This is a genomic window from Paenibacillus oryzisoli, assembly GCF_050467285.1.
In the GTDB taxonomy this organism is placed as follows: domain Bacteria; phylum Bacillota; class Bacilli; order Paenibacillales; family NBRC-103111; genus Paenibacillus_E; species Paenibacillus_E oryzisoli_A.
Genome location: NZ_JBCMUN010000018.1, coordinates 1 through 57,671, shown reverse-complemented (window position 1 = coordinate 57,671; position 57,671 = coordinate 1). Strand labels below are relative to the sequence as shown.

The 57,671-nt window shown below is 52.5% G+C and carries 47 protein-coding genes (1 of these 47 running past the window's edge); 36 read left to right on the top strand and 11 right to left on the bottom strand.

The genetic code is table 11. The features are described from left to right. The 26 genes from ABE504_RS26150 to argH form a co-directional block, all read left to right on the top strand. On the top strand, positions 1-15 hold the 3' portion of the coding sequence (locus tag ABE504_RS26150) for an acyl-protein synthetase (protein WP_430094575.1). The gene continues 1,074 nt to the left of window position 1, outside the view; 15 of the gene's 1,089 nt are visible here — the last part of the coding sequence; its start codon lies off the left edge, out of view; it ends in the stop codon at positions 13-15. Then, positions 16-1,242 carry an acyl-CoA reductase gene (locus ABE504_RS26145; RefSeq protein WP_430094573.1) on the top strand — a complete coding sequence of 409 codons (1,227 nt, stop codon included), beginning with the start codon at positions 16-18 and terminating at the stop codon, positions 1,240-1,242. A 13-nt stretch (positions 1,243-1,255) separates the two neighbouring features. Beyond that, positions 1,256-1,792: a UDP-4-amino-4,6-dideoxy-N-acetyl-beta-L-altrosamine N-acetyltransferase gene (pseH, locus tag ABE504_RS26140; RefSeq protein ID WP_430094572.1), complete on the top strand. Its 537-nt coding sequence runs from the start codon at positions 1,256-1,258 to the stop codon at positions 1,790-1,792. A 14-nt stretch (positions 1,793-1,806) separates the two neighbouring features. Beyond that, the gene (locus tag ABE504_RS26135; protein WP_430094570.1) at positions 1,807-2,532 is read left to right on the top strand and encodes a cytidylyltransferase domain-containing protein; all 726 of its coding nucleotides are present in this window, start codon (positions 1,807-1,809) and stop codon (positions 2,530-2,532) included. A 24-nt stretch (positions 2,533-2,556) separates the two neighbouring features. Next, entirely contained in the window at positions 2,557-3,600 is a 1,044-nt protein-coding gene (gene pseG / locus ABE504_RS26130; protein WP_430094568.1) for a UDP-2,4-diacetamido-2,4,6-trideoxy-beta-L-altropyranose hydrolase, read from the top strand. 3 nt (positions 3,601-3,603) lie between these two features. Further along, complete coding sequence (pseI, locus tag ABE504_RS26125) at positions 3,604-4,656, top strand: pseudaminic acid synthase (RefSeq protein ID WP_430094566.1); 1,053 nt, start codon at positions 3,604-3,606, stop codon at positions 4,654-4,656. A 26-nt stretch (positions 4,657-4,682) separates the two neighbouring features. Next, positions 4,683-6,056 (top strand): DUF4910 domain-containing protein, encoded by a 1,374-nt coding sequence (locus ABE504_RS26120; protein WP_430094564.1) that lies wholly within the window; start codon positions 4,683-4,685, stop codon positions 6,054-6,056. Positions 6,057-6,059: 3 nt separating this feature from the next. Next, positions 6,060-6,860, top strand: coding sequence for a formyltransferase family protein (locus tag ABE504_RS26115; protein ID WP_430094563.1), 801 nt, complete (start codon positions 6,060-6,062; stop codon positions 6,858-6,860). A 17-nt stretch (positions 6,861-6,877) separates the two neighbouring features. Then, positions 6,878-7,825: a dTDP-glucose 4,6-dehydratase gene (locus ABE504_RS26110; RefSeq protein ID WP_430094561.1), complete on the top strand. Its 948-nt coding sequence runs from the start codon at positions 6,878-6,880 to the stop codon at positions 7,823-7,825. 35 nt (positions 7,826-7,860) lie between these two features. Beyond that, on the top strand, positions 7,861-9,051 hold the full coding sequence (gene pseC, locus ABE504_RS26105) for a UDP-4-amino-4,6-dideoxy-N-acetyl-beta-L-altrosamine transaminase (RefSeq protein ID WP_430094559.1): 1,191 nt from the start codon (positions 7,861-7,863) through the stop codon (positions 9,049-9,051). Positions 9,052-9,141: 90 nt separating this feature from the next. Continuing rightward, positions 9,142-9,555: a flagellar protein FlaG gene (locus tag ABE504_RS26100; RefSeq protein WP_430094558.1), complete on the top strand. Its 414-nt coding sequence runs from the start codon at positions 9,142-9,144 to the stop codon at positions 9,553-9,555. A gap of 29 nt (positions 9,556-9,584) precedes the next feature. Beyond that, a complete protein-coding gene (gene fliD, locus ABE504_RS26095; protein ID WP_430094556.1) occupies positions 9,585-11,819 on the top strand; it encodes a flagellar filament capping protein FliD in 2,235 nt (744 codons plus the stop codon). 28 nt (positions 11,820-11,847) lie between these two features. Continuing rightward, positions 11,848-12,246, top strand: coding sequence for a flagellar export chaperone FliS (gene fliS / locus ABE504_RS26090; RefSeq protein ID WP_430094554.1), 399 nt, complete (start codon positions 11,848-11,850; stop codon positions 12,244-12,246). Next, the gene (locus ABE504_RS26085) at positions 12,246-12,587 is read left to right on the top strand and encodes a hypothetical protein (protein ID WP_430094553.1); all 342 of its coding nucleotides are present in this window, start codon (positions 12,246-12,248) and stop codon (positions 12,585-12,587) included. Before fliS ends, ABE504_RS26085 begins: the two co-directional genes overlap by 1 nt. 389 nt (positions 12,588-12,976) lie before the next feature. Further along, the gene (locus tag ABE504_RS26080; RefSeq protein ID WP_430094551.1) at positions 12,977-13,174 is read left to right on the top strand and encodes a cold shock domain-containing protein; all 198 of its coding nucleotides are present in this window, start codon (positions 12,977-12,979) and stop codon (positions 13,172-13,174) included. 168 nt (positions 13,175-13,342) lie between these two features. Continuing rightward, positions 13,343-13,891, top strand: coding sequence for a ribosome hibernation-promoting factor, HPF/YfiA family (gene hpf, locus ABE504_RS26075; protein ID WP_430094549.1), 549 nt, complete (start codon positions 13,343-13,345; stop codon positions 13,889-13,891). A gap of 278 nt (positions 13,892-14,169) precedes the next feature. After that, positions 14,170-16,689, top strand: a complete 2,520-nt coding sequence (secA, locus tag ABE504_RS26070; RefSeq protein ID WP_430094547.1) for a preprotein translocase subunit SecA — start codon at positions 14,170-14,172, stop codon at positions 16,687-16,689. Positions 16,690-16,746: 57 nt separating this feature from the next. Then, a protein-coding gene (gene prfB, locus ABE504_RS26065) for a peptide chain release factor 2 (protein ID WP_430094545.1) occupies positions 16,747-17,863 on the top strand; the annotation gives its coding sequence in 2 pieces (ribosomal slippage) (positions 16,747-16,818 and positions 16,820-17,863; 1,116 coding nt in all). Between the two features lie 155 nt (positions 17,864-18,018). Then, the gene (locus ABE504_RS26060) at positions 18,019-18,900 is read left to right on the top strand and encodes a YitT family protein (protein ID WP_430094543.1); all 882 of its coding nucleotides are present in this window, start codon (positions 18,019-18,021) and stop codon (positions 18,898-18,900) included. Between the two features lie 523 nt (positions 18,901-19,423). Continuing rightward, positions 19,424-20,473, top strand: coding sequence for an N-acetyl-gamma-glutamyl-phosphate reductase (argC, locus tag ABE504_RS26055; RefSeq protein ID WP_430094541.1), 1,050 nt, complete (start codon positions 19,424-19,426; stop codon positions 20,471-20,473). 28 nt (positions 20,474-20,501) lie between these two features. Continuing rightward, the gene (argJ, locus tag ABE504_RS26050) at positions 20,502-21,725 is read left to right on the top strand and encodes a bifunctional glutamate N-acetyltransferase/amino-acid acetyltransferase ArgJ (RefSeq protein WP_430094539.1); all 1,224 of its coding nucleotides are present in this window, start codon (positions 20,502-20,504) and stop codon (positions 21,723-21,725) included. Between the two features lie 46 nt (positions 21,726-21,771). Further along, the gene (argB, locus tag ABE504_RS26045) at positions 21,772-22,542 is read left to right on the top strand and encodes an acetylglutamate kinase (protein ID WP_430094656.1); all 771 of its coding nucleotides are present in this window, start codon (positions 21,772-21,774) and stop codon (positions 22,540-22,542) included. A gap of 136 nt (positions 22,543-22,678) precedes the next feature. Then, positions 22,679-23,875: an acetylornithine transaminase gene (locus ABE504_RS26040; protein WP_430094537.1), complete on the top strand. Its 1,197-nt coding sequence runs from the start codon at positions 22,679-22,681 to the stop codon at positions 23,873-23,875. A 118-nt stretch (positions 23,876-23,993) separates the two neighbouring features. After that, complete coding sequence (gene argF / locus ABE504_RS26035; RefSeq protein ID WP_430094535.1) at positions 23,994-24,953, top strand: ornithine carbamoyltransferase; 960 nt, start codon at positions 23,994-23,996, stop codon at positions 24,951-24,953. Between the two features lie 45 nt (positions 24,954-24,998). Beyond that, positions 24,999-26,237: an argininosuccinate synthase gene (locus tag ABE504_RS26030; RefSeq protein WP_430094533.1), complete on the top strand. Its 1,239-nt coding sequence runs from the start codon at positions 24,999-25,001 to the stop codon at positions 26,235-26,237. A gap of 107 nt (positions 26,238-26,344) precedes the next feature. Next, complete coding sequence (gene argH / locus ABE504_RS26025) at positions 26,345-27,757, top strand: argininosuccinate lyase (protein ID WP_430094531.1); 1,413 nt, start codon at positions 26,345-26,347, stop codon at positions 27,755-27,757. Positions 27,758-28,128: 371 nt separating this feature from the next. Here argH and ABE504_RS26020 read toward each other — a convergent pair whose 3' ends face one another. The 3 genes from ABE504_RS26020 to ABE504_RS26010 all read right to left on the bottom strand — a co-directional run bounded on the left by ABE504_RS26020 (position 28,129) and on the right by ABE504_RS26010 (position 31,432). Then, positions 28,129-29,016: a DUF4097 family beta strand repeat-containing protein gene (locus tag ABE504_RS26020; RefSeq protein ID WP_430094529.1), complete on the bottom strand. Its 888-nt coding sequence runs from the start codon at positions 29,014-29,016 to the stop codon at positions 28,129-28,131. Positions 29,017-29,019: 3 nt separating this feature from the next. Then, positions 29,020-29,853 carry a DUF1700 domain-containing protein gene (locus ABE504_RS26015; RefSeq protein WP_430094527.1) on the bottom strand — a complete coding sequence of 278 codons (834 nt, stop codon included), beginning with the start codon at positions 29,851-29,853 and terminating at the stop codon, positions 29,020-29,022. Positions 29,854-29,974: 121 nt separating this feature from the next. Next, complete coding sequence (locus ABE504_RS26010; RefSeq protein ID WP_430094525.1) at positions 29,975-31,432, bottom strand: VanW family protein; 1,458 nt, start codon at positions 31,430-31,432, stop codon at positions 29,975-29,977. Positions 31,433-31,727: 295 nt separating this feature from the next. Here ABE504_RS26010 and ftsE point away from each other — a divergent pair, with 295 nt between their 5' ends. From ftsE to ABE504_RS25985, 5 genes are all read left to right on the top strand, one after another. After that, on the top strand, positions 31,728-32,414 hold the full coding sequence (gene ftsE / locus ABE504_RS26005; RefSeq protein WP_430078446.1) for a cell division ATP-binding protein FtsE: 687 nt from the start codon (positions 31,728-31,730) through the stop codon (positions 32,412-32,414). Beyond that, positions 32,404-33,321 (top strand): permease-like cell division protein FtsX, encoded by a 918-nt coding sequence (gene ftsX / locus ABE504_RS26000; RefSeq protein WP_430094523.1) that lies wholly within the window; start codon positions 32,404-32,406, stop codon positions 33,319-33,321. Before ftsE ends, ftsX begins: the two co-directional genes overlap by 11 nt. 102 nt (positions 33,322-33,423) lie before the next feature. Continuing rightward, entirely contained in the window at positions 33,424-34,617 is a 1,194-nt protein-coding gene (locus ABE504_RS25995) for a murein hydrolase activator EnvC family protein (RefSeq protein WP_430094522.1), read from the top strand. A 91-nt stretch (positions 34,618-34,708) separates the two neighbouring features. Further along, positions 34,709-36,172, top strand: a complete 1,464-nt coding sequence (locus ABE504_RS25990) for a S41 family peptidase (RefSeq protein WP_430094520.1) — start codon at positions 34,709-34,711, stop codon at positions 36,170-36,172. 120 nt (positions 36,173-36,292) lie between these two features. Continuing rightward, a complete protein-coding gene (locus ABE504_RS25985; RefSeq protein WP_430094518.1) occupies positions 36,293-37,576 on the top strand; it encodes a PDZ domain-containing protein in 1,284 nt (427 codons plus the stop codon). A 62-nt stretch (positions 37,577-37,638) separates the two neighbouring features. On the opposite strand, the gene ABE504_RS25980 is transcribed toward ABE504_RS25985, so the two are convergent. Together ABE504_RS25980 and ABE504_RS25975 are read right to left on the bottom strand one after the other, a co-directional pair. Continuing rightward, positions 37,639-38,460, bottom strand: a complete 822-nt coding sequence (locus ABE504_RS25980) for a flagellar motor protein MotB (protein ID WP_430094516.1) — start codon at positions 38,458-38,460, stop codon at positions 37,639-37,641. Continuing rightward, complete coding sequence (locus ABE504_RS25975; protein WP_430094514.1) at positions 38,444-39,238, bottom strand: flagellar motor protein; 795 nt, start codon at positions 39,236-39,238, stop codon at positions 38,444-38,446. The genes ABE504_RS25980 and ABE504_RS25975 overlap by 17 nt, the downstream gene beginning before the upstream one ends. 271 nt (positions 39,239-39,509) lie before the next feature. Here ABE504_RS25975 and uvrB point away from each other — a divergent pair, with 271 nt between their 5' ends. The 4 genes from uvrB to ABE504_RS25955 all read left to right on the top strand — a co-directional run bounded on the left by uvrB (position 39,510) and on the right by ABE504_RS25955 (position 45,910). After that, the gene (gene uvrB / locus ABE504_RS25970; RefSeq protein WP_430094512.1) at positions 39,510-41,507 is read left to right on the top strand and encodes an excinuclease ABC subunit UvrB; all 1,998 of its coding nucleotides are present in this window, start codon (positions 39,510-39,512) and stop codon (positions 41,505-41,507) included. Positions 41,508-41,545: 38 nt separating this feature from the next. Then, complete coding sequence (gene uvrA / locus ABE504_RS25965; protein ID WP_430094511.1) at positions 41,546-44,437, top strand: excinuclease ABC subunit UvrA; 2,892 nt, start codon at positions 41,546-41,548, stop codon at positions 44,435-44,437. A gap of 743 nt (positions 44,438-45,180) precedes the next feature. Further along, positions 45,181-45,330, top strand: a complete 150-nt coding sequence (locus ABE504_RS25960; protein WP_430094509.1) for a hypothetical protein — start codon at positions 45,181-45,183, stop codon at positions 45,328-45,330. Between the two features lie 376 nt (positions 45,331-45,706). Then, a complete protein-coding gene (locus ABE504_RS25955; RefSeq protein WP_430094507.1) occupies positions 45,707-45,910 on the top strand; it encodes a hypothetical protein in 204 nt (67 codons plus the stop codon). Positions 45,911-46,027: 117 nt separating this feature from the next. Here the strand turns inward: ABE504_RS25955 and ABE504_RS25950 are convergent, their stop codons facing one another. The 6 genes from ABE504_RS25950 to ABE504_RS25925 form a co-directional block, all read right to left on the bottom strand. Continuing rightward, entirely contained in the window at positions 46,028-46,996 is a 969-nt protein-coding gene (locus tag ABE504_RS25950; protein ID WP_430094505.1) for a sugar phosphate isomerase/epimerase family protein, read from the bottom strand. Positions 46,997-47,048: 52 nt separating this feature from the next. Next, positions 47,049-48,203, bottom strand: coding sequence for an MBOAT family O-acyltransferase (locus ABE504_RS25945; RefSeq protein WP_430094503.1), 1,155 nt, complete (start codon positions 48,201-48,203; stop codon positions 47,049-47,051). Positions 48,204-48,304: 101 nt separating this feature from the next. Further along, positions 48,305-49,207 carry a hypothetical protein gene (locus tag ABE504_RS25940; protein WP_430094500.1) on the bottom strand — a complete coding sequence of 301 codons (903 nt, stop codon included), beginning with the start codon at positions 49,205-49,207 and terminating at the stop codon, positions 48,305-48,307. Positions 49,208-49,329: 122 nt separating this feature from the next. Further along, positions 49,330-50,529, bottom strand: a complete 1,200-nt coding sequence (locus ABE504_RS25935; protein ID WP_430094498.1) for a hypothetical protein — start codon at positions 50,527-50,529, stop codon at positions 49,330-49,332. 7 nt (positions 50,530-50,536) lie between these two features. Further along, positions 50,537-50,794, bottom strand: coding sequence for an acyl carrier protein (locus ABE504_RS25930; RefSeq protein ID WP_430094495.1), 258 nt, complete (start codon positions 50,792-50,794; stop codon positions 50,537-50,539). Positions 50,795-51,267: 473 nt separating this feature from the next. Continuing rightward, positions 51,268-54,504, bottom strand: a complete 3,237-nt coding sequence (locus ABE504_RS25925; RefSeq protein WP_430094492.1) for an FG-GAP repeat domain-containing protein — start codon at positions 54,502-54,504, stop codon at positions 51,268-51,270. 428 nt (positions 54,505-54,932) lie between these two features. Here ABE504_RS25925 and ABE504_RS25920 point away from each other — a divergent pair, with 428 nt between their 5' ends. Then, positions 54,933-57,476 carry a DUF3656 domain-containing U32 family peptidase gene (locus ABE504_RS25920; protein WP_430094489.1) on the top strand — a complete coding sequence of 848 codons (2,544 nt, stop codon included), beginning with the start codon at positions 54,933-54,935 and terminating at the stop codon, positions 57,474-57,476. Positions 57,477-57,671: the final 195 nt, after the last annotated feature.

Here is a 57,671-nt window from a genome sequence, read left to right as displayed (position 1 = left end):
GGAGTGAATGTGTAAATGGAAGCTCTTATGCCGATGGGGCTATCTACGGAGGACTGGCAAGCACATGCAGCCGACATGGCGAAGCTGAAGCCGTTGCACCCGTTCTCCCCCGTTGTCGTGCATTTTTTGCAGGAAGTGTCTGCGGTCATTCTAAAAAACAAACAAATGCGAGCTTATCCGGAATTAATGGCTACAGGGTATTGGCTCCGGAAAGCAAATATTGTACAAATTCAGCGGGATTTCGAGAAGCGCAGTGAGAGTCGTATTTTACTGGCAAGAGGCGTAGTGCTTCACTTCGCTCCATCGAATGTCGATACGATTTTCTTGTATTCTTGGGTCCTGTCCATGCTGGCGGGGAATATCAATATTGTTCGCTTATCGCAAAATAGGAATGAGCAGCTTACCGTGCTGCTAGGCATTATCGATAAGGTGATGGATCAAGCCGCCTATGAGGAGATCAAGCAGCGGACGCTGTTTGTGACATATGCGCACGATCGACAGATCTCGCATTTTTTGTCGAGTCTTTGTCATGTGCGAGTCATCTGGGGAGGCGATCAGACGATCCGAACGATTCGCGACATTCCTTTACCGCCGTTAGCCACGGAGCTGGTCTTCGCGGACCGTTTCTCAACGGTCGTGATCTCGGCAGATCAGCTTATTTCTATAACGGACGAAAATTTGGCGAGGCTCGCACATGATTTTTATAATGATGCGTTCTGGTTTCAACAAATGGCTTGCTCTTCACCAAGGCTTGTCTGCTGGGTAGGGAATGATCAGCATATTGAGGAAGCGAAAATGAGGTTTTGGAACGCGCTGACAGCCAAGCTGCAGGCCGTACAATATGAATTGCCAACGGCTCTGCAAGTAACGCGATTGACGACAGCCTTTTTCTATGGCGCACATTCGTACACGGAGGCTGTATCCTCGGCAGCCTTGCATACGCCGACACGCGTTGCGGTGACCGAAATGAATGAGCAGATTAGGGAGATGCATTGTGGTGGAGGGTTGTTTTTAGAATTATCCTGCGCGTCGTTGCTAGAGCTCTCAACATTTGTAACAGACAAAGATCAAACCTTGTCCTACTTCGGATTTACCAAAGAAGAGCTAACGGCGTTCATCTATGCTTTAAATGGAAGAGGACTCGACCGGATTATCCCCGTGGGGAAAGCACTGGATTTTGCAGAGGTCTGGGACGGGTATTATTTGCTAAGCTATTTGACAAGAGAAGTGGATTTGCGTTAAGGGGGAGCTGTTCGTGGAGTTTGTTAAGCTGAGGGAGGAGCACTTAGAGCAGATTCTGAATTGGCGTACAAGCGAGCACGTCACGAAATATATGTTTACAGATGTTGAATACAACTTAGATCATCAGAAAAGATGGTTTGAGCGCATTTCCAGTGATCCAACCAGCGCGCATTGGTTAATTACTTCGAAGGAAAAGCAAATCGGGCTTGTCTCGTTAACGAATATAGACCGGCATCATTTACGTGCCTACTGGGCATATTATATCGGTGATACGCAGTACAATATGGTCGGTGCCATGATTGGACCCTACATCTATAACTATGTCTTTCAGAAACTGGGCTTTAACAAGCTGCTTGGCGAGGTTATGGCTCACAATGACAATGTGAGGAAGATTCACTTGAAGCATGGTTGTACGGAAGTGGGGCACTATCGGCAGCATATCTTGAAAAATGGTGTATTTCATGATGTCTATATCTATGAAATGCTCGCGAACGAATGGAACAAGAGAAGCGCTTCGTATGGTAGATTTATTGGCAGCTTTGAAGAATAGGCGGTAAATTGAAAATGAAAACAGTGATCATTGTTCAGGCGAGAATGGGTTCTTCACGGCTGCCAGGGAAGGTGCTGCTTCCTCTCGGCAAGACCGTTGTATTAGATTATGTGGTGAAACGTTGTCGCCATGTAAAAGGGGTGGACGAGGTTGTTGTCGCAACCTCCGTTCTAGCTCAAGATGATGCCATCGCAGCATGGTGTGAGCAAAACGAAGTGATCTGCTTCAGAGGCTCTGAGGATGATGTGTTGTCACGGTACTATAGATGTGCAGCGGCTTATAACCCTGACTACGCGATTCGCGTAACATCGGATTGCCCGTTCGTTGATTACGAAATGGCAAGCGAGCTAGTCAAACAAATGGAGCAAGAGCGGGTAGATATTATTGATGTTGTAGGAGATGTTCCGCGGGGCCTGACGGTTGAAATCGTGTCATTTTCTGCGCTCGAGACCATGTATAACGTAGGCATGGAGCCTCGTCACCGCGAGCATGTCACGTACTATGCTTATGAACACCGGGGACAGTTTACCCGAAAATCCTATCCTGTTCCGACTCCACTTCTTCACCCAGAGCTGAGAATTACACTCGATACGGAAGAGGACTATGCACTGTGCAAAAGAATCGGAGACCATTTCCTGGACAACATGTTTGTTTCCTCTGAGGATGTGGTGAAGTTCCTGCTGCAAAACCCTGACGTAGCGGCATTAAATGCACATATTGAACAGAAACCGGTCGTGTAAACGGTTAGAAAGTGAGGTATCACCGTGCATGTACATGTACGCGTGGATAGTTCGACAGCCATAGGAACGGGCCATGTCATGAGATGCGTGCTTTTGGCGGAGATGTTGGTTCAAGCGGGAGCGTCTGTGTCTTTCATCATGAGAATGGGGGAAGGTCATCTAGGTGACTGGGTCGCACAAAAAGGATTTCAAGTTTTTCTGCTAGATGAGGGAGTCTTTACGCAAAGTGAGGATGCTGATAAAGTTATAGATATGATTAGCGAGATGAGCTCGGACGGGTGGATGATTGTTGACCATTATGGTCTAGATGAGCAGTGGGAACAGCGGATTCGGCCATACGTCAAACACATCGCAGTCATTGATGATCTTGCAGACCGCAGGCATCAGTGTGAGCTACTGCTCGATCAAAATTATACGACGAATCTTGAGCAACGGTATCATTCGATAGTTCCTGCTGACTGCCGGTTGCTTCTAGGGCCTTCTTACTTATTATTGCGCCCCGAATTCTTATCTATGCGGAAGCAAATTCGAAAGCGCACGGGTGCAATTGAGCGAATTCTTGTTTTTTTTGGCGGAAGTGATCCAACAAATGAAACGATGAAAGTGCTTAAGGCGTTAGAAGCTAGTCATACTAGCGAGGTTTATGTAGATGTAGTTGTCGGTGCGGCGAATCCTGTCCGAGTTGAAATAGAGCAACAATGTGCGCGGTCTAATTACCATTATCATTGTCAGATTGATTACTTGAGTTCGCTAATGAATGAGGCGGATTTGTCATTCGGAGCAGGCGGTGTGACGATGTGGGAACGTTGCTATCTGGGTCTCCCTTCTGTCGTCACCGTTGTGGCGGATAATCAGAGGGAATCAACGGAGGCAGCGGCACGGTTTGGGGCGATTTGGAATATGGGATTTTATGATGATGTGCACGTGCAAAATTACATAGAGATGTTCGATAGAGCGTTACTACATCCACAAGATATGGTGAAAATGAGCGAGCGCGCTATTCAGCTGCTGGGGAATTCAACAGAAGCTGGCGTACATCCGGTCGTGAAGACGATCATGGAGGGATAACAGTTGATTAAGGATATTCAAATTGGTCATCGCTTGATCGGACCAACACATAAACCATTCATTATTGCCGAGATGTCGGGGAATCACAATCAATCTTTGGATACAGCGCTTGCCATCGTGGAAGCTGCCGCTCAAGCTGGCGTTGATGCCTTGAAATTGCAAACTTATACAGCAGATACTATGACGATTGATATCGACAGCGGCGATTTCTGGATTGATGACCCGAACAGCTTGTGGAAGGGAACTTCTCTCTATAAGCTTTATCAAGAGGCTTACACACCGTGGGAATGGCATGAGCCTATTTTTAAAAAATGTAGAGAATTGGGCATCATTCCTTTCAGTACACCTTTCGACGAGACGGCTGTCGATTTCCTGGAACAATTAAATGTCGATTGCTACAAAATAGCTTCGTTCGAAAATACAGATATTGCGCTCATACGTTATGTGGCTAGCAAGGGCAAGCCGATGATTATATCGACGGGAATGGCCTCGATCGCAGAGTTGGACGAAACGGTTCGCGCCGCAAGGGAAGCGGGCTGCAAGGATCTTGTGTTATTGAAATGCACCAGCACGTATCCTGCATCTCCTGAAAACACCAACCTATCGACCCTGCCTCACATGCGGGACTTATTCCGATGCCACGTCGGCGTCTCCGACCATACCATGGGGATTGGTGTTAGTGTAGGTAGTGTGGCACTTGGTGCTTCTGTGATCGAAAAGCATTTTACGTTATCGCGTGCAGCTGGCGGGGTGGATGCAGCCTTTTCCATGGAACCAACCGAAATGAGTGCGTTGGTTATCGAGACGGATCGCGTTTCGAAGAGCCTCGGACAAATCCACTATGGGCCGACAGAAGCCGAGAAGGTTTCTTTAAAACATAGAAGATCCTTGTATGTGATTAAGGATTTGAAGCAGGGAGATATATTGACCAAGGACAATATCAAATCCATTCGTCCTGGGGCAGGGCTGCCAACTAAAAATTTGGAGCTTGTGCTTGGGAGGAAGGTCACAAAGGATGTTACAAGGGGAACTCCGGTGACGTGGGATATACTGTAACTTGAATGTAGAGGGATGAATAAATCATGGACCGGGTAGACAGCTTGGAAAAAAAATCGGAAAAAATGTTGGAATTTGAGGAAATGGACAAGCTATTCGACCGTCTTTTCCCGATTTGCAGGAGCATTACAGGGCCTGGTGTCAGGGAGACGATTGCGATTTTCCAACAATATATACCATTGGAGCAGTTCGCCGTACCGACGGGGGCCCAGGTGTTTGATTGGGAGATTCCCCGTGAATGGAGAATTCGCGAAGCTTGGTTAAAAGGGCCGAACGGAGAAACAATCGTCGATTTTAAACATCATAATTTGCATGTGCTCAACTACAGTGTTCCAGTAAATCGAACGCTATCTCTTGATGAGGTCAAAGAGCATCTGTACAGTGTTCCTAACCTGCCGGATGCCATTCCGTATGTGACCTCCTACTATAAGGAGAGATGGGGATTTTGTCTCCCGCATCGCGAATTGGAGAAGCTGGAGCCAGGTCAGTATCATGCTTATATTGATAGCGAACTCGTCCAAGGCGAGCTCAATTATGCGCATATTGTTTTGCCGGGTGAGTCCGATCAGGAAGTGCTGTTCAGCTCCTACATCTGCCATCCTTCTATGGCGAATAACGAGCTTAGCGGGCCGATTGTAACGGCCTTCATATACCTTCGCTTGGCTAATTGGCAGCGTCGCCGATTCACGTACCGATTTGTATTAGCGCCTGAGACGATTGGGGCGATTGCCTACTTGCAGCGATTTGGGGAAGAGATGAGAGAGAGAATCGTTGCTGGGATGGTGTTAACTTGTATCGGCGGCAATGATCCGTTGAGCTTTAAGAAAACGAGACGCGATAACTCACAGCTGGACATGATCATTACTCATTTAATTCATCATAAAAAGCTGGACGCAAGATTGAGAGGGTTTACACCAACTTACGGCTCTGATGAACGGCAATTCTGCTCTCCCGGTTTTAATTTCCCTGTAGGCCAGATGTCAAGAGGGCTCCATTCTGGCTTTCCTGGCTATCACAATTCGTTAGATACGAAGGAAGCCATGACGATTGAAGCTCTTCAGCAAAGTTTGGATGAATTAGAACTCGTATGCAAAGCTCTGGAATTGGACGGCTATTATATCAACCAGTCTCCTTATGGTGAAGTCAAATTGGACAAGCACGGTCTTTATCCAGATATGAATGCCCCGACGATGAGAGGGCACTCCAACAATGAGGTAGTGGACCACCGAACACAGCTTAACCGCATCCTTATTGTTTTGAATTATTGCGATGGGCAGCATGCGATGCAGCAGATCGCAGATCGCTGTGGATGCTCAATTCTAGATCTAGAGCCCGTTATTGAGATTTTAAAAGAAAAGCAACTGATCATCGGTCCATTTTCCGAAAAAAGGGGGTTATAACGAATGAAAGTTATGTTATTCATTGGCTCCCATCCCAGACACTTATATGTGGCTGAAACCTTACAGAAACACGGATTTTTAAATGCCGTCGTCATGGAGAAAAGAGAGGAATTTCTACCTGCACCGCCTCCCGGATTGCAGGAGCTGGATCGTGTGAACTTCATTCGCCATTTTGCAGACAGGGATGCAGCGGAAACCAAACATTTTGGGCATTCCCGTCAATTGGAAATGGACCCGGACGCCATTCTGCAAGTGGATTACCACAGTCTTAACAGCAAACAGGTTAAGGACTGGGTCGATGCCATACAGCCGGATATCGTGCTGACTTATGGCGTTCATAAAATCTCAGCTGAGCTTCTAGAGTCGTTCCCGGCTTACGCCTGGAATGTTCATGGGGGATTATCTCCATGGTACCGCGGTAACACGACGTTGTTCTGGCCGTTTTATTTTATGAAGCCGAATTGGGCGGGGATGACCATCCACCAATTAACCTCAAAGTTAGACGCAGGGGCCATCATTCATCATGCAGTTCCGGAACTAGTGCGGGGGGATGGTTTACACGACGTTGCTTGCCGTGCGGTTAAGCAAGCGGCAGAAGATATCGTGATGATTCTGCGCAAGTTAGACCGAGGCGAGTCTGTTCAGCCCGTACCTCAAAAATCGTCCGGCAAATTATTTATGACAGAGGACTGGGGCCCGCAGCACCTGCGAGTGGTTTACAATCTGTTCGACAATGACATTGTCGATCGCTATCTGGATGGTGAATTTGGACATCACGAGCCTCCACTTATTAAGGCTTTTTAACAAAGGAGCGGAACGTAGTGAACGTTTTATTAACAGGCGGCGCGGGGTTTATTGGCCGATGGGTGGCGAAGCGTCTGCTGGAAGACGGCCATCAGGTTTGGATTGTGGATGACTTCTCTAACGGCCGTCGGGAGAATGTACAGGAGTTTGAGCAACATCCTGGCTTCCAAGAATTAATCGCCGGAGATATCAAGGATGAGGGGCTATTGATGCAGTTATTTGATACGCACCGCTTCGATATTTGCTATCATCTTGGCGCTTCGATCAACGTGCAGGATTCCATTGATGACCCTCGAACGACGTTTAATAACGACACGATAGGAACATTTTATATTATGGAGCAATGCCGGAAGCACCATGTTAAGGTGGTGTTTATGAGCACTTGCATGGTCTATGATCGTTGTACGGACGATACCGGCATTACGGAATTGCATCCGACCAAACCGGCCTCTCCATATGCAGGCGCCAAAATCGCAGCAGAAAATATGGTGCTCTCCTATTACTATGCGTACAATTTGCCGGTTGTCGTTATTCGTCCATTCAATACGTACGGTCCTTTCCAAAAAACAGGCGGTGAAGGCGGCGTTGTCGCGATTTTCGTGAGAAATAAGCTGGCCGGCAAAGATCTGCAAATTTATGGCGAGGGAACTCAAACGCGAGACCTGTTATATGTAGAGGATTGCGCACGTTTCGTAGTAGAAGCCGGGTATTCAGTCCGCGTTAATGGGCAAATTGTGAATGCAGGGCTGGGTCGTGATATTTCGGTTAATGAGCTCGCGAAGCTAGTAGTAGGTGATGAGGCGCGAATTAAGCATGTTGCGCATATTCACCCGCAAAGCGAAATCCAAAAATTATTGTGCAACTATTCAAAGGCCAAAGAGCTGCTGGGCTGGGAGCCTTCAGTGTCTCTTGAAGAGGGAATTAAGTTAACTGAAGAATGGATTCGTACAAGCTACCTTATGTAAATAAGGTGGCTATTTCGCATAAAGGTGGACGCTAGATGGACAAGTTAGCAATTAATGGAGGCCAGCCAGTTAGAAATACGATGCTGCCTTATGGCCAGCAGTGGATTGATGGTGACGATATTAGTGCAGTTATAGCTACACTGGAAAGCAGTTTTATAACTCAAGGGCCAGCCATCCAAAAGTTTGAGCAAGCCATTGCGGATTATGTTGGAGCCCAATATGCAGTGGCTTTTTGTAACGGAACGGCTGCTTTACATGGCGCTTGTTTTGCTGCAGGAATTACAACGGGTGACGAAGTGATTACGACGCCGCTTACCTTTTTGGCAAGCAGCAACGCTGTGCTTTATCAGGGCGGGGTTCCTGTCTTTGCAGATATAGATGAGAACACCTATAACATCTCTCCAAATGAAATTGAGAAGAAGATAACAAACAAAACGAAGGCCATCATTGCTGTTGATTTCACAGGCCAGCCCGTTGAAATTGATCGAATCGCGAGCCTAGCGCGGAAGCATAATCTCGTTGTGATCCAAGATGCTGCTCATTCCTTAGGCGCTGAATATAAAGGTGTGCGAGTGGGATCGACTGCAGATATGACGATGTTCAGCTTTCATCCCGTTAAGCATATAACGACGGGTGAAGGCGGCATTATCACAACAAATTCTAAGGCGTACTATGACAAATTAGTTTTATTCAGAAGCCATGGGATGACCAAAGATGATGGCATCATGACAAAAAATGAGGGTCCGTGGTACTACGAAATGCACGAGCTCGGCTACAACTATCGAATGACAGATCTTCAAGCCTCGCTAGGTGTATCTCAAATGTCTAGGCTGCAAGAATTCGTAGAAAAGCGCCGGACAATTGCTATGCAGTATAACGAGGCCTTTAGCGGCATGGAGGGGATCATTTCTCCTTTTCAACAGGTCGACACGAATTCGAGCTGGCATTTATACGTCGTAAGATTTAAATTAGATCGCTGTTCTGTAGGGCGAAGAGAACTTTTTGATGCTTTACGCACCGAGAATATTGGTGTTCATGTCCATTATATTCCCGTGTACCTTCAACCTTATTATCAAAATCTTGGTTATCCAAGCGGGCTGTGCCCTCACGCAGAGAATTACTACGAGAATGCCATGACATTACCGTTATTCCCTAAAATGACGGAGCAAGACGTCCAGGATGTGATTCATGCTGTGAAAAAGGTATATGCGGCCTATTATTTTTAGGTTAAATGATGCTAAGAAACCCTAACAACTTCACAACCTCTATCCGATATATAAGGTATATGTATATCTCGGATGGAGGTTGTTTATTCGATGAGCATCAATAACCCGATTGGCGGAATTGGCAGTGCGGTTGGCGATAATAGGCCTGCGCCTGAACCTGTGAAAGTGACCAAAATAGATGATGTCACAGCGAGCAATGCAGCCGAACTAATTGCATCGACGTTTACCAATACGTCGGAACTTAAGAAAGCCGAGCTGCAAGGTGAGAATGTCACGATCAGCGATACGCAGGTTGTAAAAGCGATTGAGCATGCGATCAAGGCGATGCAGGGCAGATCGACATCGCTGGAGTTTTCGGTCCATCAGAAAACAAAGCTTATTTCCGTGAAGGTCATGGACAAAGATACAGGCGAAGTGATTCGTGAAATTCCACCTGAGAAGAGCCTGGATTTCGTAGCAAAACTTTGGCAAATGGCCGGCATTTTAGTTGACGAGAAGAGATAAATTGAAGAAGCAGTGAGGTGACTTTTACAATGGTAATGCGTTTGAGTGGCTTTTCCAACTCGGGTATTGATATTGACGAAACGGTCAAGAAGCTGGTAGCAGCTGCGCGTATTCCGCAGGACAAGCTGAAACAGCAAAAGCAATGGTTAGAATGGCAGCGTGACGACTATCGTACGATTAATACGAAAATCCTGGCTTTTAGAAGCGCAGCATCGGATATGACGCGTCAGGCGGCATTTTTGACTAAGAAATCCACTTCGGCGGACGATAGTGTGGTTTCGGTTACTTCATCCGCTACTGCACCTGATGGGATTTTTTCGATCAAAGTTAATAAGCTAGCGACATCAGCGTCTGTTACATCTGAAAAAGTAGGGGCTTCGTCGGATACAGCAACGCTGAGCACTTTGGATGCTGCGTTTACTCAGGCCACTACACTAACGATTGGCGGAGAGAAGGGCACGGCGACCATTAACGTTAAGCCAACCGACACCATTGCGTCATTGGTCGCTAACGTGAACGGCAAATCCTCCACAACTGGTGTCACGATGAGTTATGACGCGAATCTTGATCGCTTTTTCTTTACCTCCTCTTCTACCGGTAGTAAGGCAGCGATTGATTTGAAGATGGACAGTGAAGCGAATGGTCATAATTTACTCACATCCGTGCTTAAACTGACTTCAGGCCAAGAGAGCAAAATTACTGGAAACCAAAGCTTTGCAACGGGCCTAACAACCGTAATCGACAGTAGTATAGACCCGTTGTCACCGCAAAAGTTTCATATTGCGGCTGGTGGAGAATCTTTTGATTATGATGTGACGGATACGACGACGATCGGCGATTTGATTGATCAAATTAATAACTCTGATGTGGGGAAAAAAGCCGGTGTAACAGCGTATTTGGATGAGAATAACAAGCTGGCTTTTCATAATCCGGATAAAAGTAAACCTATTACGATAACCGATGCTACAGTCGGTGGTTCTACTTTGCTAACTACACTCGGCGTAGACTCGACTACTGAGACAGCTTGGCCACTTTCGACGGGCAGTGTAAATAAAGGCGGCAAGGTAACAGGGACTCAAGCCTTTGCTTCTGGTTCCACAACATTAATTGACGGATCTCTTGCCTCGACGCAAAAGTTTCATATTGAGGCAAACGGCAAAACATTCGATTATGACGTCACCAAAACAACAACGATCGGTCAGCTCATTGATCAAATTAATAGCTCGGACATTGGTAAATCTGGCGTTTCGGCTTACTTAGACAAAGACAATAAGTTGGCTTTCTATAACCCTGACCAAACGAAGCCGATAACTGTAACGGATGGAACGAGTGATTCCTACAATTTAGTTGATAAATTAGGAATGACCTCCCCTACATCCACAACGGATTTAGATTATGGGTCTTATCGGATCACAGGTCAACAAGCGGAAATCGTCTACAATGGTGTCACAGCTAATTACGATACCAACAATTTCTCCATCAGCGGAATGAACATTACGATCAAAAAAGAGTCCTCATCCGCGGTTAACATCACCAACACGCGCGACGTAGATACGGTATTCAATTCCATCAAATCGTTCGTCGACAAGTACAACGAGTTAATCGACACCGTTAACACCAAGACGACTGAGAAAAGAAATAGAGATTTCTCGCCATTGACCGATGAGCAGCGCGAGGCGATGAAGGACGATCAGATTACGCAATGGGAAGCGAAAGCGAAAAGTGGTACGTTGTATGGTGATTCAATTCTGAGATCAGGATTGACGAACTTCCGGACAGCTTTTTCAAATTCCATTGATGGCCTTCCGTCAGGGGACTACAAATCGCTGTCTCAAATTGGCATCTCAACAGCCAACGTTTCCGGCACAAGCATCTCTGGCAGCTACTTGGATAACGGTAAAATCTACATCGACGAAGACAAGTTGAAGAAAGCCATCTCCGAAAACCCTGACCAAGTTATGGCACTCTTTACTGCCAATGATGGCCTCAAAGACTCAAACAAAGGCGACGGTCTAGCCAGACGTCTATCCGATCAAGCAGATGCGCTTTTCAAGAACATCTCTGCGAAAGCGGGCGTGACTGGCAGCGTAGATACGACGTATATCATCGGGAAATCGCTGAAAGACCTCAACACGCGCATCGACGATTTTTCGACGAAGCTTGATGATTTGGAAACCCGTTATTATAATCAATTTACAGCGATGGAAAAATATATGAACCAAATGGAAGCACAAAGCGCACAACTGTCACAGCAGTGGGGCTAGTCCTACTTCATACTAGGGGGAAATAATCATGATTCAAGCCCAACGGAATAAATACTTGGAGAATACGGTGCAAACGGCTAGTCCTGCTCAACTGCTGATCATGCTTTGCGATGGGGCGATCCGATTCTGCCGTGCAGGTATTGAGGCTTTGAAAAATAACAATCACCAAGACGCGAACACGAACCTAGTCAAAGTACAGGACATTATTAGCGAGTTCACGATTACGATTGATCGTAATGCACCGATTGCGGCGGACTTGCTGCGGCTGTACGAATATTTTAACCATCGTCTGATCGAGGCGAATATTAAAAAATCGGCCGAACCTGCCGAGGAAGTGCTGGGCTATCTCATTGAGTTGAAAGAGACTTGGTTCCAAGCGGCGAAGCAGATGAACGCAGGGCAAAACGCAGCCCCGGTAGGCTCGTAATGGATAAGCTGGTCACAGAGCTGGAGCAGATCACGCAGCAAGCGATGGCGGAACTGACTATGATGGATGCGGAGCGTATGTCCGTTTATATGGAACAGCGTGGGCAGTTAATGGAAGCGATTCTAGCCAACATGGATAAGGCCTCCGCAGCCGAAAAAAACGTCTATAAGGCGCGTCTGCAAGCGATTATCAGCTTGGATCCGATTATCCGCAAGAAGCTGGAACAGTTCCGACAACAGGCTAGCGACCAACTGGTCAAGCTGGACCAGGGAAAGACGCAGCGCAACGCCTACGATCATGCGTATGATCAGGCGAGCCTCTTTTTTGATCGAAAAAAATAAAGAAATGAGAACCTCTTGCCGCGGCAGGAGGTTCTTTGCGTGCAGCGATACATCCGCCCGTTGTGCACACCCCCACCCATGAAGCACCCAACCTGTACACATCTCTCCTAAAATGCGCCCAACTTATCCCCCGATGGCTGCTCCACAACTTGTGGATAATGTGTACAAATATGTGCATAACTTTGTTGATAAATTGTAAAAACCCGCGCCACGACAATGTTCTACAAATTTTGCAATTATCCACGGCTTGTATATAGCCGAATTTTCAAAAAATTTAACAGAATGAGAAGTTAGAAATTGACAGAAGTTCAAAGTCGATGTTATAGTCAAAAAGTAAGGGCTTTCATTTTAATTCATTTATTTTTCAAGACGAAAGGAATGTGTACGTTATGCAAGGTAAAGTAAAATGGTTCAACGCAGAGAAGGGCTATGGTTTTATCGAGCGTGAAGATGGCGGAGATGTATTCGTTCACTTCTCAGCAATTCAAACGGAAGGCTTCAAAACGTTGGACGAAGGTCAAGCTGTTGAATTCGACATCGTGGAAGGCGCACGTGGACCTCAAGCCGCTAACGTAAGCAAACTATAATCGACCGGCACAGCTAGTGCCGCTAGCATACACTTTGTAAGTGTGGGCACCCTGGGTGAAATAATCCTGGGGTGTTTTTTTCTAACTTTTTGAAGATCGACATTTAAAGGAATTATGAAGATGGCGTGGAATGTAGTATAATGTAAGCAGGAAGGGAGATGTTTAACTATGATGATTAGCATTCGCGGAGAACACCTTGAAGTAACTGAGGCACTCAGGGACTATGTCGAAAAGAAATTGAATAGACTAGAAAGGTACTTTGAAGCTCCCCTTACATCCGACGTACAAGTCAAGCTAAGCGTTGTCAAAGGTTTGCAAGCCATTGAGGTTGGCATCCCGCTGACAGGCGTCCTGCTCCGTGCCGAAGTTCGCAATTCGGACATGTACGCATCCATCGACCTCGTCGTGGACAAACTAGAAAGACAAATTCGCAAGCATAAAACAAGAACGAATCGAAAAATTCGCCAGGAAGGCGGCAAGCGCGACTTGTTCAAGGTTGAAACTTCCCCGGTAACGTATGCGGAGGAAGAGGAAGATTTTGAATTGGTACGCAATAAGCGTTTCGCCTTGAAGCCTATGGACGTGGAGGAAGCGATCCTTCAAATGAATCTCGTAGGCCATAGCTTCTTCGTATTCTCCAATATGGAGACCGATACGGTGAATGTGGTGTATAAGCGTGACGATGGCAAGTACGGCTTGATTGAGCCGGCGATGTAAGCCAGAACCGTTCCAACGAGAATGAACTCCACGCTGCGCAAGCCCACCGAGATGACAACCTATGAATATTAATGTGTGACACATATATAATTAGTATTCCTCAGCCCAACAAGGCCTAATTCGATCCAATCGAGTTAGGCTCTTTTCATTATAGAGCGGCGGCGGGATGCATGGTATTGGCTTCTCCTTTTCATACTAAAATGGAGCGTTTGTTGCGGCAGGACTGTGAGAAGTGGTACAATTTAAGGATACGAATGCAAGATGAAAGGGGTTCACCGATGCTAGGACTAGTGAAGAAAATTTTTGGTGATTCCAATGAACGGGAAATTAAACGAATGCTCAAAGCCGTTGATTATATCAACGAGCTGGAAGCCACGATTTCACCGCTGACCGATGAAGAGCTGCGAGGCAAAACCATCGAGTTCAGAGAGCGTCTGGACAAAGGGGAGGAATTGGACGACCTGTTGCCGGAGGCTTTTGCCGTTGTACGTGAAGCGGCGAAGCGTGTGCTGGGGAAACGTCATTATGATGTGCAGCTCATCGGGGGCATGGTGCTTCATGAAGGCCGTATCGCGGAGATGCGTACAGGGGAAGGGAAAACGCTGGTTGGTACGCTGCCGGTTTATTTGAATGCTCTTTTGGGCAAAGGCGTACACGTCGTAACGGTCAACGATTACTTGGCGCAGCGCGATAGCGCGGAAATGGGCCAAATTTATACATTCCTCGGGCTGACGGTGGGCGTGAACCTTCACGATCTGTCGCATGAAGAGAAGCAAGCAGCCTACGCTTGCGATATTACGTATGGCACGAACAATGAGTATGGCTTCGACTATTTGCGCGACAACATGGTGCTGTACAAAGAGCAAATGGTCCAGCGTCCGCTGTACTATGCGGTCATTGACGAAGTGGACTCCATTCTGGTCGACGAAGCGAGAACGCCGCTCATTATTTCCGGACAAGCTGCCAAATCGACGGATTTGTATTACGCGGCGGACCGTTTTGCGGCAAAACTCAAAGAGGAAGAAGATTACACGATCGATATCAAAGTGCGTTCCGTCGCGCTGACGGAAGAAGGCGTGGCGAAAGCGGAGCAGGCCTTCGGTATCGAGAACTTATTTGATCATGCGAATGTGAACATCAATCACCACGTGACGCAGGCGCTCAAAGCCCGTTTCATCATGAAACGCGACGTGGATTACGTCGTACAAGAAGACGAAGTCATGATCGTCGACGAGTTTACGGGTCGGATTATGACGGGCCGTCGTTACAGCGATGGGCTGCATCAAGCGATTGAAGCGAAAGAGCAGCTCCAGGTGCAAAATGAAAGCATGACGCTGGCAACGATTACGTTCCAGAACTATTTCCGGATGTACCGCAAGCTGGCGGGGATGACGGGTACAGCGAAAACCGAGGAAGAAGAGCTCAAAAAAATCTACGGCCTCGAAGTAATCGTCGTGCCGACGAACCGTCCGATGATTCGGAAAGATATGCCGGACGTCGTGTACAAATCCGAACAAGGCAAGTTCAGAGCAGTCGTCGAGCAAATCGTTGAACGCCACAAGTTAAACCAACCGGTGCTGGTCGGTACGATATCGATTGAGAACTCCGAGCTTCTATCTGAAATGCTGAAGAAGAAAGGCGTTCAACATAAGGTTTTGAATGCGAAGTATCATGCCGAAGAGGCGGAAATCGTCTCGCGTGCAGGCCAACCGGGTTCAGTAACCATCGCCACGAATATGGCGGGCCGCGGTACGGACATTGTGCTCGGCGAAGGTGTACATGATGCTGGCGGGCTGCATATCATAGGTACAGAGCGCCACGAAAGCCGCCGGATCGACAACCAGCTGCGCGGTCGTGCAGGGCGTCAAGGGGACCCGGGTTCGTCCCAATTTTTCTTGTCCCTTGAAGATGAGCTGATGAAGCGTTTCGGCGCTGAAAATATTATGGCGATGATGGACCGTCTTGGCATGGAAGAAGACCAGCCGATTGAGAGCAAGCTGATCTCCCGTGCGGTTGAATCGGCACAGAAACGTGTCGAGGGCAACAACTTCGACGTTCGGAAAGTCGTCCTGCAGTATGATGACGTGATGAACCAACAGCGAGAAATCATCTACAAACAGCGCCGCGAGCTGTTGGAGTCTGAGAACATCCGCGAAATCATCGAAGGGATGATCAACTCCGTCATCGAGCGTATCGTGAAAGCACACTGTCCAGAAGAAACGATTCCGGAAGAGTGGGAGCTGCCGGAGGTTGCGAACTTTGTGAACAACAACCTGCTGCACGATGATGCGCAGATCACGGTGGAACAGCTGTGGGGCAAAGAACAGGAAGAAATCATCGAGTACATCAAAGAACTCGTGAAAAAACGTTACGACGAGCGCGAAGAGGAAATCGGCGCGGAGTTTATGCGCGAATTCGAGAAGGTCGTTGCGCTTCGTGCGGTCGACAGTAAATGGATGGATCACATCGATGCGATGGACCAGCTCCGTCAAGGGATTCACTTGCGCGCTTACGGCGGTACGGATCCGCTGCGCGAGTATCAATTTGAAGGCTTCGAAATGTTCCAGGAGATGATCGACAACATTCGCGAAGAAGTGGCGATGTACATTATGAAAGCTCATGTGCAAAGCAACCTCGAGCGTCAAGCGGTCGCAGAAGGCCAAGCGGTCGATACGAAGAACGAAGCTGCCGGCAAGAAGCCGCTTGTTCGTAGCGATGAGCAGCGGATCGGCCGGAACGACCCATGCCCATGCGGCAGCGGCAAGAAGTTCAAACAATGCCACGGACAAGGGGCATAATTGCGTTGTAGACGCGAGGGCCACCGCCGTGATGCGGAATAAATGAGGTGTAAGACAATGCTGGAACCAGAAGTAAAACAGGATTTGCGCGAGACAGCAAAGCGACTAACCGAACTTAGGGGGTCTCTTTGACTTAGATCATAAGCTCGAAGAGATTGCCGATTACGTGGAAAAAATGGGAGCGCTCGACTTCTGGGACGATAACGAACGTGCTCAGAAGACGATTGCGAACCTCAACGCGATTAAGAGCGTTGTGGATCAGTTCCAGGGCTTCTCGAGCGAGTTCGATGACCTTCAGGTCATGGTAGAGCTCGAGGAAGAGGAAAGCGATGCCGGTCTCGTGCAAGACATCGAGAACGGCATCAAGGCCCTCGTCAAGAAGCTCGAGACGTTCGAGCTGGGGCTCCTGCTCAATCAGCCGTATGACCGGCTGAATGCGATTCTGGAGCTGCACCCGGGAGCGGGCGGCACCGAGTCGCAGGATTGGGCGGAGATGCTGCTGCGCATGTACCGCCGCTGGGCGGAGAAGCGGGGCTACAAAGTCGAGGTACTCGACTATTTGCCCGGCGACGAAGCTGGCGTGAAGAGTGTCACGCTGCAGATCACAGGCTTCAATGCCTACGGTTATTTGAAGGCGGAGAAGGGCGTGCACCGGCTCGTCCGGATCTCGCCGTTCGATGCCTCCGGCCGTCGTCATACGTCCTTCGTGTCGTGCGACGTCATGCCGGAGATCGACGACGATACAGAGATCGAGATCCGCACCGAGGATCTCAAAATCGATACGTACCGCGCCAGCGGCGCCGGCGGTCAGCACATCAATACGACGGACTCGGCTGTGCGAATTACGCACATGCCGACGGGCGTCGTAGTGAGCTGTCAGCAAGAGCGCTCGCAGATCAAGAACCGCGAGAAAGCGATGAAGATGCTGCGCTCGAAGCTGTACGAGAAGAAGATCGAAGACCAGATGAAGAAGCTAGCGGAGATCCGCGGCGAAGTGTCGGACATCGCGTGGGGCAGCCAGATCCGCTCCTACGTGTTCCATCCGTACAGCATGGTGAAGGATCACCGAACATCTGCGGAGACAGGCAACATCGGCGCGGTCATGGACGGTGACCTGGACACGTTTATCGACGCGTATCTGCGGCACCAGATTCGGAAGCCGGAGCAAAGCTAAATAGAGGTCGGACATGGAATAGGACGAAGCATGTAAAGCATGTGCTCCGTCCTATTTGCTGTGTGCGGATGTGAATGGACGGCAAGCATTTAAGGAAGCGTATAGATAAACGCTTTAAGGTCAAGTGAGCGGCTTGTGCACCGAGAGAGGAGGGCATGCATCCCGTGCCCAGAAGAAAAGAACCGAGAATCAAGATGGGCAGCCCCGCGCATACCATCGTGGAATACGTGCTGCTCGTTGTGGGCTCGCTCATTATGGCGGCGAGTTTTAACAGTTTTTTGAACCCGAATCATATTGCATCGGGTGGGGTTGCCGGGATGTCGACCGTCGTGCAGCATTTGACGGACATTGCGCCGGCAATTACGCAGTGGTCGCTGAACATCCCGATTTTGCTGCTGGCGCTGTGGCTGCTGGGCCAGAAGTTCGGCATTAAGGCGATCGTCGGCTCGATCGTCTTCCCGTTCTGCGTCCTGATCACCAGCCATATTGGGGAGTCGACGCAAAACCCGCTGCTCGCCGCCCTGTACGGCGGGATCGGCGTGGGGTTGGGACTCGGCATCGTGTTCCGAGGCCGCGGCTCGACGGGCGGCTTCGGGCTGGCGGCGCAGATTTTGCACAAGTACTCGGGGCTGAGCCTGGGGATGTGTGTGGCCATTTTTGACGGCATCGTGATTCTGTTATCGGCCTTCGTCTTTACGCCGGAGAATGCGCTGTATGGGTTGATCGCGCTGTTCGTCACAACCAAAACGATCGACATTGTGCAGCTCGGCTTCAATTATGCAAAGGTGGCGTTAATCATCTCCGACCATACGGAGGCGATTCGCAAAGCGATCCTCGTTGACTTGGATCGGGGGCTGACCGAACTGAACGGGGCGGGCGGTTACACCGGAGAATCGCGAACCGTCATGATGGTCGTCGTGAAGCAGAACGAGGTCATCCGGCTGAAGACGCTGGTGCGGTCGGTGGATCCGCAGGCTTTTGTCATTATAAGCGAAACAAATGAGGTGCTGGGCGAGGGGTTCAAGCATCATGCCTAGCGAACAGAAAATTGTGGATAATTAAGAGGCAGGCAGGGAGCGCTTGCCTCTTCTTTTTGTGAAAGTCAGGCGGGATAAGGTCTGGCGGGCATCTAAAGTTATCCAGAGAGATGTGCACAACTTGTTGATAACTTGTGAATAATCCACAAAGTTGTTCACAGCATAAGCCACCCGCGGAAAATAAAAAGAAACATTTGCCTTTCAATCCGCTAGTTTGCGATAATAAGCAGGGTACCGTATGGAGCTGTTTTTGCGGGGCGAATCCTGGCCATCGAGTGGACAAGCTGGTCTTTCATCCACTTATGCAAGAAATGCGGAAAAACGCTGCATAACGTGCATAACATGCCGAGAAATCTGACAATTCCGGAAACTTAAAGATTGTCGATTTTTCGCCTAAAACCCCTTGGAATTCCTTGATTTTACGCAGCAGCCGTTTTTCAAACAGCGCAAAAAAATTCATTGAATTATTATGTATGCGACTGTATAATAATACATATCTTTTGAGGACATCGGAGGGAATTGCATGAGCCACACAGTGAGAGCGGCAATTATTGGAGCAACAGGTTATGGTGGTGCGGAAGTTATTCGTCTTTTGCAGGCACATCCTTATGCGCACATTACGTCTGTTATTTCCACATCCAATGCGGGGGCGCCGCTGGCGGATCATTTTCCACATTTGCAGGAAGTCGTTGTGGATGTTCTGGATGCGCTGGACGTGGATTTGATCGCAGGTAAAGCGGATGTTGTGTTCCTGGCAACACCAGCGGGCGTGAGTGCGGAACTCTCGCCGAAGCTGCTGGCAGCAGGGCTGAAGGTGATCGATATTTCGGGCGATTTGCGTTTGAAGTCGGGCAGCGAGTATGAGCAATGGTATAAAAAGCCGGCGGCATCCGCAGACATGCTGGAGCGTTCGGTGTACGGCCTCTGCGAGGTTTTCGGCGACGAAGTGAAGGGCCAGGATTTGATCGCGAATCCAGGCTGCTATCCGACAGCGACCTTGCTGGGCTTAATTCCTGCGGTTGAAGCGGGGTGGATCGATCCGTCGACGATTATTATTGATGCCAAATCCGGCGTATCCGGTGCAGGGCGCGGTGTGGGCCTCGGCACGCACTATGCAGAAGTAAACGAGAACTTCTCTGCTTATAAAATCAACAAACATCAGCACATTCCGGAAATCGAGCAGGCGCTCAGCCGGGTTGCGGGCAAACCGGTCGTCACGACGTTCACGACGCATTTGGTACCGATGACGCGCGGCATTATGTCGACGATGTATGCGACGATTCAGGGTGAGCACGGGGCGCAGGACTTCATTGATAAATACAAAGCCTACTACGAAGGCCGTAAGTTCGTGCGGATTCGTCAAGCAGGCAAAACGCCCGCAACCAAAGAAGTCGCAGGCTCCAACTATTGCGATATTGGCTTTGCTGTGGATGAGCGCACCAACCGCGTGACGATTGTTTCCGTGATCGACAACGTGGTGAAAGGCGCTGCGGGGCAAGCGATTCAGAACTTGAACTTAATGTATGGCTGGGATGAAACAACAGGCTTGTTGTTCTCCCCTGTGTTTCCATAATTGACGAAGACGGGAGATTACGAAGACGATGGATCAAGCAAGCTTTACGGTGGTGCCGGAGGGCACGATTACGACGCCAAAAGGTTTTCGCGCAGGCGGACTGCACTGCGGACTCAAAAAGACGGAGCGCTTCGATCTCGGCGCGATCCTGTGTGATGTGCCGGCGGCAGCGGCGGGCGTGTACACGCTGAACGCGTTCCAGGCGGCGCCGTTGCGCGTGACGCAGGAGAGCATCGCCCAAGGCGGCAAGCTGCAGGCGATGATCGTGAACAGCGGCAACGCTAACGCGTGCACGGGCCAGCAGGGCGAGGACGACGCACGTGCGATGCGCGCCGCCAGCGCGAAGGCGCTGGGCGTGGCGGAGCACGAAGTCGGCGTCACGAGCACAGGCGTCATCGGCGAACTGCTGCCGATGGGCAAGGTGCTGAGCGGCATCGAGCAGCTGCCGGCGAAGGTAAAGGCAGACGGTGGCGAAGACTTCTGCCAGGCGATCCTGACGACGGATCTCGTGCAGAAGATGACGTGCGTCCGTGTGGTTGTGGGCGGCAAGGAGATTCACATTGCCGGGGCGGCCAAAGGTTCGGGGATGATTCACCCGAACATGGCGACGATGCTCGGTTTTATGACGACCGACGCGCCGATTGCTAGTGAACACCTTCAGCTCTTGCTGAACAAGGTGACGGATAACACGTTCAACATGATCACCGTTGATGGCGATACCTCCACCAACGACATGGTCGTGGTGATGGCCAGCGGCTTGGCCGGCGGTGATACCCTCCATCCGGGGCACCCGGATTGGGACGCGTTCGCGGCAGGCTTCCAGTACGTCGGCGAGTACCTCGCGAAGGCGATTGCGCGCGACGGCGAGGGCGCAACGAAACTGATCGAGACGACGGTTATCGGCGCAGAGAGCGATGAGGCAGCGCGCAAGATCGTGAAGTCCATCATCGGCTCCTCCTTGGTCAAATCCGCCGTGTACGGCGCGGATGCGAACTGGGGCCGCATCATTGCAGCGGTCGGCTACTCCGGTCAGCCGGTCAATGTGAACACCGTTGATATTCGCCTCGGCGACATCGCGGTGCTGGAGCAGTCGCGTCCGGTGAAGTTCGACGAGGAAGCGGCGCTCGCTTATTTGAAAACAGATACCATTCAAATTCACGTCAATTTACATATGGGTTCGGGCAAAGCGACCGGTTGGGGCTGCGACTTGACCTATGATTATGTGCGGATTAACGCAGCATACCGGACGTAACGGTTTTACAAGGAGGAGCACAGCGGTGAAGAACAATTGCTTTGTAATGAAATGCGGGGGCAGCACGCTTGCGGCGCTGCCGGCCAGCTTTTTTGAAGATATGCGTCAATTGCAAGAAGAAGGCATCGTTACGGTCATCGTGCACGGCGGAGGCCCTGCGATTTCGGAGACGCTCGGCAAGCTCGGCATCGAGTCCGGTTTTGTGAACGGGCTGCGCGTGACGAACGAAGCGGTGCTGGACGTGGTGGAGATGGTGCTGTCCGGCCAGATCAATAAGGAAATCGTCCGGCGCATTCAACTGACGGGCGCGAAAGCGCTCGGCCTGTCCGGCGTGGACGGCCACCTCATTGAAGCGCAGCCTGTGGCGAACAGCCACGAGGTCGGCCTTGTCGGCGACGTGACCAACGTCAACGCAGCGCTCATTCAAGGGGTTGTGGGCATGGGCTACATCCCGGTTATTGCGCCGGTGGGCCTTGGCAGCGACGGCGGCCAGCGCTACAACATCAATGCGGATACCGCAGCGGGCGCGGTGGCGTCCCATTTGGGCGTGGAACAAATGATCGTGGTGACCGATGTGCCGGGCATCATGAAAGTCGTCGACGGCGAGAAGCAGGTACTGCCTGTGGTCAGCGTCGCGCAAATTGAAGAGATGATCGCGAGCGGCGATATTTACGGCGGCATGATTCCGAAGGTTCGCGCAGCGATTGCATGTATACAAGGGAAAGTGCAGGAAGTGGTCATTGTGAACGGAACGGAGCCAAACGTCCTGAGCAAAGTGCTCAAAGACGGGGGCATCGGCACGCGAATTGTGCGGTAATTAGGCGTGGGCCGCAGGTGAGGTCGGGGTGCATATGACCCGCATCCGCTCTCCGAGGCGACTGGCGACCTAAGCCGCTGCAAGCATACACGAACGAGAAACGAGCCCTAACAGACCATTTTAGGAGGGATTGTACATGCAAGAACAAGGAACGAGCTCGCTGTTTCCAACCTACGGCAGATATCCGATCACGCTGGTAAAAGGTGAAGGCAGCCGTCTGTGGGACGACACAGGCAAGGAGTACATCGACTTGATGAGCGGCATCGCCGTCACGAATCTGGGGCATGCGCCGCAGGCGGTCAAGGAAGCGCTGATCGAGCAGCTGAATCAAGTGTGGCACGTGAGCAACCTGTTCCACATTCCGAATCAGGAGAAGCTGGCTTCGCTGCTGACGGCGAACAGCTGTGCGGATGCAGTGTTTTTCTGCTCCACGGGTGCGGAAGCGAACGAAGCGGCAATCAAGATTGCGCGCCGTTATCACCAAAAGGTGTTGAACAACGGACGTTATGAGATCATTACGTTCAACATGTCCTTCCACGGACGTACGCTTGCGACGCTGACAGCGACAGGCCAGGATAAAGTGAAGGAAGGCTTCCTGCCGCTTCCGGAAGGTTTTGTTTATGCGGAATACAACGACATTGAGTCCGTTCGTGCGTTGGTCAATGACAAAACAGCAGCCGTTATGCTGGAGTTCGTGCAAGGCGAAGGCGGCGTGCTGCCGGCGGATCCGACGTTCGTGAAGCAGCTTGCGGAGCTTTGCAAGCAAGAAGGCATTCTGCTCATCGGCGACGAGATCCAAACGGGCATGGGCCGCACAGGCAAATTGTTCGCTTACGAGCACTATGGCGTGGAGCCGGATATTTTTACACTGGCCAAAGGTTTGGGCGGCGGCTTCCCGATCGGTGCGATGCTCGGCAAAGATTTCCTGAAAGAAGCGTTCAACGCAGGCAGCCACGGTTCAACGTTCGGCGGTACGCCGATTGCGACGGCAGCGGCATTTGCGGCGACGGATACGATTATTTCCGGGAAATTGCCGGAGCGCGCAGCGGAGATTGGCGACTACACCGTGAAGACGCTGGAAGCGAAACTGGCAGGCAATCCGCTTGTAGACAGCATCCGCGGCGTGGGGCTTTTGATCGGCATTGCATGCACACAGCCTGCGGGTGAGATCATAAGTGAGATTCACAAGCAAGGCGTGCTCGTCATTCCGGCGGGGCCGAACGTCATTCGTTTGGTGCCGGCGCTGACGATTCCGCAGGAAGATTTGGATCGCGCGTTAGATGTCGTTTGCGACGTGCTTGCCCAAAAGGCAGCGGCAGCGAGCTCCATTTAACATGTCGGAAAGTTTATCCTCGAAGTAGCTCCATGTCATCAGTAAACGCATCCGTCCTTAAAGGGACGGCGGAGCCGTTTATCTTTAACCGCATTTTATAGAGAGAGGTTGTGTTCGGATGACTAGTAGTGTAAAGGAAGAAATGGCTGCTCAGCTCAAGGGCAAGGATTTTCTTGCTCTCGTTGACTATACACCGGAAGAATTAGAGTATTTGATTGGGTACGCGATTGAGCTGAAGCGCAAGCAAAAAGCCGGCGAACCGCACCCGATTCTAGCGGGCAAGACGCTGGGCATGATTTTCGAGAAGTCGTCTACACGGACGCGCGTGTCTTTTGAAGTGGGGATGTATCAGCTGGGCGGGCAAGCGCTCTTCCTGAGCAAAAACGACCTGCAGCTCGGACGCGGCGAGACGGTATGGGATACTGCGCAAACGTTGTCCCGTTACCTGGACGGCATTATGATCCGCACATACGAGCACCGAAAGGTAATCGACCTCGCTAGAGGGGCGACAGTGCCGGTTATTAACGGGTTGACGGATCATGCGCACCCTTGCCAAGTGATGGCGGACTACCAGACCGTTTTGGAGAAAAAAGGTCGCCTCAAAGGCATCAAAGTCGCGTACATCGGCGATGGCAACAACATGGTGCACTCCCTGATGATGGGCGCTGCCAAGCTTGGCATGGACTTCGCTGTCGCTTCGCCGGAAGGCTATATGCCGGATGCGAGTGTCATCAAGCAGTCGAAAGAGGCCGCGGCACAGTCCGGCGGTTCCTTGCTCGTGACGACCAGCGCGCGCGAAGCGATTGAGAACGCTGATATCGTCTATACGGACGTATGGGCGAGCATGGGCTTTGAAGCCGAGCAAAAAGAGCGCGAAATCGCGTTCGCGAACTATCAGGTCAATGAGGAACTCGCGAAATATGCGAAATCCGATTACCTGTTCATGCACTGCCTGCCGGCACATCGCGGCGAAGAAGTGAGCGAAGGCGTTATCGACGGCGCGCATTCCATCATTTTTGATCAGGCGGAGAACCGTCTGCACGCGCAAAAAGCGATCATGGCCGCAACGATGGTCTAATCCTTATATCCTTTGTAAATTAGCGAAACGGAGAGAAGAAACGACATGGCTAAGGAAAAAATCGTACTCGCCTATTCCGGCGGGTTGGATACTTCGGTTATCCTCAAATGGTTGAAAGAAACGTACGACGCGGAAATTATCGCCTTCACGGCGGACATCGGGCAAAAAGATGAGCTGGATGGTTTGGAAGAAAAAGCGCTCGCAACCGGCGCCTCCAAAATCTACATCGACGATCTGCGCGACGAGTTTGCGAAGGACTTCATCAACCCGATGTTCCAAGCGGCTGCGCTTTATGAAGGCCAATACTTGCTTGGCACGTCCATCGCGCGTCCTTTGATCGCGAAACGCATGGTAGAAATCGCTCGCGCTGAAGGCGCTACTGCGATTGCTCACGGCGCTACCGGCAAAGGCAACGACCAAGTGCGCTTCGAGCTCACGGCAGCGGCGCTTGCGCCTGAGATTTCCGTGATCGCGCCTTGGCGTCTGGAAGAGTTCCGCGAGCAGTTCCCGGGCCGTGCAGAAATGATCGCTTATGCTGAAAAGCATGGCATTCCAGTAACGGCATCTGCGGCGAAGCCTTATTCCACGGACCGCAACCTGCTGCACATCTCCTTCGAGAGCGGCATGCTGGAGGATCCTTGGTTCGACCCGTCCGCAACGTCCAACAAAGATATGTTCGTGCTGAGCGTTGACCCTGAGGATGCGCCAGACCAAGCGGAATACATCGAGCTGGAGTTTGAAAAAGGCGACTGCGTTGCGATCAACGGTACGCGCTTGACGCCGCTTCAAGTGATGGAAACGCTGAACGAAGTGGGTGGCAAGCACGGCATCGGCCGTGTCGACATGGTGGAGAACCGTTTCGTCGGCATGAAGAGCCGCGGTGTGTACGAAACGCCAGGCGGTACAATTCTTTTCACAGCTCATCGCAAAATGGAGTCCCTCACGATGGACCGCGATGTCATGCATCTGCGTGACTCCTTGATCTCCAAGTACGCGTCCCTCGTGTACAACGGCTTCTGGTTCGCGCCTGAGCGTCTGGCGATCCAAGCGTTGGTGACCGAGAGCCAAAAGAACGTCTCCGGTACGGTTCGCTTGAAGCTGTACAAAGGCAACGTTATCGGCGCCGGCGTGAAGAGCCCGGTTTCCCTGTACAACCCGGATATCGCGACAATGGAAGCTGATCCAACGAAAGCGTACGATCAAGGGGATGCCACTGGCTTTATCCGCTTGAACGCGCTGCGCCTCAAAGTCGGTTCTGGCGTGGAGCAAAACGCGAACAAATAAGGTATGACGGGCTTTCCCTTGGGGGAAAGCCTTTGGGTTATCTGGCGGTAGGGCGCATGTGCCGCGAAGGGCGTTAAAGATTCACGATCTGAGAGGAGCTATGCAAGGTGTCTAAGCTTTGGGGTGGACGTTTTACGAAGAAAACCGACCAACTGGTCGAAGAATATACGGCGTCGATTACATTCGACAAAGAGCTGGCCGAGGAAGATATTGAAGGCAGCCTGGCGCATGTGACGATGCTGGGCAAATGCGGCATTCTTCCGGCGGACGACGTCGAGAAGATCAAAGACGGTTTGCTGCAGGTGCAGGGCATGATTCGCCGCGGCGAACTGGAGTACACGATTCAAAACGAAGATATTCATATGAATATCGAAAAAACGCTGATCGACCTGATCGGCCCTGTCGGCGGAAAGCTGCACACAGGCCGCAGCCGGAACGACCAAGTGGCAACGGACATGCATTTATATCTGCGCAAGCGCGTGGTTGAGTTCGTCGGCTTGCTTGTGAAGCTGCAAGAGGCACTGATCGTGAAGGCGAAGGAAAATCTCGACACGATTATCCCGGGGTACACGCATCTGCAGCGGGCGCAGCCGATTCTGTTCGCGCACCACTTGATGGCGTACGTGAGCATGTTCGGCCGCGATCTGGAGCGCTTGCAGGACAGCTACAAGCGCATCGACATGCTGCCGCTCGGCGCTGGCGCGCTCGCCGGCACGACGTTCCCGATCGACCGCCATTTCGTGGCGGCGCAGCTCGGGTTCGGACGCGTATACGAGAACTCCCTTGACGCGGTCAGCGACCGCGACTTCATTCTGGAGTTCCTCTCCAACGCGTCCATGATCATGATGCACCTTTCTCGCTTCTGCGAGGAAATGGTGCTGTGGTCGTCGACCGAGTTCCAATTCATTGAACTCGACGACGCGTTCTGTACCGGCAGCTCCATCATGCCGCAGAAGAAGAACCCGGACGTCGCCGAGCTCGTCCGTGGCAAAACAGGCCGCGTCTACGGCAACCTGTTCGGTCTGCTGACCGTCCTGAAATCCCTGCCGCTGGCGTACAACAAGGACATGCAGGAAGATAAAGAAGGCATGTTCGACACGGTTCGCACGCTGCAAGGCGCGCTGCAATTGTTTGCGCCGATGGTGTCCACGATGAAAGTGAACACCGGCCGCATGCGTCAAGCCGTGAACCAGGACTTCTCCAACGCGACGGACATCGCGGATTACCTGGTGAACAAGGGCTTGCCGTTCCGCCAAGCGCACGAAGTCATCGGCAAAACGGTGCTCTATTGCATCCAGAACAACAAATACCTCCTCGATATGAGCATCGAAGAGTTCAAAACGTTCTCGAACCTGTTCGAGTCCGATATTTACGCGGTGCTCCAGCCGGAGCAAGTCGTCAATGCGCGCAACGTGTACGGCGGTACGGCGACGAACCAAGTCAGCGAAGCGATCGGCCGTGCCGAGAGCGTGCTTGCCGAGTCGCAGGCTTGGCTGAACGCTTATTTGGAAAAAGCGTAACCCGGCAAAGCGCCTGGTCAATTCCGTTCCGGTGTACCAGCCATAGCGCAAAAAGCTTCCAACCACGATTGTGGGAGGAAGCTTTTTTGTACTTTCATGAGGACGTTCGTAACGGTTACCACAGCGCCTATTCTATCGAAATTGCGGTTGTGCAGGTTGTAACGGTTATGACAGTGGCTATTGAGCCAAAATTGACAAGATTTCGCCGGCAATGCTGCCAATAAGCGCTGCGGCAACCGTTAGCATCTGAAATGGTGCATTTTCAGCGAAATAGGCCCCAAGGCAACCGTTAAACTTTTTCCTGCGCACATACGTTGTCGTACACGCACAGGCTGCGAGGCAGTGGGCCTAGGAGAGGATTTCCATCCTCACTATTCCCGCGTCCGCACCTCGATAAAGCCAGTGTCGGTTGTGGCTTTCACCTTTTTGCTGCCGTCGCCGATGATGCCTTTGACTGATGTGCGGCTGCTTTCTTGTACATCGACGGCAGGGACATTCAAACGGGCGCTGCCCACATCCGAGCGGAGATCGAAGCTGACGTTATCGATTTTGGATGGCACTTGCAGGCGAATGGAGCCGGTATCGGCGCTCAGACTGACCTCGTTGCCGATTGCTGCAAGGGCTGCGTTAATTTGGCCGGTATCGGTGCGCAGCTTGACATCGCCTTGCGCGTCATCAACGAGAATGGAGCCGGTGTCGGTTTGCAGACTGAGCTGTTTGCCCTCAAAGTGGTCGACATGAATGGATCCGGTATCCGCGGTTGCGGTCAACTTATCGGATTTCAGTGAGCCAAGGTCGATGATGCCTGTATCCGTTTTGACGGTGATGGCCTTGAACAGTTTGTCGGGCACGCGCACTTCCGTCTTCAAGCCGAATTTCTGGCCGCTGAACAGACTTTTAAACTCGTCGATATCAAAGCCAAAATGAATATGTCCTCTGCGGGAACAGGCATCAATACGCCAAGTTGTTGCATTGTCAACCGTAGCCTCCAAGGTGCAGTCGGCGGCATTTGCTTCACGGAGCGAGCCGGTCAGGCTTACGCTGATCTCGTCGGTATTGCTGGGCAGGAATGTAACACTTGACGTATCGGTATTGAGGATGATGGTATCAATGCCGGCTGCTGCGACTTTTTTCTCTACGTTGATGGTGCTGAACCCGGCGGTTAGATCCAGTGATTTGAAAGTGACCGCTGCCCCGACGAGACCGACCGCTAGCAGGACAAAACCGAGGAATAAGGAAAATTTGACTCCACGTTGCATCGCTTAGGCCCCCTTTATCAGTTTCGCGTTAAATTGAATGTACTTCCAGCTGAGTTTGAAAAAGAGCTTGATCAGCCACGAGCTGATCGATGTCAGGATGACGCCGAGACCGAAGCAGGCGAGCATCGCGAACAGGATAAAAGTCAGATCGTTGCCGGATGCACTGCCCATGCTGGTTAAGGCTCCGATAATCGGCGCGATAATCAGCGCGAAGCCAGATACAAACAGGGCGATCAGCGTTGCGCAGAGGCCGAACCAAGGGCCAACGACGAAGATCAGGTTGAAAAAACCGAGCATAATCGAAATGATAATCGCCTTGATACTCGAATCCTGCTTAGCTGGGTAAGCATAGTTCGGCGGCGTGTACGGCGGAAAAGGCGGCCGGTTCGCCGATTCGTGATCGGGCGCGTACGGCGGTGTGTAGGGAGGCGGCTCCCACGAGCGCGCAGCCTGCGGCGGCAGATCCCGGTTGACGTACGGCGGTTCCTCGGTCATTGGCGGGAGCGCGGGTTCAGACTCAGGTGCCGTGAATGTTTCCTCATACACAGGCGTCTGCCGTTCATCCGCCTCGCTTGACGCGAATCCCGGGTTCGGCACAGCCTCTGGGGCTACCGTCCGAAGCGTTTCTGGCTGCTGGGGCTTCGGATTCTGTTTTGCGCCATCCCAGTTCGGCACACGCGGGTAACCTAGCGACTGGGCGACATCGGATTCCTGTTTGCCATTTTCCAACGCTTTTTGAAACAATTCCTCATAAACCGCTAATATATTTTGTCGCTCCTTGTCTGGCAATCCGCGCAATCTGTAGTTTAATTCTTTGAAATAATCGGCTTTGCTCACTAGATTTGGCCTCCTTCACGGTTCCTTCATATTCTTAGCTTAAAATAAAAAAGTCATCATGACGTAGTAACTACGGTCATATGACTCTCACTTTTTTCGTATGGAATTGTCCTTGCTTCCGTCATAGGCCCAAATCCTCCGGTGTCACGTAACTCATGACCCCGTCTTCGATGATCGGCTGCTTGGGCGCAGCCGGTGTGCGAGGATCCGGTTTGGCATCTCCGCGATTGGCTGCTACAACAGCCGGCACAGGGGAGTAGGTATCTTTTGAGATAAGCTCCCGACTTACGGCCGTGCCATTTTCCCGTTTAATCCGATACGTCTCCACTTTATAGCCTGCCTTGCCGGGACTAATAGGCCGCTCAGCGCCAGGATGAAGGCTCGGGTTGTTCACGTAATTGACTGGCGGCTGAATCGTCTCGACGATTTTGGAGTCGATGTCATACGTAATCCCGGGTGTCAGGTGCCCGAACAGCTTAACGGTTACGGCCCTATCGGTCGTTTCTGTCCGAATCCACAAATAGCTTCCGGTGTTGTTCCGGAATTTGAAGTTGATATATCCGCTGGCAAAAGTGGCATCTTGTCCGAGCGGAACGTAGCTGACGGGCAGGGAATGGTTGCGCCGTTCGACAATTTGCAGGCCACTGCGCAGTACGGCATTGTAGAGTGTTGTCGATACTTGGCAGATGCCGCCGCCAACACCGGGCACGAGCGTGCCGTTCAGGATGACCGGCGCTTCTTTGTAGCCGAATTTGGCTTCGGTTTCGGCGATAATTTTGCTGTAATCGAACGTTTCGCCCGGTGCCAGCAGATCATCCTGAATGGTCGCGGCGGTCGCTCGAATGTTATGGATACGCCCCTCTCCGGATGGGGGGAAGGACGTGGTGAATTCAGCAATTTTGCCATCGATGCCTTGCTGCTTGAGAGAGTCTACCGTTACGGGAGGACGCAGCTCGTAGAGCGGCAGCGAGAGCTGGATTGGCGCAGCGGGAGGCGAGCCGTTCAAGCGGGAAGCGATCGCTTGCAGTTCCTCGGCGAGCTCCTTCGTATTGACGCGCAGCACACTGATCTCGGGCGCATAGTCGATTTGGTCCTGCGCCTTCAGGATGCGCTTTGCGCTGACCGGCCGCTGAGCGTAGAGTTCCTTCCAGGCAGCTTGCACTTTTGCGTTCAATTGCTCCTCGCTCACCACGGCTTCCAGCGGGAACTGCGTGCTCCGCAGCGCGAAGCGGGCTTTCAGCCGCGTCAGCGGCGAGCCATCGACAAGCGGGCTGAGCGCTTGCGCAATGCTCTCCGCCGAGTAGTGCACGCCGAGCTCGCCGAGCGAAAGCTGCTTGTTCGGAATCCCTGGCTGAGACGAAAGCAGCAGGACAGGAGCCGCGGACAGCTTGCTGATGAGCTGGTTGAGCTCGCTTTTGAAAGCCGTATAGGTCATGCCGCCTACCTGCCATCCGCCGACGGTGACATGGGAGGGAAGTGTGGATTGCGTGCTGTATACATAAAGCGCCGATCCGCTGAGAGCGAACAAACCCGCCGCAAGGACAAGCGAATAGGTGAGCGTGCTGAATTTCCGTATCATGGACTGCCCCTCCTTAACATACGATTCGGTGAAGGCCTGTACTCTATATATGTATCGATTGGGGAGAGCATTTAGTACAGAATCGTCGTTCGGGACGAATAGCGACAATGCCAGGTGATTTGACGGAATTCACCAAGAAGAAAGATGCTGAATAAGCAGGAATTTCAGCTTTTGTGTCGAATTGATATAGGCTGCGTGTGCAGCAGTGTGACCTTGGGCGGATGCCCGAGGGTTTTGGTGGTAGTTAAGAGACTTTTAGCTCCGCTAAAAGATCCCTATATTAGGATGTGATTCTGTGATCGAAATGCAGGACGTATGGAAGACGTACTCCAACGGCACGCATGCATTGAGAGGCATTAGCGTTAAAGTAGACCGCAATGAATTTGTATACGTCGTCGGACCATCCGGCGCCGGAAAATCGACATTTATGAAATTAATGTATAGAGAAGAACGTCCGACCAAAGGCCACATTTTCGTTAACGGCTTCAATCTCGAAAAGCTGAAACAGCGCAAAATTCCTTACGTGCGCCGGAATATCGGCGTCATTTTCCAGGATTATCGCCTGCTGCCGAAGCTGTCGATTTTTGACAACGTGGCGTTTGCCATGGAGGTCATTGAAGCGCCAAAGAAGCAGATTAAGAAGCGCACGATGGAAGTGCTCGAGCTCGTCAACTTGAAAGACAAGGCCAATTCGCTTCCGTCGCAGCTTTCCGGTGGCGAACAGCAGCGCGTGGCCATTGCCCGGGCAATAATTAACAACCCATCTGTCATTATCGCCGACGAACCGACGGGAAACCTGGACCCCGAGACGTCATGGGGAATCATGAAGTTGATGGAAGAAATTAACTTCCGCGGCACAACTATCGTCATGGCGACACATAACAAAGAAATCGTGAACACGATGCGCAAACGCGTGATTGCCATTGAGAACGGCCTTATTGCTCGCGATCAACACCGGGGGGAATACGGCTATGAAGATTAGTACAGTAGCGCGGCATTTACGGGAGGGTACCCGCAATGTCATCCGGAACGGTTGGATGACGTTCGCTTCGATCTCCTCGATTGCCATCTCACTGTTTATTTTGGGTATTTTCGTTCTGATTACGCTGAACGTGAACGATATTGCCGGTCAAATTGAGAAGCAAGTTGAGATCAACGTATATCTGGAGGTTAACACGCCTCAGGATCAAATCACGGCATTGCAGACTAAGATTGAGGCCATTCCGGAAGTCAAATCGATTAAGTTCGTGTCCAAGGAAGAAGGACTAGTGTATTTGCGTGAGAAGCTCGGCGAGAGCGGCAAGTCGCTGCTTGACGGTTTTGAAGGCGACAACAATCCACTGAATGATGCGTTTACGGTCGAAGTCGACGATCCGCGCAATGTCGCGGCCGCCGCTAATCAGATTTCGGCGCTCAACACCGGCCTGGATCCGAAGCCCATCTACAAAGTGAACTACGGCAAAGGAACGGTCGAAACGCTGTTCAAAGTGACGAAAGTGGTTCGCTGGATCGGGATCGGCATCGTATTGCTGCTCTCTTTTACCGCGGTGTTCCTGATTGCCAATACGATCAAGATTACGATCCTGGCGAGACAGCGTGAAATTTCCATTATGAAGCTCGTGGGCGCGACGAATTCTTTCATTCGCTGGCCGTTCTTCATTGAAGGCGCGCTCCTTGGCTTTGTTGGCTCTTTCGTGCCTACGGCGATTATTCTGGCCGGATACTGGAAGCTGCTTAACACGAGCTCGCTCAACCTGAATCTGCTGATGATTAAGCTAACGCCTTTTGAAGATATTGCGCCTACACTGCTCGTGCTATTGCTTGGTTTGGGCATCGTGATTGGCGTCTGGGGTTCCCTGATTTCTGTGCGCAAGTTCCTTCGCGTGTAGCGGAGGCTTTTCACGTCACTTCATTTTCAAAGATTCATAGCATGCGAAATGCTAGATTAAGCTTACATGCTTGAACTAGCTCTAGAATGGGAGGCTACTTGCTTGAAGAAAAAGTTGATACCTGCCGCCTTGTCGCTCGGCATTGCCATGGCAGTAACAGTCCCGCCTGCGGCGAGCTACGCGGCTTCAGCAACGGAGAAGATCGACCAGCAACTGAATCAGCTGAAGAAGCAGAAGGCAGAAATGCAGCAGAAGCAGAACGACGCGCAGAATCAGATTACGAAAGTTCAGAACGAGAAAGAGCAGACGACGAAGGACATGAATGAACTTGTCGCGCAAGTGAACGAGGCCAGCCAAAAGCTGACGCAGCTGAACGAGCAGATCGATCAAGTGTCGGACGAGCTGGAGAAGAACGCGAAGGAGCTGGATGACGCGGAAGCGCGCGTGGAAAGCCGCGATGCGATGCTGAAATCCCGTGTCCGTCTTCTGTATACGAACGGCTTCGTTTCCTATATGGACGTGCTGCTGAGCGCGACTAGTTTTTCTGATTTTTTGAATCGGGTGGAAGCTCTTAAATCGATCGTGAGTCAAGATAAAGAGATTCTAGAATCGAATAAGAAGGATAAAGCGACAGTCGCTCAGAAAAAGGCCGAGACGGAAGATCAGCTTGTGAAGGTACAAGGGCTCTATGCGGACGCAGAAACGCTTCGTGAGGATTTGAAAGCGAAGGAGAAGGCGAAAGAAGTAAAAATCGCGTCCCTTTCGAAGCAAGAGAAGGCGCTTGAGGAGATTTCCGAGGAAAGCGACCAGCAGATCACGGCACTGGCAAAGAAGGAATCGCAGCTTCAAGAACAGAAGCGTCAAGCGATGAACACGAAATCGCCATTCACGTATGCCGGCGGGAAACTCGGCTATCCACTTTCGGTGCAGGCGCCGCTTACGTCGGATTTTATTTTCCGCATCAATCCGGTGACGGGCAAGCCTGAGAACCACAAAGGCATCGATTTGGGCGCACCGAAAGCAACACCGATCCTCGCGGCCGAGAATGGCTCTGTCATTTATGCGTCGTGGATGAACGGATACGGCAACTGCGTGATCGTCGATCACGGAGGCGGCATGTGGACCTTGTACGGCCACATCATGAATGACGGCATCTATGTCAAAGTCGGGGACGTTGTCAAACGCGGTCAGAAGATTGCTGGCGTCGGCTCAACGGGTCAAGCGACCGGCAACCATTTGCATTTTGAAGTCCGGAAGAATGAAGTGCCTGTCGATCCCAAACCGTACCTGCGCTAGGACAAACCGGTTATAAAAATGGAAAGGCTTGTCATATACTACAGTACAGGCGAGCTCATTTGGGATAGAGGATAAGGTGGTGTATCGCACTTTGCAATTTAAAGGTCGAACGGTTATTGTCTTTGTTTTGTTGGCGATGTTTGCAAGCAGCATAGTTACACTGACGATTGCAGATCCCTCGTTTAGTTGGGGGCGGAAAGAGCAGGCGACAGGCGGGACGGCCTCAGCGGCCTCCTCGAGTTCCGGGCTGACGAGCAAGGATTTGAGCAAGATTTCCACGACGTTTCAATTAATTGAGAGCAAATATTTAAAGCAGCCTGATCATGATGAGCTCGTCAACGGCGCGATTAACGGCATGCTGGAGTCGCTGGAGGATCCTTTTACCGTCTATATGGATCAAAAGGAAGCGAAGCAGTTCGATGAAAGCATCTCCTCTTCGTTCCAAGGCATCGGTGCCGAGGTGTCGATAGAGGAAGGCAAGTTTGTTATCGTCTCTCCAATCAAAGGCTCTCCCGCCGAGAAAGCGGGCCTTCAAGCGAAGGACGTCATCGTCTCGGTCAACGGCGAGAAGCTGGACGGATTGACGTTGAATCAAGCGGTGATGAAAATCCGCGGGCCGAAAGGCACGCAGGCGAAGCTGGATCTGCTCCGTCAAGGCGCGGGTGATCCGGTGCAGGTTATTGTCGTACGCGATAACATCGACGTGGAGACGGTGTATGCCGAGATGCTCCCGGATCAAATCGGGAAAATCGAAATCCGTCAATTCTCTTCCAATACGGCTGTGCGTTTCGCGGAAGAGCTGAAAAACCTTGAATCCAAAGGCATGAAAGGCCTGGTCATCGACGTGAGAAACGACCCGGGCGGCCTGCTCAATGTCGTCGTCGACATTGTGAATCCGTTCGTGAAGAGCGGCACGCCGATCGTGCAGGTGGAGAACCGCGATGGCAAGCGCGAACCGACGCCTTCAACGGGCAAAGGGAAGGATTACCCTGTCACAGTGTTGATCAACAAAGGAAGCGCGAGTGCTTCCGAGATTCTGGCAGGCGCGTTCCAGGAAGCGGTTGGCAGCAAAATCGTCGGCGAAACGTCTTACGGCAAAGGCACGGTGCAGGTGACGTTCGAGAAGGAAATGGGCGACGGCAGCAACATTAAGATGACCGTGTACAAATGGCTGACGCCGAACGGCAACTGGATTCACAAAAAAGGCATCACCCCTGACATCGCGGTCGATCAACCGGCCTACTTCAAAGCGGCTCCGCTGGCGAAGAAGGATGTGCTCAAGCAGGATATGGCGAGCGACGATGTGAAAAATCTGCAGCTGATGCTGACGGGGCTCGGCTTCAATACCGAGCGGACGGACGGATATTTCAGCGACAAAACGGCAACGGCCGTGAAGGCGTTCCAACGCACGAACGAGCTGCCGATGACCGGCGAAGTTGACCCGGATACAGCGGCGAAGATCGAGAAGGCGATTCTGGTGCAGATTCGCGATCCGAAGAACGACGCGCAGCTCAAAGCGGCGGTTGCGCAAGTGCAGAAGCAGATCGGGAAATAATGTTGGTAGGTTGATGGAAAATGCGTCGGCGCAGCAGGAAATGAGCGCTGGCGGTCGAAATAGATAGGGAGGCTGCGGTAGCGGCCTTCCTATTTTTTTGTGCGTAAGGAGCCTGATTCGATGGACGTGTGGAATCCTTTGCTGGACCGCGGGCTGCATGCCTTGGGACAGCTGCTCATCAATCCTTTTTACTATATAGGCATCGTGTTCATTGTGCTTCACTACCGGAAACAAATTCAATTGGAGCGCAAGCTGTTTCATACCCGTCTGCACTCCTTGCTGAGTGAGACGTGGCGGGTCGTGCTCTGGGGCTGGGTTGGCGGTATCTGCGCTTCCCTGTTGCTTGCTTTTGTCGGGGTCAGCCTGCAAGCGGACGCGGTGCTGCTGCTGTGGGGCATCACCATCGTGCTGATGCTCTTCCGCATCCGGTTCCTCTGCCTGGCGTACGCCGTCGGCATCCTCGGCATCGCGCAGGCGGTGCTGAGCTGGCTGCCGAATGCGGACAGCCTGCAGCAGTCGTACGCGCTCGCAGCAACCGTGGCAGGCGCTGACATTCCGTCGCTGCTTGTCATCGTGGCCGCGCTGCACCTCCTGGAAGGGCTGCTCGTCTCCACGCAGGGTGCGCGGATGGTCAGTCCGCTGTTCCTGGAAGGCAAGCGCGGGCAAATGATCGGCGGCCAGCAGCTGCAAGGCTTCTGGCCGGTGCCGCTGTTCCTGCTCGTGCCCTTCGCAGGAGGCAGTACGGCTGCGCTGCCGTGGCCAACGCTGTTTGCGCCGGAGCTCGGTATGGGCTGGACGCTGCTCGCGTTCCCGGCGATGATCGGCTTCACGGAGCTGACGATCTCCAAGCTGCCGCGGAAGCAGGCCAAGTTCAGCGGGAACCTGCTGTATGTGTACGGCCTCGTGTTGCTCGGCGCAGCGATCGCCGCGCATTTCTGGTCGCCGCTGATGCTGGTTGGCGCTCTGCTTGCGATTGGGCTGCACGAAGGGCTGCTCTACTATAACGCGTGGTCGGAAGACAAGCAGATTCCGCGCTATATGCATGCGATGAACGGCCTGATGGTGCTTGCCGTCGTGCCGGGCAGTCCGGCCGAGGAGCTGGGCATTCAGGTCGGTGAAATCATTCATAAAGTGAACGGCCACCGCATCCGGCACCGTACGGATCTGCACACGGCGATGAGCCTCAACTCCGCGTACTGCCGGCTCGAGGTGCTGAATGAGCAGGGCGAGGTGCGTTTCCTGAAGCGGGCGATTTACGCCGGCGAGCATCACCAGCTTGGCATTTTGCTCGCGCCGGACCAGGAGGTCCGGTACTTCATGGAGCAGCGGCCGATGCATTTGTTTTCCTATTTGCGCGGCAAGCTGACCGGTGTATTGACCAATGATTCGACGAAGTCGATGTAGCATTTGAAAAAAGAAAACCGCCCCATTGCCATGTTCGCCGGCTTTGGGGCGGTTTTTCGTTTTTATGATTTCGGCGTAGTCGGAGCGATATCCTCCCGTAGAATAATGATTTCCACGCGCCGGTTTTTGCTGCGATTCTCTTCGCTGGTGTTCGGCACTTTGGGCATCGTATCCGCGTAAGCCGTCGCGACGAATTTTTTATCATCAAGATGGGCTGTGTCACTAAAATAGCGAAGCACGGAAAGGGAGCGAGCGAAGGAAAGTCCCCAGTTATCTTGGAACTGAGCCCCAGGTGCCAACGGGAGATCGTCGGTGTGGCCTTCGATGCTGACTTTACCGTTCAATGTCGGAAAGAGTGAGGCCAGTTTTTGCAGAATCGGTAAGGACGGCGCCTTGAGATCGGCTTTGCCGAGATCGAACAGGAACAGATCGTTCAACGTAATCGCGACGCCGCGTTCTGTGTCGGTTGCAGAGACCTGCTGTTCCAGATTTTGGTCCTGGATATAGGTTTGTACCTGTTTGAGCAGGTCCTGCAGCTCTTTCTCGCGCTTCTCTTTTTCGTTCTCTTCCGGCTTGGTCTGGCTGTTCTCTTCCTTCTTCACATCTTGATTTTGCTGATTAAAATCTTTGTCCTTGCTGTCCGCGTCACCCTGCTTCGGTGTCATTTGGCCGGAAATGCCGTGCCCTCGATCCAGGATCGAGTCGGCTTTCTGGAACTGGAGGTTTAAGGCTTGGGCCAAAACGGAATACTTCTGAACATCGACTTTACTCATGGCGTACATGATGATGAAAAAAACGAGCAGCAGTGTAATCAAGTCCGCGTATGTAATGAGCCAGCGCTCATGGTTCACGTGTTCTTCGTGCTTTTTAGCTCGCCTCGCCATTGTCCTCGACCTCCTCTGGCCCTTTCTTGGCGGATTTATCGTGGAGGAAGGACGTCAGTTTTTTCTTGATCAACTGCGGATTCTCACCGGCCTGCAGCGCGAGAATGCCTTCAAGCATCAATTCCATTTCGCTGACCATTTCTTTGCCGCGGATTTTGATTTTATTCGCAATCGGCAGGTAGATCAGGTTCGCGCTCATGACCCCGTAGAGGGTGGCGGTAAAAGCAACCGCGATCGCAGGCCCGAGGGAAGACGGGTCTTCGAGATTGCCGAGTACGTGAATGAGGCCCATAACCGTACCGATGATTCCCATCGTCGGCGCGTAGCCGCCGCCTGCTTCGAAAATTTTGGACATGTTCGTCACTTGATGTTCAATGGCGTCCATTTCGAGCTCCAGAATTTGTCGGGTAAGCTCCGGATCTGTGCCGTCAACGACCATCAGCAGGCCGTCTTTGAGGAAAGGATTTTCATGCTCCTGCGCGCGCTGTTCCAAGGCGAGAACCCCTTCGCGGCGGGCGACGGAGGCCATGTCAACGATTTCATCGATGGTCGCCCCGGGATCGCGTTTGACGCTGCGAAAGGCGATGCCGAGCGCTTTGGGAATATTTTTGAGAATAGAGCCTGGGAAAGAAACGGCAACCGCGCCGAACGTTCCGCCGAAAACGATGAGCATGGCGCTTGGAATCACCAAGGAAGCCAGATGGCCGCCATCCCACATATACCCGCCTACTAAACCTGCCAGACCCAAAACCAACCCTAATACCGTTGTCAAATCCATGACTGTACCACTCCTAATTTAACTAAAAAGATAGGGAGCACTCACGCATAAAAAAGGTGCCGCGAGACAGGCAGAAACAACCTAAGCCGTTTGCATCCCGGATTCAAAAAGAGTATAATAAGAAAACGAGAACAAACATTCCTATGTGGGATTATGTCGAATCCTCATAGATGTGGGCGAATGTACCATAGACAACTATATCGGAAAGTGCTACATGAAAGTTTATAGGATAAAAGTCTCGATTTATCTCGAAAAATGTAGGTGATAACAGATGAGCGACTTGATTTTGAGCTCCAAGAAGTTCGAGCTGGTGTCGGAATTTTCCCCGCAGGGCGACCAGCCGCAGGCGATCGAAGCGATCGTCCGCAGTATCGAGGCCGGCAATCGGCATCAGACTTTGCTGGGCGCGACCGGAACGGGGAAGACCTTTACAGCGGCGCAAGTCATTGCCAGGCTGAACCGTCCGACGCTGATTATTGCCCATAACAAGACATTGGCTGCGCAATTGTGCAGCGAGTTTAAAGAGTTTTTTCCTCACAATGCCGTCTCCTACTTCGTCAGTTACTATGACTACTACCAACCGGAAGCTTACATTGCCTCATCCGATACGTACATCGAGAAAGATTCCAGCGTTAATGAAGAAATTGATAAGCTTCGCCACTCGGCGACCAGCTCGCTGTTCGAACGCCGCGACGTCATCGTCGTAGCCAGCGTGTCGTGCATTTACGGCTTGGGTTCTCCGATGGAGTACGGGAAGCTGCTGCTGTCTCTTCGCGTGGGGATGGAGAAGTCGCGTAACGAGATTTTGCACCGCTTGGTGGACATTCAGTATCAGCGGAACGATTTGAACTTTGTGCGCGGGACGTTCCGCGTGCGCGGTGACGTCGTGGAGATTTTCCCGGCTTCGCACAGCGAACGGGCGATTCGAGTGGAGTTGTTCGGCGACGAGATCGAGCGCATCACGGAGATCGACGTGCTCACCGGCGAGATTATCGGCCAGCGCGATCACGTTGCGATTTTCCCGGCGTCTCACTTCGTGACGGCGGAAGATACGATGAAACGGGCGCTTGTGAACATCGAGCGGGAGTTGGAAGAGCGGCTTGCCGAACTCAAAGAGCAGGGTAAGCTGTTGGAAGCGCAGCGGCTGGAGCAGCGCACGCGCTATGATATGGAAATGATGACGGAGATGGGCTTTTGTTCCGGTATCGAGAACTACTCAGGGCCGCTGACGTTCCGGGAGCGGGGCGCGACGCCTTATACGCTGATGGATTACTTCCCGGACGATATGTTGGTCATGGTCGACGAGTCACACGTGACGCTGCCGCAGATTCGCGCCATGTTCAACGGTGACAAAGCGCGGAAAGAAGTGTTGGTGGAGCATGGCTTCCGGCTGCCTTCTGCGCTGGATAACCGACCGCTCCGTTTTGAGGAGTTTGAAGAAAAAACGAGTCAGCTTTTATATATTTCGGCGACGCCGGGGCCTTACGAGCTTGAGCATTGTCCGGATATGATTCAGCAGATCATCCGTCCGACGGGGCTGCTCGATCCAATTGTTGAAGTACGTCCGACCAAAGGTCAGATCGACGATCTGATCGCCGAGATTCAGGACCGTGTCAGCAAGGATGAGCGCGTGCTCGTGACGACGCTGACGAAGAAGATGTCGGAGGATTTGACGGATTATTTTAAAGACATTGGCATTAAAGTGAAGTACCTGCATTCCGACATCAAGACGTTTGAACGGATGCAGATATTGCGGGATCTGCGCCTTGGTACGTTCCACGTACTGGTGGGGATCAACTTGCTCCGGGAAGGTCTTGACTTGCCGGAGGTGTCGCTCGTGGCGATTCTCGACGCCGACAAAGAAGGGTTCCTGCGCTCAGAGCGCTCGCTGATTCAAACGATGGGCCGTGCGGCGCGGAATGCCGATGGCAAGGTCATCATGTACGGCGACCATATCACGGAGTCGATGGACAAAGCGATTACCGAGACGCGCCGCCGCCGGGAGATTCAGGAAGCCCACAACGAAAGGCTGGGCATTACGCCGCAGACGATCGCGAAGAAGATTCGCGATGTGATCGAGGCGACGAAGGTCGCCGAGCAGAAGGCGGATTACCTCGCCGATGCCAAAGGTGCGAAGATGTCGAAGAAGGACCGCGCTTCGCTGATCGAACGCTTGGAAGCCGAGATGAAAGAAGCGGCGAAGAACTTGCAGTTCGAGCGTGCGGCGGAGCTGCGTGACGCAGTTATGGAATTGAAGGCCGAAGCTTAGAGGAAGTTTCAGGGTCGAATAGGGGAGGAAGGGTTGTTTTGTCTAGAGATCAGATCGTCATTAAAGGAGCGCGAGCTCACAATCTGAAAAATATTGATGTCACGATTCCGCGCGATAAGTTCGTAGTGCTCACGGGACTGAGCGGATCGGGGAAATCGTCGCTGGCCTTTGATACGATTTATGCGGAAGGGCAGCGTCGGTACGTTGAATCACTGTCGGCTTACGCGCGCCAATTTCTTGGCCAAATGGATAAGCCGGATGTCGATTCCATCGATGGCTTGTCGCCGGCCATCTCGATCGACCAGAAGACGACGAGCCGGAATCCCCGTTCGACTGTCGGGACGGTCACAGAGATTTATGACTATTTGCGTCTGCTTTTTGCCCGCATCGGCCGTCCGCACTGCCCGACGCACGGTATTGAGATTACGTCGCAAACCGTGGAACAAATGGTCGATCGCATAATGGAGCATCCGGAACGGACGCGTATTCAAATTCTGGCTCCGATGATTTCCGGCCGCAAAGGCGAACACACGAAGCTGTTGGCCGATGTGCAGAAGCAGGGTTTTATTCGGGTGCGCATCAACGGCGAAACGATGGATCTATCCGATAAGATTGAGCTGGATAAAAATAAAAAGCATACTATTGACGTGGTCGTCGACCGGATTGTATTGAAGGACGACATTCACACTCGTCTTGCTGACTCGCTGGAAACGGCGCTGAAGCTGGCAAATGGCCGGGTCATCGTCGATGTGATGGAGAAGGAAGAACTCCTGTTCAGCCAGAACCTGGCGTGTCCGGAGTGCGGCTTCTCCGTGGAAGAGCTGGCACCGAGAATGTTTTCGTTCAACAGCCCGTTCGGGGCATGTCCGGAGTGTGACGGTTTGGGCAGCCAAATGATCGTCGATCCTGAGCTGCTAGTACCAGATATGAAGCTGACGATTGAAGAAGGCGCATTTGAGGCTTGGGCGGGTTCTACGTCCAACTATTACCCGCAATTCCTCGCAGCGGTTTGCGAGCATTATAAGATCCCACGCGATAAGCCGGTAGCTGAGCTCACCGCCGAACAGATGAAAGTTATTCTGTACGGCACAGGCGGGGAGAAGATCCGCTTCCGGTACGAGAACGAAATGGGCGCGACCAAGGAAGCGCTTGTGCCGTTCGAAGGCATTATTCGCAACCTGGAGCGCCGATTCAAAGAGACGTTCTCCGATGGGATTCGTGAGCATATCCAGACGTACATGAGCACCAAGCCGTGTCCGAAATGTAAAGGGCAGCGCCTGAAGCCTGAGACGCTGGCCGTTACAATCAACGGAAAAAACATTGCCTATGCGACATCGCTCTCCATCGGGGACGCTGACGAATGGTTCCGGAATCTCGACTTGAACGAGAGGGAGCTCACGATTTCGAATCTGATTTTAAAAGAAATTCGGGCACGTCTCGGCTTCCTCGTGAACGTGGGGCTGGATTATTTGACGATGCATCGCTCGGCTGGGACACTGTCCGGCGGCGAGGCGCAGCGGATTCGTCTGGCGACGCAGATTGGCTCGAGTCTTATGGGCGTACTTTACATCCTCGATGAGCCGAGTATCGGCTTGCACCAACGCGATAACACGCGTCTGATCCAGACATTGGAGCACATGCGCAATCTCGGCAATACGCTGATTGTCGTTGAGCACGATGAGGATACGATGATGGCTGCGGATTACATCATCGACATTGGCCCTGGCGCTGGCATCCACGGCGGACAAGTGATCTCCCAGGGGACGCCGACCGAGCTGATGGCGGATGATAACTCGCTGACCGGGCAGTATCTAAGCGGGAAGAAGTTCATTCCGGTGCCGGCGCAGCGCCGCAAACCATCGGATAAATGGATTGAAGTGAAAGGCGCCAAGGAGAATAACTTGCGCAACGTCTCGGCAAAGGTACCCCTAGGGGTATTCACGTGCGTGACCGGCGTATCCGGCTCAGGCAAAAGTACGCTGATCAATGAGATTCTGTTCAAAACGCTAGCACGTGAGCTGAACGGCGCGAAAGTGCGCCCAGGCGAATACAAGGAAATCCTTGGGCTGGAGCATGTGGACAAGGTCATCGACATCGACCAGTCGCCGATCGGCCGTACGCCGCGTTCCAATCCAGCGACGTACACGGGTGTGTTCGACGACATCCGTGACGTGTACGCAAATACGAACGAAGCCAAGGTCAGAGGCTACAAGAAAGGCCGCTTCTCGTTTAACGTGAAGGGCGGCCGTTGTGAAGCCTGCCGCGGCGACGGTATCATCAAGATCGAGATGCACTTCCTGCCGGACGTGTATGTGCCTTGTGAGGTGTGCAAAGGCAAGCGCTACAACCGCGAGACGCTGGAAGTCAAATATAAAGGCAAGAGCATCAGCGAAGTGCTGGAGATGACGATTGAGGACGGCTGCGAGTTTTTCAAAAACTTGCCGCGCATCCATCGCAAGCTCTCGACGCTGCTGGACGTCGGGCTGGGCTATATGACGCTCGGCCAGCCGGCAACAACGTTGTCCGGGGGCGAAGCCCAGCGCGTGAAGCTCGCGGCGGAGCTGTACCGCCGCAGTACCGGCAAGACGATCTACATCCTGGATGAGCCCACCACGGGGCTCCACATCCATGACATCGATCGTCTGCTGAGGGTGTTGCACCGCCTCGTCGAGAGCGGTGAGACGGTCCTCGTCATCGAGCATAACCTCGATGTCATTAAGACGGCGGACTACCTGCTCGATCTGGGGCCGGAAGGCGGCAGCCGCGGCGGCCAGATCGTAGCGACCGGTACGCCGGAGCAGGTCGTGAAAGTGGCCGGGTCGTACACCGGCCAATATTTGAAGCCGATCCTCGAGCGGGATCGGGCGCGCTCCAACGACGACGCGGCCCGGCTCGCGGTGTTGGAAGGTTCGGTTGGCGCGGCGAAGTAAGCGCCAGTGGAGAGCAGGCCCCCGATCTTAACGGATCGGGGGCTTTTTTGCGCTGGAATCCGGTCGGTCCGGTGGCCAGGTTGCTGGTTTTTCAGGCGAAGGCACGCGTACGACCTGTATTTCCTACCGTGGAAATAGCGCAATCTGTAATCCTGTTTCACGCTTCGTGGCGCCGGGAAGTGGCAAGGGGGACTCCATCGAGAATTCACCTGCAGAATTTCGGCGAAGTTCGGTACACCTGCATTTCTTACATCAAATTCTCCGGTTTTGGGTGAAATCTGGTGTGTTACCTGTATTTCCTACATTAAATTCGGAGCGAATCCCCTTATAAGAGGCCAAAACTGACGCATCCCCCGATTCTTGATGTAGATTTTGCAGGATAATCTTCAAATTCATTACTGGAAGCCCTAATTTACAGTACTTTATGCAGGCAGTAGCATGAGGGAGGAGTCGTCTGGTTGTGGTATGTATGGTGTGTGCGGCCATTGGGGGAATACGAGAAAAGCCATTCATGCTCACACATAATACTTACAGTTTTAATGTAAAGCGCTTACATTTTAATAGTTTGCTAAGACTTAATTGAATAGGTCAGTCTTCGACAATTTAACCCTCTATCGTGATTAGCATCATTGGGCCTATAATGAAGATAGCTTAAGAAACAGGTTTCATCCTTTTCTCGTACATAACCGAAATAGCACATATACATCATTCAATTTATCAACGTATTGGAGGTCATTGTTAAAATGAAACGGACGTTAGAATTGCAAGAGATTGTATCTGCTTTAGGGATTGACCCGGCGCGGTTTTTGGAGTGGCAGGAGAAGGAGCTTGGTTGTGAAGCATTCGAGATCATCCCGGAAGAATCGGTGGAGGAAAGCCAGTTGAGCGTTTAAACGCTGCTTGCGGGACACCTGAATGGAGCTCGCTAAAGCGTGGGGCGTCAGACGGACAGCTTGCAGGGATCATATATACAGGTAAAGGGAAGATGGGGATCAGATCAGGAACGGATTGTTAAATGAGCCTGTGCGGCGAGTTGGATGCCGTGCGGGCTTTATTTCGTTTCGCTGATGTAAAGCAGCTCGACATCTGTAATAAATCCTCGCAGAGATGGACAATTTATACTTAACTGTGGAGCAGGTCCCGCTAAAAGGTGACAAACTTGTTACACATGCCGGGAACCACTTGCATCTAGTGTCCAGACAGGCTAACATAGTATTTAAAATAGCAGGACGTGTGCCTTGCACCGAGTTACGAGAAGGAGGTTTCACCATGTTATTAGCAGAAGAAGCAGCTGCATCCACAAGCACGTTCACAGGCTTCGACATTTACGTGTTGATCTTCACATTGATTATTGCAATTGGGGTTATTAAACAATTGGTTTCGCCGAAAAGAAACGTGTTCGCACTGGCTTGGGGAACAGTTGCCTTTCTAGTGTTCGCATTCATGGACGTTATCATGATTAAAGGCTGGTAAGCCGGACAGCTTTGCCTTACATACCGTCCGAACAAAAAGCCCGCAGGTCCAAGATCTTCTGATCTTGACGCCTGCGGGCTTTTTGCATGCTCGTCTATGGTTCCACCGTCAACGGAATTATACCCACCACATCTCGCCCAGCGGCTCGCGGATGAGCACTTGTTGAAGGTTCGCCACAGCCTTGGAGAAGCCTTCGTCAACGGACATCAAGCCGTCTTCATGCTCGATGCTCACGACGTAGTCGTAGCCGACCAGACGCAGCGCGGAGATGATGTCCGCCCATACTTTCAAGTCGTGGCCAAAGCCGACGGAGCGGAACTGCCAGGAACGATCTAGCATGTTCGTGTAAGATTGCATATCCGTTACGCCGTAACGGTTCGTGTTGTTGTAGTCATGCGAAGTATCTTTGGCATGGAAGTGATGAATCGCACCTGCGCGGCCCAGAATTTGGACAGCTTGCACAGGGTCGATCCCTTGCCACCACATGTGGCTTGGGTCAAGGTTTGCACCGATGACGTCGCCAGCCGCTTCGCGAAGGCGAAGAAGAGTAGCCGGTGTATGTACGGAGAAACCGCCGTGCAGTTCGAGACCGATTTTGACATTATGATCGGAAGCGAATTTGCCTGTCTCTTTCCAGTAAGGAATGACTTTGTTTGCCCACTGCCAGTCGAGGATTTCTTGGAAATCGTTCGGCCATGGCGCAACCGGCCAGTTCGGATATTTCGCATCTTCATGGTCGCCAGGGCAGCCCGAGAACGTGTTCACAACCGGAACTTCCAAGCGCTCAGCAAGTTCGATCGTTTGGATGATCGCGTCGTGGAACTCTTTGGCGACCGCTTTTTGTGGATGCAGCGGGTTACCGTGCGCGCTCAGGGCGGAGATCGTGAGGCCGCGGGATTCAACCGCTTGCTTAAACGCTTTTAGCTTGCCAGCGTCCGCCAGCAGCTCAGCAGGGTTACAATGCGCTGTACCTGGGTAGCCGCCTGTCCCGATTTCAACCGCATCGAGGCCTTTGGCCGCGATATAGTCGAGGGCTTCTTCGAAAGGTTTTCCACCGAATAAAACCATAAAAACGCCTAATTTCATGACGTACACCTCCATAATTGGTAACAAACAATCAGATCAAATTATACCACTATCAGGCAGTAAAATGAAACAAGCCGCGATAGATACGAAGCACCGTTTCGTAGTTGGAACTATAAATAATAACGGAGATCGTCACTAGCGCCTGCGTCACGAAGCAGCGGAAATAGAAGTACGTTTTGGACACCTTTTTGCGCTGGACGGTCGTGATCTTGAACCAGTTCTCAATCGCCAGAATGAGGCCGTGGTACAGCCCGTACAGGAAGTACAGCCATGTGAAGCCATGCCAGAGCCCGATCAGCACCATGATGAGGATGGAGAGGGCAGAGGCGAGACCGCGGGACGGCGCTTTGCGCGAGAAGAACATAAAGATATGATCCCGGAAAAAATCGCCCAGCGTCGCATGCCAATTCCGCCAAAACTGCGTCATGGACGGGGAGAGGAGCGGCTTTTTGAAGTTTTCGGGCATCGTGTAGCCCATCAAACGGCCGAAGCCGATCGCCATATCGGAATAACCGGAGAAGTCGAAATAGATGATCGCGTAAAACCAGACGAGCAGAAAAACGGACTGCGGCGTGTACAGCTCGCCCTTCAGCACGTGATCGAACACGGAGGTCATCCAGGTGACGAGGACGATTTTTTTGAACAAGCCCAGGATTACACGCTTCACGCTATCCTCAAACAGCTTGGCATCCACGGTATAGGGTTTCTTCGTGTCCGCCATGAAATCGCGGAATTTCAGAATCGGCCCTGACGTAAAGGTCGGAATGAACAGCACGTAGTTGGCGTAATCCAGCGCCGGCACCTCGCCATCTTTTCCAAAGAAATATGCGAAGTAGTAGGCGTCAATGACTTTCAGTACGTTATAAATGAGACCGAGATAAATGACCGCATCGAACATCGGGTTATGAAAAATCCCCATCACGAAAAAGCGGACGCCGAGAAACACACCGACAACATTCGCGGCGATGCCGAAAATAAAGGCCGTTTTCCGCCAGACGGAGGTGCGGCACAGATAGATGAAGCCGAGGTAATTGATGACCGTGTACACGGCATAGAAAACAAACAGCTTCTGGCTGAACAGCAGCAGAAAGCACAGGCTGAAAATCAGCATCAGAATGCGCTTATTGTTCGCCCATCTGCGGGTGAGCATCAGCACGGCGACCATGCCCATCATCGCGATGATGGCGTTCATGTGCATATAAAACATAGGAGAACTCCTCGCTGGCTTGGAATGCTAGAACTTTTCGTAGATGAACAAACCTTTGCCGGTAAAATAAATGAGCACGAGATACAGCATCACGAGGTAGATCAGGATTTCGGCGGTTTTCCTAAGGAATTTAACCACGTGTCAACCTCCTTCGTAAAAATCGGCGCGCCATCTTCGCGGTTCAAGTGAACGAGATCATGGAAATAGGGTGGGTCATACGTATGCATGAGATCCAGCACCGGTACGTTCGCTTTTTGCAGGCGAGCATTCACGTCTTGCTTCAATGACGCCACATACGGCGGATCGGCATAGCCCTTGTTCCACGGCATCCAGATCACGCGCAGTGCCAGCCGATGATCATTCGCATAGGTCAGCACCCAGTCCAGGGCGTCCAGATTTTGCTTAAAATCTTTCAAGGTCATTGCGCCGAACCGTTTATCGTAATCGTCCCATTTGGACTTCAAGTACGCATCGTCCTTGCGTCCGGGGTACAGTTCCTTATCGATCCAGCGAGGCTGGTAGTCGAGGCTGCCTTTCAGCAGATTCTTGGCGAACTCTTCGCCGGAATCACGGAAATAATCGCGGTACGTGTACACGTACGGCTGATACCACGGCTTGAACCACTGGTAGGTCGGGTCGGTTTCCAGCGCGTCGAGCATTGTATGCACATCAATACCGATGACCAACTCTTGCTGAACATCATACAGCTTGTCCTGCAGGATGCCCTTCAGATCCGTCAGTTTGCCGTAGGAGAGCCCCATTTCGACTAAGGGATGCGCAGACTTATCTTCGATATAAGCGCCCGTCACGGACGAATTGCCGAAGAACACGGGGCCAGAGTTCACCCAGCCATGGTGGTAGAGCGTTTTGGTAAAATCGTTTTTGTAAAAACGCCGGGACGTCACCATCGGATCCCACCAGGAGATGAGCAGGTTCGACACCACGACGGCGAGCAGAAGCCCGAGGATGAAGCTATTCTTTTTCAAATAAGCGGCTGCTTTCATAGAATCACTCATTATCGTAGTAGTGGCGGTGCAGGGGGTAAAACAAGGAGCAAGCCCACTCGCCGGCACGACCTGCAGGCAGCTCGGTAACCGGATAGTGGGCTAGTCTTATGTGAAAAGGGCTACAGGGCTTTTTCCTGCCAAGCGTGGTACTGCTCGCGGAAGGATGCAGGCCAAGCTTGCTCGTCAAGGCCGTATTGGGCAAGGAACGCGAACGCCCAGCGCTCGATGCCGAAGCCGACGCAGCCGGTGACGGCGTTGCGTTTGCCCATTTTAATGTTGAACGCGTTGCCGAACGTGTTGCTGTGGAAGTTGACGGAGGAGCAGGCAATCGACTTCTTCACATGCGGAACCGTCAGGCGCAGCTCGTATTTCATCTCTTGATTGCGTTGGAAGGACGCTTTCACTTGGAAATCGTTCGTAAAGAATGGATCGTTTGCAATTTCCAGCATGCTGTCTACGTTCCATTCCACAGCGAGTTCTTTCAAATATTCGATCGATTTCAGACGGTTTTCTTTCACGAAGTCAGGCTTGCCGACGAAAATAATTTCACGCATCGAGAAATCGAGCAGACGTCCGAAATCGGAGTGGTTTTTGGATTCGAAGCGGTGGCACTTCGCAATCGCAGTGACGACGATGCCATCGCCTTCGAGCGTTTCATTTTCAAGCCCTTCGTAGCAGTGGTAGCAGGTGGACGGATTCATCATGAAGTTCGGCTTCACCATGTTGTTGTCCAGCGCCAACGGCTGCTCGTGCACCCATCCCCCCGCCTCGCGGATCGATTGCGAGAACGACTCGATGACATCCAAATCCTCGCGCAGATGCGTGACGAAATGAATATGCTCCGGGAAGGAGGTAAAATGGTTCGTTTTATTCAGCGTATGGCTGTGAATGACAGCCGGATATTGCTCCTCTTTGACGCCCTCGAAACGCTTCGCAATCTTCGTCACGAACGAGTAATCGAGGAAGCGCATCAGGCTTGAGAATGGCTCGCGGAAAATAAAGAGGCCTGGCTCCAGTACCTTGATCGCTTTGCGCTCCACCAGCTCGGCGATGATGTCACCTTCGTACGGCGTGTCGACCTTGTGCTCGAACAGGACGTTCTCTTTAAAACCGAAATCGCCGTGCGAGAACCGCTCAATCAAGCGCTCCACGCGTGCCGTGATGCCCTCATTGCCATTCGGCGAGTTGTGCGTAATTACGATGTGGCCATCGACCAACGCGATGTCCTGAATATGCTCATCCGCAAAAGCAGATGCGTATTTCACTTGTCCATGCTGGCTTTCCGCCAGACCCGCCAGGGAGATTTTACATGTCATCATGGCTTTGTTACCTCGCTGTCTTCTTGGAAATAAATTCGGCGATTTCATTCACCGTGTTCATCGGATACAGCATCAAATCCTGGTTCGTCACTTGAATGCTGTGCGTCTTCTCGATGTGGGCGATCAGCGCCGTCGCACCGATGGAGTCGATAAAACCGTAATCGAACAAATGCACATCCACGCCAAAATCGTCGTCGTCCTCAGCAATTTCATAGCGTTCGCGAATGTGCTGCTCCAGCTGCGTTACTAAATCTTCATAAGACATGGTAGAAAGCCTCCTGATTTGAAATGAAAAATGAAATCCCTGTTAAGGTGACTGGATGAAAACCTCAAGGGTGCAAGGGCCTGAAACCCGAAATCTTAAGCTGCGAAGCCGGGAGCTGTAAGCAGTAAACCTGCGAACTGCAACCGTAAACCGCGAACCGTAAACCGTAAACCGTAAACCGCAGACCCCGAGTCCCTCGAAGCCCCGAAAGCCTGCAAAAAAGCAGGAATTTCCTCCGTTTTGGCGTGAATGAGGGGAAAGCCTGCGAAAAAGCAGTTTTTCGCTTCACATTTGCTCAAAATCAGCCCCCTCCAGGGAAATGCCTGCTTACATGCAGGAATTCCTTAGAATCGGTGGAGAAATTGGTGAAAAGCCTGCCCTTTTGCAGCTTTTTCGAGCTTCCCCACGCTGCTGGAGGATATGCCTCTTGTAGCAAGAGGAGCGAGTGTCTAATTGTTGCACGTGGTGAAACCTTAATTAACACCTTGAAAAGAAATTGTCGCCACGTCCCCATACCGGGTAATCGTGTACGTCTTCGCGGCTGCGTCATAGGCGACGGTACCGCCGGAAGCGTCGATTTTCAGCTCGATCGGGCTATAGAGCTTCACCTGCTGCAGGCCTGCGGCTTGCAGCGTTAATTGCGTCGTGCCGCCGTTCTTAATAAGGCTGTATGGCACGTTCGATCGAACCAGGTGGAACCTGTCCTCGTTCGGCCCGATATGCAGCGATGCCGCCTTCGGCAGACCGACATACAACTTGTTGTTGTCGCCGGTTGTGAAGATGTCGGCGTCGTTCTGGATCGCGTAAAGCGCGAGCCGGTCGCCTTTTTCCACGACAACACCGAGTGCGTCAGCATAGCCTTCGGCTAAGGCGGGAACACCTGCCGTCTTCGGCGTCAACGTCGCGTGGAAATGCGGGCTGCCGCCAGCTAGCCGGTCCTTGAGTTTGTCCCACAGATAGGACGCCCAAGACTGGGAAATCGTAACCTCGCCCCGCAGCGCCGTCAGGAACGACGAGGCCATCTGGGTCTCGGTCATAAAATTATAGTCATGCTTCGTGCGAAGCTTGTCAAAGTAGTCGGCGAAATCTTTTAAATCCGCCACCTTGGTCGGCACAGGAAAATGGTACTCGATATGCTCGAAATAATCGATCGGCATATCCAGCTTGACCATCGACTCGAAAACATCCGTCGTGGCATAATCGCCCTGACGCAGCACCGGCGTCGGCGCATGAATCAGCATCGTTGTGTCCATCTTGCCTTGCTCGTCCTGTAAAAGGAATGGCAGCGACCAGATGTTCTCCGGCCGGGAAATGACCGGCGATTCGGGCGGCAGGAAGCCGAAGTTGTACCACACGCTTTGCTCGTTTTCCGTGCGGAGCGTCTGGTCGTGGTCCTGATTGTTCAGACGCCATGTATGCTGGTTTGTGCCAGGATGAAGCCAAGGAATGCCCAGCTTATCGAAAGCCTGCTTGTGCAGGGCAAATTCCGTCTGCTCTTCCTCGGTACTCTTAAAATTATGCACAAAGAAGTGCGGATTTAATTGTAAATGGTTCTCTTTCGCGTAATAGATAAAAGCCTTCAGCTCCGCCTGATAAGGGAACTTGGGATTATCAATGGCGACCGGCGAGCCGAACTCGATGCCGCCGACGATCAGATCGTCCCGACCATCGTGGTTCAGGTCGAGCCAGAGTGGAACGGAATAATGGCCCGCGATCAGGGTGTGGTTGCCCACCTGATTGAGCGTCGCTCCCGTGAGGGGACCTTGTGCCTTCCAACCGCCGCTGGCGTCTTGGAAGAATACTTGCAGGTCCCCTTCATTGCTGCCGACCACGAGATCCGGTCGGCCGTCGCCGTTCATGTCGCGCGCCGCGGGTGCCGCGTGCGTCGCATTGTTCGGCAGCGTAAGGATGACGCTGCCTTGCGTTAAGTCAAGGGCCGCTGCGCTGCGGCCCTTGTAGAGCCACACTCGTCCGTCGGCACCGCCGAGGACGAGGTCGAGCTTGCCGTCGCCGTCCACGTCGGCGACGTAAGGCGCTGCAGGCCCTCCGGGCTGCTGCAGCGCAGCTCCGCCCGCGCGCACCGCCGCGGGCCGCCCGAACCTGCCGCCAGCGAGCTGCGGCAGCGTCCAAACCGCGCCGGACTCGTCGCTGACGACGAGGTCCGTGCGCCCGTCCCCGTTCACGTCGGCAGCGTGAACAGCGGTGTAAGAGCCGAGCTGGAGCGGCGTGCCGTCCTCCAGCATCACCTTAGAGGCTGCCTCGAACGTGTCGGGCAGCGCCAACCCCTGCGGCGGCGGCTCACTCGCGTACGCCGCCGCATCCCCACCTTGATTCGTGTACACATACACGAATCCATCCGAGCTGCCGGTAAGGAGATCCACCTTGCCGTCGCCGTTCACATCCGCCGCGGCCGGGTACGCGCGGTACGGCTTTTCAATCGCGCTCGCGAGATCGCGATATTCCGGGAAGGCGGCCTGCCGGAGCGGCACGCCCGCCGCCATCACGTGCATCCCGCTCGCGTAGCCGGAGCCGGGCAGCTCACCCGCGAACGACGGCTGCGCGTTCGTTCCGGTATTGAGCTGCACCGTCACGCTCTCGCGCCACTCACCCCAATAGAAGGCGTTGCGGACGAGCGTAAACGAGGGAATCTCGTTATACGTTTTGAGCAGCTCCGCCCAGGCGATGCCGTCTTTTTGCCCGATCGCCGGCATCGCCTCAAAATGATTCTGAAACGCCATCGCCGGCCGCCCATAAGGGCCGAGCACCTTGCTTACGCTGAAGCCGAGGTTTTCTTTAGCCACGTAGGCTAGTAGTTCTGTGCGGTACTGCTGATTCGCCGCCGCAAACGTAAAGTCAAAATACGGCGCAAGCGGCATCGCTCTTTTATTAAAATAAGTCGCTCCCGGTGTGGGCTTGCTCTCCTGCTGGTACTTCTCCGCCCATTTGGCGAAACCCAGCTTCTCATCCATGCCGCTCATCATGTCATAACCGGTCGCGAAGTAGCGATTCGGCAGAAAATTGCTCGAGATCAGCACGGCGCCTTTACCGACGCGGTTGTGCAAAATCAGCGAGATCGGTTCCTTCGATTTGATCGGGACCGTCATCGCAACGACGGTTTGTCCTGTTGAAGGGACGAAGCCATAGCCCATATGAAAACCAGGCATGTTCGCCATCGACTGATGCTTGAGAAAACTATCCGTAAACAATTGAAACGTTTGCTGAATGCCTTGCAGATTGACCGGCACTTGCGGAAAGCTGAGTGTCTGTTTGTTCGCTGGATCGGCCGATAAGCTGGCTAGCGTCACATCTGTCAGACCAACAAGGCTGGCCGCCCCCAGAAAATCCGCCGGGAACTTGTCCGCAAAGCCGTTGTCGAGCAATAAATGCCCGCCCTGCTTCACGTAGGCTTCGAACCGCTTGGCCAGTTCGGGCCAGCTCGCGTCCTGCGCAACCGCAGGGTCGAGATAAAGCGCATCATAACGATGTAATTGACGTGCAGATAAAGCTTGGATGTCTTGTTTATCAATTTTAACGCCTGCTTGCAAAGTCTCATGAAAGTTGTTGTACGCCGCGGTGTCATAATTCGTGCCGCTCGTGGCATACAGCAGCTTAGTTTCTTCTACTTTTGGCAAAAATAAGAGCAGTAGAATGACCAGCACGCCGAGTAGGACGATGCCGCCGCCCAGCTGCAGCATTCTATTTTTCGACAATTTCAAAAGCATCCCTCAATTGGTTAGAAGATTGCAATTCGCCTTGCGAAGCTTCACTATCCTAGCCATTATAGCATTCATGGGTACGTTTGTTAACTTGTTCGAGCCGCATGATTGTCGGATATTGGCTGACTTTGCGACAAGCTGGTCCTAGCTTCCCCCCTATCGTTTCTGTTACACTAGTAGAGGTAGTTCAAAAAGTCGTCTTTTGATTACGAAGCAGGTCAGGGAGCGAATTCGGCATCGAATCTTGCGTTCACCTTTGAAGTCTGGTGCTCATGTAGGTTTTGCCTACACTCCGCTCCTCCTTCTTCAGGTTCTCGCAACCTTCTTGGTACTGAAAACCCGACTTTTTGAACCATCATTGAACAAAGAAGACTTTGAGGGTGTTCGAGAATCTGGATTTATTATTGAAAGGATTTGCTGCCATGCGTACGATACGCAGAGAAGATATAGAATTGCTGGCGCCTGCGGGCGACTGGGACTGTTTGCGAGCGGCGGTTGCCAATGGGGCGGATGCCGTGTTTTTTGGTGTGGAGAAATTTAATGCGCGGGCTCGTGCGCACAACTTTACGATGGCGGAGCTGCCGGACATTATGTCGTTCCTTCATCTATATGGCGTGCAGGGCTTCCTGACGTTCAATATCCTGGTCTTTGAAGAGGAACTGCCGGACGCTCAAGAGCTGATCGAGGCTTGCGTAAATGCAGGTGTGGATGCGGTCATCGTGCAGGATCTGGGTCTAGTCAAAATGATTCGCGAAATCTCCCCGGATTTCCCGATTCACGGTTCAACGCAGATGACGATTACGTCGCCGGAGGCGGTGGAGTTCACGAAGCCGTTCGACATCGAACGCGTCGTGCTAGGCCGCGAGAATAACTTGAAGCAAATCAAGCAAATCGGCGACCAAGCGAAGCTGCCGATGGAGGTTTTCGTGCACGGTGCGTTGTGCGTGTCGTATTCAGGTCAGTGCCTCACGTCCGAAATGTGGGGCGGTCGCTCCGCGAACCGCGGCGAATGCGCGCAGGCGTGCCGCTTGCCGTATGATCTCATGGTCGACGGCGTGCACAAGCCGATGGGCGATGTGACGTATTTGCTGTCGCCGAAGGATTTGGCAGCGATTGAAATCGTACCGGAGCTGATCGAGGCGGGCGTTCGGTCTTTTAAAATCGAAGGGCGTTTGAAGACGCCGGAGTATGTCGCGAACGTCGTGAGCAAGTACCGTCGTGCGATCGACCGGTATTTTGACGGGGAGGACGCTCGGCCGTCCCGTGAGGAAGTGCGCGAGCTGCAGCAAAGCTTCTCGCGTGGATTCACGGTTGGCTTCCTGAAAGGAACCAACAATAAGCAGTTAGTCGACGGCACGTTCCCGAAGAGCCGCGGGGTGTTTGTCGGCCGCGTGAAGCAGATTCTGCGCGACGCCGTGATCTGTGAGCTGGAAGCGCCGCTGAAGCGCGGAGACGGGCTTGTTTTCGACGCCGGCGATCCGACGAAGAAGGAAGAGGGCGGCCGGATCTATGATTTGCGCCGCAAAGGCGAGAAGCTGGAAGGCGAAGCCGAGGGCGGCAATATTGAGATTGTGATGGGCCGCAACGATGTGGACCTGAGCCGATTGCATGTTGGCGACCGGATTTGGAAGACGAACGATCCTGCGCTGGATAAACGTCTGCGTCAGACGTTTGAAACCGATAAGCCGTACCGGACGTTCCCGGTACGCGTGGCGGTGAGCGGCAAAGAAGGCGAGCCGCTGAAAAGCTGGTGGACCGACCTGCGCGCCGGTCACACGGTGTTCGTGCAGTCCGAGCTGCCGCTCGTGCGTGCCGAGAAGCGGCCGATGGACGAACAGCTCTTTACGGAGCAGTTCGGGCGCTTGGGCGGCACGATTTTTGAACTCGCGGAGCTGGACGTCACGCTAGCCGGCGAGCTGATCGTGCCGATGCGCGAGCTGAACGCGATGCGCCGCTCGGCGGTTGAGCTGCTCGAGGACGAGCGCCAGCGGCCTCGCCCGTATATTAAGCGCGAGGTCGGCGCTTATGACGATGTGCCTGAATCCGCGGCTGCGGTAGCCTTCAGCGACGAGCTGCCTGAGGTAACGCCGGCTGAGCGCAGTGCCGTGGAGCTGACAGCCCTGTGCCGCAACCTGGATCAGGTGCTGGCGGTGCTGGAGACGACCGATGTCCAGCTGATCTACGCGGACTTTGAATTTATCAAGCAGTTCCCAGCGGCGGTGGAAGCCGTCCATGCGGCCGGTCGCAAGATCGCCCTTGTGACGCCGCGGATTCATATGCCGGGGGAAACGGGCTATTTTAACAATATCTTAAAGCTGAAGCCAGACGCGGTACTTATCCGCAACACAGGCGCGGCATACTACTTCCTGAAGCACCGCCTGGAGAACCCAGAAGCGCCGCAGCCGCAGTTGATCGGCGACTTTTCCTTGAACATCGCGAACCACAAGACGGTGTCGCTGTTCCTGGAAGCGGGCTTGTCGAAGCTGACGCCTTCGTACGATTTGAACATTCAGCAGATGGTTGACTTGCTGCGCCGGACGGACACGTCCAAGCTGGAGGTCGTCATCCATCAGCATATGCCGATGTTCCACACGGAGCACTGCGTGTACTGCACGTTCATGAGCGAAGGCACCGACTACACGAACTGCGGGCGGCCGTGCGAAGACCATCGCGCGTCCTTGCAGGACCGCGTGGGCATGTCCCACCCGGTGCGCGTCGACGAAGGGTGCCGCAACACGGTGTACAACGCGATCGATCAGTCGGGCGCGGAGTATTTGAATCATTTTATGGAGCTGGGCATTCGCTCGTTCCGTGTGGAGTTCCTGGAAGAATCGCCGGAGAAAGTACGCGAGATTCTAAGCTTGTACCGCCGCGCGATCGATGGGGAAATTAACGGGACGCAGGTGTGGCGCTCGCTGAAAGCGACAAACCAGTTGGGCGTGACGAAGGGTACGTTGGTAAAGTAATAGGACTGAGATTAAAGGGGAGCGGATGCCAATGTCATTAAGTTACGCTTGAAGACAAGACTGGGATTAAAAATGGAATCTGAAACGGCATGGGAAAAAGCCCTGTGCCGTTTGTTTTTATGCGCAAGCAAGAAAAAAGCGTACAGCAAACAAAGCGGATGGAATATCCGCTTAAAAAATGTTCATTTAAGCCGA

Bases quoted from the DNA above. Each gene is read 5' to 3' on its own strand.
- ABE504_RS26145 (WP_430094573.1), top strand. From the start codon at position 16: ATGGAAGCTCTTATGCCGATGGGGCTATCTACGGAGGACTGGCAAGCA.
- ABE504_RS26135 (WP_430094570.1), top strand. From the start codon at position 1,807: ATGAAAACAGTGATCATTGTTCAGGCGAGAATGGGTTCTTCACGGCTG.
- ABE504_RS26120 (WP_430094564.1), top strand. From the start codon at position 4,683: ATGGACCGGGTAGACAGCTTGGAAAAAAAATCGGAAAAAATGTTGGAA.
- ABE504_RS26115 (WP_430094563.1), top strand. From the start codon at position 6,060: ATGAAAGTTATGTTATTCATTGGCTCCCATCCCAGACACTTATATGTG.
- pseC (WP_430094559.1), top strand. From the start codon at position 7,861: ATGGACAAGTTAGCAATTAATGGAGGCCAGCCAGTTAGAAATACGATG.
- ABE504_RS26100 (WP_430094558.1), top strand. From the start codon at position 9,142: ATGAGCATCAATAACCCGATTGGCGGAATTGGCAGTGCGGTTGGCGAT.
- fliD (WP_430094556.1), top strand. From the start codon at position 9,585: ATGGTAATGCGTTTGAGTGGCTTTTCCAACTCGGGTATTGATATTGAC.
- fliS (WP_430094554.1), top strand. From the start codon at position 11,848: ATGATTCAAGCCCAACGGAATAAATACTTGGAGAATACGGTGCAAACG.
- ABE504_RS26085 (WP_430094553.1), top strand. From the start codon at position 12,246: ATGGATAAGCTGGTCACAGAGCTGGAGCAGATCACGCAGCAAGCGATG.
- ABE504_RS26080 (WP_430094551.1), top strand. From the start codon at position 12,977: ATGCAAGGTAAAGTAAAATGGTTCAACGCAGAGAAGGGCTATGGTTTT.
- hpf (WP_430094549.1), top strand. From the start codon at position 13,343: ATGATGATTAGCATTCGCGGAGAACACCTTGAAGTAACTGAGGCACTC.
- secA (WP_430094547.1), top strand. From the start codon at position 14,170: ATGCTAGGACTAGTGAAGAAAATTTTTGGTGATTCCAATGAACGGGAA.
- ABE504_RS26060 (WP_430094543.1), top strand. From the start codon at position 18,019: ATGCATCCCGTGCCCAGAAGAAAAGAACCGAGAATCAAGATGGGCAGC.
- argC (WP_430094541.1), top strand. From the start codon at position 19,424: ATGAGCCACACAGTGAGAGCGGCAATTATTGGAGCAACAGGTTATGGT.
- argJ (WP_430094539.1), top strand. From the start codon at position 20,502: ATGGATCAAGCAAGCTTTACGGTGGTGCCGGAGGGCACGATTACGACG.
- argB (WP_430094656.1), top strand. From the start codon at position 21,772: ATGAAATGCGGGGGCAGCACGCTTGCGGCGCTGCCGGCCAGCTTTTTT.
- ABE504_RS26040 (WP_430094537.1), top strand. From the start codon at position 22,679: ATGCAAGAACAAGGAACGAGCTCGCTGTTTCCAACCTACGGCAGATAT.
- argF (WP_430094535.1), top strand. From the start codon at position 23,994: ATGACTAGTAGTGTAAAGGAAGAAATGGCTGCTCAGCTCAAGGGCAAG.
- ABE504_RS26030 (WP_430094533.1), top strand. From the start codon at position 24,999: ATGGCTAAGGAAAAAATCGTACTCGCCTATTCCGGCGGGTTGGATACT.
- ABE504_RS26020 (WP_430094529.1), bottom strand. From the start codon at position 29,016: ATGCAACGTGGAGTCAAATTTTCCTTATTCCTCGGTTTTGTCCTGCTA.
- ABE504_RS26010 (WP_430094525.1), bottom strand. From the start codon at position 31,432: ATGATACGGAAATTCAGCACGCTCACCTATTCGCTTGTCCTTGCGGCG.
- ftsX (WP_430094523.1), top strand. From the start codon at position 32,404: ATGAAGATTAGTACAGTAGCGCGGCATTTACGGGAGGGTACCCGCAAT.
- ABE504_RS25985 (WP_430094518.1), top strand. From the start codon at position 36,293: ATGGACGTGTGGAATCCTTTGCTGGACCGCGGGCTGCATGCCTTGGGA.
- ABE504_RS25980 (WP_430094516.1), bottom strand. From the start codon at position 38,460: ATGGCGAGGCGAGCTAAAAAGCACGAAGAACACGTGAACCATGAGCGC.
- ABE504_RS25975 (WP_430094514.1), bottom strand. From the start codon at position 39,238: ATGGATTTGACAACGGTATTAGGGTTGGTTTTGGGTCTGGCAGGTTTA.
- uvrB (WP_430094512.1), top strand. From the start codon at position 39,510: ATGAGCGACTTGATTTTGAGCTCCAAGAAGTTCGAGCTGGTGTCGGAA.
- ABE504_RS25960 (WP_430094509.1), top strand. From the start codon at position 45,181: ATGAAACGGACGTTAGAATTGCAAGAGATTGTATCTGCTTTAGGGATT.
- ABE504_RS25955 (WP_430094507.1), top strand. From the start codon at position 45,707: ATGTTATTAGCAGAAGAAGCAGCTGCATCCACAAGCACGTTCACAGGC.
- ABE504_RS25950 (WP_430094505.1), bottom strand. From the start codon at position 46,996: ATGAAATTAGGCGTTTTTATGGTTTTATTCGGTGGAAAACCTTTCGAA.
- ABE504_RS25945 (WP_430094503.1), bottom strand. From the start codon at position 48,203: ATGTTTTATATGCACATGAACGCCATCATCGCGATGATGGGCATGGTC.
- ABE504_RS25940 (WP_430094500.1), bottom strand. From the start codon at position 49,207: ATGAAAGCAGCCGCTTATTTGAAAAAGAATAGCTTCATCCTCGGGCTT.
- ABE504_RS25935 (WP_430094498.1), bottom strand. From the start codon at position 50,529: ATGATGACATGTAAAATCTCCCTGGCGGGTCTGGCGGAAAGCCAGCAT.
- ABE504_RS25930 (WP_430094495.1), bottom strand. From the start codon at position 50,794: ATGTCTTATGAAGATTTAGTAACGCAGCTGGAGCAGCACATTCGCGAA.
- ABE504_RS25920 (WP_430094489.1), top strand. From the start codon at position 54,933: ATGCGTACGATACGCAGAGAAGATATAGAATTGCTGGCGCCTGCGGGC.